A 56,119-nucleotide genomic window follows, 5' to 3' on the forward strand; every position below is an offset into this window, starting at 1 on the left:
AAGGCGATGTTCTGCTCGACGGTCATGTGCGGGAACAGCGCGTAGCTCTGGAACATCATGTTCACCGGCCGCTCGTAGGGCGGCACGTGCGTCATGTCGGTGCCGTCGATCAGCACGCGGCCTTTGTCCGGCACCTCGAAGCCGCCGAGGATTCGCAGCAGCGTCGACTTGCCGCAGCCCGAGCCGCCCAGCAGGGCGAAGAACTCGCCGCGGAAGATGTCGAGCGAGACATCGTCCACGGCATAGGTCTTGCCGAAGGTCTTGGTGACACCCTCGATGCGGAGGATCGGCTCCGCGTTCGGGTCCTGCCAGGGATCGACCTGGGCCTGCCGGCGCGCGGGCGTGCTCATGGGTTCAATTGCCGCTCTTGATGGTCGTCCAAGCGCGCTGCCGGGCGTCGTTCTCTTCGAGCGGCAGCTTGCGCGTGTCGACGAGCTTGCCGATCATGTCCTCCGGCGGGTACACGGCCGGATCATTGCGGAGGTCCTCGCTCACCAGCGCCTTGGCCGGTGCGTTCGCCGAGGCATAGCCGACGAACTCCGTGACCGGCGCGATGACGTCGGGCTTGAGCATGAAGTCGATGAACGCGTGCGCTTCGGCCTTGTTCGGCGCATCGGCCGGGATGGCCATCACGTCGAACCAGCGGATCGCGCCTTCCTTGGGGATCACGTAGGCGATCTCGACGCCGGTGCCGGCCTCCTCGGCGCGGGCGCGGGCCTGCAGCACGTCGCCGTTGTAGCCGAGGGCCACGCAGATCTCGCCGTCGGCGAGGTCGTTGATGTAGCGGCTGGAGTTGAAATAGCGGATGTTCTCGCGGATCGGTGCGAAGGTCTGCTGCACCAGCTCGACTTCGCCGTTGCCCATGCCGTTCGGGTCGCGGCCGTGGAAGAAGAGCGCGGCGGAGAAGGCTTCCTGCTGGTCGTCGAGGATGGCGATGCCGCAGCTCGCGAGCTTTCCACTGATGGCCGGATCGAAGATCGCCGACCAGCTGTCCAGCACGAAGTCCGGCCCCATGATTTCGGCGACCTTCTTGGTGTTGTAGCCGATCGCCGTGGTGCCCCACATGTACGGAACGATGTGCGTGCCGTCCGGGTCGGCGGCGGCCAAGCCGGCGGCCAGCGCCGGATCGACGTTGGCGAGGTTCGGCAGCGCGGCTTTGTCGAGCGCGGCGTAGAGGTTGTTGGCGATGTGCTGCTGGGCGAACGGCGCCGAGGGGAAGATCACGTCGTAGCCGCTCTGCCCGGCGACAAGCTTCGCGTCGAGCGTCTCGTTGTCGGCATAGACGTCGTAGACCACTTCGATGCCGGTCTCGCGGGTGAAGCGCTCCAACGTCTCCGGGGTGATGTAGTCCGACCAGTTGTAGACGTTCACTTGGCGCTTGCCGTTGCCGTCCGGCTTGGCCGCGTCGTCGGCGGGCGCGTCAGCTTGCCCCCCGCAGGCGGCGAGCAGCACGGCGGCGGCGAGGGCGGTCAGGGTCAGACGCATTTGGAACTCCTTGAAAAGCGAAGGCCGCATGGTCGATGCGGCCTGTAGAGGTGTCAACGCAGACGGGCGAGGCGGCTCGCGCCGCCTTCACCCATCGCGGGTTCAGAGCGCGTCCCAGCCCGGACGGGGCTTGAAGCGGTCGCCGTGCTTGGCGGCTAGGGCCTCCAGCGTGGCCTTCAGCTTGGTCGGGCCGGCGGCCCGGGCGTGGGCGATGGGGCCGCCCCGGAACGGTGCGAAGCCGGTGCCGAAGATGACGCCGGCATCCAGCAGGTCGGCGTCGGCCACCGTGCCGTCGGCGAGGCAACTCACGGCTTCGTTGACCAGCGGCAGGATCAGGCGGTCTTCGAGGTCTTCCGGTGCCTTGTAGTCGGCCGGCACGGCGGGCTTCACGGCCTTGCCGTTCTCCCACTTGTACAGGCCCTGGCCGTCCTTCTTGCCGCGCTTGCCGTCTTCGACCGTCAGGCCCTCGGGCAGCGGCTGGCCGTGGAAAGCGGCCATGATCTTGCCCACGCTTGCGGCCACGTCGAGGCCCACGGTGTCGACCAGTTCGATGGGGCCCATCGGCATGCCGAACTTCAGCGCGGCCTTGTCGATCACGGCACCCGGCACGCCTTCCTTGAACAGCAGGATGGCTTCCTGCATGTACGGGGCAAGGATGCGGTTGACGAGGAAGCCCGGCGTGCCCGCGACCGGCACCGGCAGCTTGTCGATGGCCTTGCAGAAGGCCGCCAAGCGACGGGTGGTCTCGGCATCGAGGCCGTCGTGCTGGACGATTTCCACCAGCGGCATCATCGCCACCGGGTTGAAGAAGTGCAGGCCGGCGAAGCGTGCGGCGTCGGTGCGGCCCTCGCGCAGGATTTCCAGCGCGATGGAGCTGGTATTGGTGGCGAGGATGGCGCCGGGCTTCAGGGTTTCCTCGGCCTTCTTGAACAGCGCGTGCTTGGCCTCGGCGTTCTCGAAGATGGCCTCGATCACGAGATCGGCCTTGGCCACGCCGGCGCCGTCGACATCCGCCTGCAAGCGAGCGCGGGTCTCGGCGCGCTTGGCCTCGTCCTTGATCTTCTTCGCGTAGAACTCGTCGGCGCGCTTCAGGGCCGGCTCGATGAACTTCATCTCGCGGTCCTGGAGCGTGACCGTGAAGCCCCGGAAGGCCGCCCAGGCCGCGATGTCGCTACCCATCACGCCTGCACCCACCACGTGCACGTGCTGGATGCCGTGGTCCTTGCCGCCGAGGCCCTTCAGGCGCTCCATCAGCAGGAAGACGCAGACGAGGTTCATCGCCGTCGGACCGGTGGCGAGCTTCGAGACGGCCTTGGCTTCGGCCATCAGCGCCTTGCCGACGTTCGCCACGCCGTTGCGGCGCCAGGCCTCGATCATCGCGAACGGGGCGGGGTAGTGCTCCTTGCGGGCCTTCCGCGCCACCTGCTTGACCATCATGTTGGCCAGCACCTGGCGCGCCGGCCAAGTGTTGGTGGCCCAGGCCGTGAAGCGCTGCTTGAACGGGCGCTGCGCGCCCTTCTTCGCCAGCTCGATGGCGGCGTCTTCCAGCAGCGGGCCTTCGACGACCTTGTCGACGAGGCCGATGGCGCGGGCCTGCGAGGCGCGCAGGCCGCGGCCGGTGAGCATCAGGTCCATGGCCGCTGGCGCACCAAGGAGCTTCGGAGCGCGCACGCTGCCGCCCCATCCCGGGTAGATGCCCAGCTTCACTTCCGGCAGGCCAATGCGGGTGTTGTCCGCGCTGCTGGCCACGCGGTAGCGGCAGGCCAGCGAGAGCTCGGTGCCGCCACCCATGCAGTGGCCGTGGATGGCCGCCACCGTGGGGAAGGGCAGCTTGCTGATGCGGTCGAAGAGCAGCTGGCCGGAGCGGATCCAGTCGAAGGTCTCGCCGCGGGCGTGGATCGCCTCGAAGCCCTTGATGTCGGCGCCGGGGATGAAGCCGGCCTTCTTGCCGGAGATGAACACCACGCCCTTCGGCTTTTCGATGGCAAGGCGCTCGACCAGTGCGGCGAGTTCATCGAGCACGCCGCGGGAGAGGGCGTTGACGTTCTGGTCGGCGCGGTCGAGGGTGAGCACGACGATGCCGTCCGCACGCACCTGGGTGCGCCAATGCTGCAGGCGAAGACCTTCGAACATGGGGAGTCCGTACGGAAGAGTAGGGTGATGGACCGGTATCATCCGGGCTGCACTTTCCCCCGGTCAAATCGGCCGGGAACTTTTCTTCGAAAGTCCGGTCTAGGTCCGCGTTCCATCCGCGGCCGATCCCGGCGCCAAGCAGCCAGGAGCGGGCCCGGGATGGGCGACGACCCCAACGACCTCCAACTCGTGCAACGTGTCCAAGCCGGTGACCGCTCTGCCTTCGACCTGCTCGTCCGCAAGTACCAGTACCGCATCGCGGCCCTGGTCCGGCGCTACATCCGCGACGAGGCCGAGGCCGAGGACGTGGTGCAGGAGGCGTTCATCCGCGCTTGGCGCGCCCTGCCGCAGTTCCGCGGCGAGGCCCAGTTCTACACCTGGCTCTACCGGATCGCCGTGAACACCGCCAAGAACCATCTCGTCAGCTTGGGCCGCCGCCCGGCCACCGATGACATCGACGATGAGGAGCTGACCGCCGTCCGCGAGGCCGAGCGTCTGCACGACGTCGCCACGCCCGAGCATGAGGCCCTTCGTAACGAGATGGAGGCCCTGGTGCTGGCGGCGGTGGACGGCCTTGCCCCTGAGTTGCGCGAGGCACTGACCCTGCGCGAGGTCGAGGGCCTGAGCTACGAGGAGATCGCCGAGCGGATGCAGTGCCCCATCGGAACGGTGCGTTCGCGCATCTTCCGCGCCCGCGATGCGATCGACGCCCGACTGAAGCCGCTGTTGAACCCATGAGTACGCCGATGTCCCCGAACGCCCCCGCTGGCCCCAATGACTTCCGCGAACAGTTGAGCGCCTGGCGCGACGGTGCGCTTCCGGAGGAAGCCTCGCGTTTCGTGCTGAAGCGCGTGCTCCGCGACGACGCGCTGCGTGCCGAAGTCGGCCGCTGGCAGGTGATCGGCGATGCGCTGCGACGCCAGCCTCACCAGCGTCCCTCGGGGGATCTGCCGGCTCGCGTGGCCGCGGCGATCGCGGCGGACGAGGCGCGAGGGGCTGCCCACGCGCCCGCGATCCCGGGCGTCGTCCCCGTGCGTTCGGGTTCGCTGCGCTGGCTGGCGACGGCCGCGGCGCTGGGCTTGGTGGCTGTCCTGATGTGGCCGTCCGATCCGGTACCGCTGGCGCGCGACGCCGAGCCCCTCATTGCAGAAGCGCCCGTTCCCTCGGTCGCGACCGTGCTTGCGGCACGGCCAAGCCCCCCGTTGCCCATGCCGCCGCGGCGCGCGGAAGCGAACCCCTCGGCCTCGCTCGTGGCCGCCGTTCCGCCGTTGGTGCGTGCACCGCAGCCCACACCCGAACAACTGGCGCCGCTGCCTGCCGTCGATGCGCCGAGCCGTCCCTGGCCGCGCAGCGCGTCGGAACAGGACGTCTACACCGTCGACTACGGCGTGCCGGCGGCTGCGCCGCCTCGGCAGTGACCCCAGCTTCCCCGAGCGCCGGGGAGTCGATCCGCCGTCGCGCCGTCGTCGTCTCTGCCGAGGACAGGCGGCTCGCGCTGCGCTGGACGGAATCCCAATGCCGCGGCTGCGTCGGTTGTGGCGGCCGTTGCGGCCTGTTCGCCGCTGACGATGCCGGCGTGGTCCGCCTCGAGCACGACGCCACGGCGCTGCAGCCGGGCGACGCCGTCGATGTGGAGGTTTCCGCGCCCCGACTTCGCCATGCCGCCATGCGGGCCTATGGCTTGGCGCTCGTCGCCCTGATCGCCGGTGCCGTCATCGGCCATGCCGTCGGTGCCCGGTGGGGCGCTGCGAATGCCGGCGCACTCGTCGGGCTGCTGCTGGGAACTTTCCTTGCGGGCGTGTTGACCAAGCGCCTCGATGCCTCGCCGCCGCTGCGTGTGCGGCCTTGCCCCGAATGCCCTTCCGAACTCGAGTCCGACCCCAAGGAGCTCCCACGATGATGACCCCGGTCCGTCTGCTTCCCCTCGTCCACGTGCTGGCCGCCGCGCTGCTGGCGCCGGCCGCCGTCGACGCGCAGACCGCCACGCCCGCGGCCCCGGCCGCGGCGTCCGCACCGCTCGTCCAGCTGCCCGACTTCACCCGCTTGGTCGAGCAGGTATCCCCGGCCGTGGTCAACATCGAAGCGACGAGCACGCCGGGCGCGGGTGCCAAGGCGCAGGGCATGCCCGAAGGCGAGGAGATCCCCGAGATCTTCCGCCGCTTCATTGGTCCCGGCATGCCCCAGCCACAGCCGCGCGGCGGCGTCTCGCAGGGCACCGGCTTCGTCACCAGCGCCGACGGCTACATCATCACCAACCACCACGTCATCGACGGCGCCGACAAGGTGATCGTGCGCTTCAACGATCGGCGCGAGCTCGAGGCGAAGATCGTCGGCTCCGACGCGCTGTCCGACATCGCCGTGCTGAAGGTCGAGGCCACTGGCCTGACGGCCGTGCGCATCGGCGACGCGCGCAGCCTCAAGCCGGGGCAATGGGTCGTGGCGATCGGCTCGCCCTTCGGCTTCGACTACTCGGTGACGGCCGGCATCGTCTCCGGCGTGAACCGCCGAAGCCTCGACCCGGGCCAGCAGTACGTGCCCTTCATCCAGACCGACGTCGCCATCAACCGCGGCAACTCCGGTGGCCCGCTGCTCAACGTGCGGGGCGAGGTGGTGGGCGTGAACTCGCAGATCTTCAGCAACACCGGCGGCTTCATCGGCGTGAGCTTCGCGATCCCGGTGGACGTAGCCATGAACACGGCGCGCCAGTTGCGCGAGAACGGCACCGTGCGCCGCGGCGTGCTCGGCGTGCAGATCGGCCAGCTCACCCGCGAGCGCGCGCAGGAGCTCGGCTTGCCGCGCCCGGTGGGGGCTTTCGTGAACAGCGTCAACACCGGCAGCGCGGCCGACAAGGCGGGCATCCGTCCGGGCGACGTCATCACCGCCTTCAACGGCCGCGAGATCCTCACCGCCTCCGACCTGCCGCCCCAGGTGGGCCTGCTGCCCCCCGGCAGCCGCGCCACGGTGACGGTGCTGCGGGATGGCGGTCGACGTGACCTGGTCGTGTCGCTCGACGCCCTCGATGGCGCCACCGCGGGCGCGCCGGCGGCCCCGGTCGCCCCGGCCGCCGCCCCGGCCAACGCGCTGGGCCTGGCGACGGAGGCGGTGGATGCCGCCACCCGCCAGCGTTTGGGCCTGCAGGCTGGCGAGGGCGTGCGGATCAGCCGCGTGGGGTCGGCCCTGGCCCGCCAGGCCGGCCTGAATCCCGGCGACGTGGTCCTGGCCGTCAACGGCCGCGATGTGGGCACGGCGGCGGCCTTCGAGGCCGAGCTGGGCAAGGTGAAGGCGGGCAGCACGCTGCGTCTGCTGGTGCGCAACGCCAGCAGCACCGGTTTCGTCGAGCTGCCCATGCCCTGAAGACCGCCCCGGGCAGGCCCGTGTGCGACAATCGCGGGCTTGCCCGAACGGGCACCGTCTTCCCGGCACCGACCCCATGCAGCACATCCGCAACTTCTCGATCATCGCCCACGTCGACCACGGCAAGTCGACGCTCGCCGACCGCATCATCCAGCTCTGCGGCGGCCTCGAGGATCGCGAGATGGAGGCGCAGGTGCTCGACTCGAACCCCATCGAGCGCGAGCGCGGCATCACCATCAAGGCCCAGTCCGTCTCGCTGCCCTACACGGCGAAGAACGGCCAGACTTACCAGCTGAACTTCATCGACACGCCCGGCCACGTCGATTTCAGCTACGAGGTCTCGCGTTCGCTGGCCGCCTGCGAGGGCGCGCTGCTCGTCGTCGACGCCGCGCAGGGCGTCGAGGCGCAGTCGGTGGCGAACTGCTACACCGCCGTCGAGCAGGGGCTCGAAGTGGTGCCGGTGCTCAACAAGATCGACCTGCCGACGGCCGACACCGAGCGCGCGAAGCGCGAGATCGAAGCGGTGATCGGCATCGACGCCGAGGACGCGGTGGCCATCTCGGCCAAGACCGGCCTCAACGTGCGCGACGTGCTGGAGGCCATCGTGGCCCGCATCCCGCCGCCGAAGGTCGGTGACACCGACAAGCTGCAAGCCCTGATCATCGACTCCTGGTTCGACAACTACCTCGGCGTGGTCTCGCTGGTGCGCGTCATGCAGGGCGAGATCCGCAAGGGCGACAAGATCCAGGTGATGTCGACGGGCCGCGTGCACGAGATCGACAGCGTCGGCGTGTTCACGCCGAAGCGGAAGATCAAGGACGCGCTGCTCCCGGGCGAGGTGGGCTTCCTCACCGCCTCGATCAAGGACGTGCACGGCGCGCCGGTCGGCGACACGCTCACCTCGGCGCGCGATCCGGCGACCTCGCCGCTGCCGGGCTTCCAGAAGATGCAGCCGCGCGTGTTCGCCGGCCTGTTCCCGACCGCTGCCGACGACTACCCGGCGCTGCGCGAGGCACTCGAGAAGCTGCGCCTCAACGATGCCGCCCTGCAGTTCGAGCCGGAAAGTTCGGAAGCCATGGGCTTCGGTTTCCGCTGCGGCTTCCTGGGCATGCTGCACATGGAGATCGTGCAGGAGCGCCTCGAGCGCGAGTACGACCTCGATCTCGTCACCACCGCTCCCACCGTCGTTTACGAACTGGTGCAGACGGACGGCGAGGTGATGAAGCTGGACAATCCGGCGCGCCTGCCGGCGGTGAACAAGATCCAGGAAATCCGCGAGCCGATCATTCGCGCCAACATCCTCACGCCCGAGGAATACATCGGCAACATCATCAAGCTCTGCGAGGAGAAGCGCGGCAGCCAGATCGGCATCACCTACCTCGGCAGCCAGGTGCAGATCGCCTACGAGCTTCCGATGGCCGAGGTGGTGCTCGACTTCTTCGACCGCCTGAAGTCGGTGTCGCGCGGCTATGCCTCGCTCGACTACCACTTTCTGCGCTTCGAGGCCGGCCCGTTCGTGCGCGTCGACGTTCTGATCAACGGCGACAAGGTTGATGCCATGTCGATGATCCTTCACCGGGCCCACGCCGATCGCCGCGGCCGCGACCTCTGCGAGCGCATGCGCGAGCTGATCCCGCGGCAGATGTTCGACGTCGCCATCCAGGCCGCCGTCGGTTCGCAGATCATCGCCCGCTCGACGGTCAAGGCGATGCGCAAGAACGTGCTGGCGAAGTGCTACGGCGGCGACGCCACGCGCAAGAAGAAGCTCCTCGAGAAGCAGAAAGAGGGCAAGAAGCGCATGAAGCAGTTCGGCAAGGTGGAAATCCCGCAGGAGGCCTTCCTCGCGGTGCTCTCGGTCGACAACAACTCCAAATAAGGACGCCGCGTGAAGCTCGATTTCGCCCTGATCCTCACCGCCCTGACGCTGCTCTGCGGTGCGTTCTGGCTGGTGGACAAGCTGGTGCTTGCCAAGCGCCGCGGTCCCGACGGCAAGCCGAACGAAACGGTCGATTTCTTCGCTTCGCTGTTTCCGGTGCTGGCGATCGTCCTCTGCCTGCGGAGCTTCGTGTACGAGCCCTTCCGCATCCCGTCCTCGTCGATGATGCCGACGCTGCTGATCGGCGACTTCATCCTCGTCAACAAGTTCGCCTACGGCGTGCGGCTGCCGGTGACCAACACCGTGCTGTTCGACACCGGTGCGCCCGAGCGCGGTGACGTGGTGGTGTTCCGCTACCCGGGCCGCAACCCGCCCGTGGCCAGCGACCCGCCGGTCGGTACCGACTACATCAAGCGCGTGATCGGCCTGCCCGGCGACGTCATCGGCGTGCGCCAGAACCGCCTGACGGTGAACGGCGCGCCGATCGCCTATGGCGAGGAAGCGATCTACGTGGGGAGCGGTGCCACCGCGGCTATCGAGATGACCGGCGCCACCCGCGTCAGCGAGGCCCTGGCCCCGGGCAAGGAGCACGCCATCCTCGACAAGTGGCCGCGCCAGATGGCCTTCGGTGACGGCGAGTACGTGGTGCCCGAAGGGCACTACTTCGTCCTCGGCGACAACCGCGTGGCCTCCGACGACGGCCGCTTCTGGGGCTTCGTTCCAGCGGCCAACCTGGCCGGCCGCGCCGACGTCATCTGGCTGAACTGCTCGAACTGGGCTTGCATGGACAGCTTCGATTGGCGTCGAATGGGCGAAGTCATCCGCTAAACCCCCGGGGTCGCCCATGCACCATCGTCAGCGCGGCATCAGCTTCATCGGCTTCATTCTCGTCCTCGCCGTGGTCGGGTTCTTCCTGTTCCTCGGCATGAAGATCGGCCCGACGTACATCGAGTACTACTCGATCCGCAACGCGGTCAATAAGGTTGCTGCCGAAGCGCAGGGTGCCGACATCAACACGATCAGCCGGTCCATGGACCGGCAGATGACCATCGATTACGCCGCCTCCTACAAGCCGGAATTCGTGCGCGTGGTCCGTGAGGGCGACCAGCTCAACCTCGTGCTGAACTACGAGATCCGCAAGCCGCTGATCTACAACATCGATTTCGTCGCCAAGTTCCAGCACTCGGCGCCGATCCGCCAGCCTTGACGGGCGCCGCGTGAAGGCCGGCTTCGGGCATCACTTCGCCGACCCCGGCCGGCTCGACACGGCGCTGCGCCACCGCAGCGCCGGGGCGCCGCATAACGAGCGGCTGGAATTCCTCGGCGACGCTGTATTGGCCCTGCTGATCGCGGAAGCCCTGCACGAGCGCTGGCCGCAGGCCGACGAAGGCGCCCTGACCCGGGCTCGTTCGGTCTTGGTGCGGGAATCCAACCTCGCCGGTATCGCGCGCGGCCTTGGGCTTGGCGACCGGCTGCAGCTCGGCCCCGGTGAGATGAAGTCCGGCGGCAAGCACCGCGATTCCATCCTCGCCGATGCCCTCGAGGCGGTGGTCGGGGCGATCTATCTCGATGGCGGGCTCGAGGCCTGCCGCGCCGTCGCGCTGCCCTGGTTCGAGGCGGGTCTCGCGGCCATGCCCACCGGCAAGGTCGACAAGGACCCGAAGACCCGTCTGCAGGAATGGCTTCAGGCGCGCCAGTGGGCGCGGCCGGAGTACGAACTCGTGGAGGCCCGCGGGCCCGACCATTCGCGGCATTTCCGCGTCCGTGCCCGGGCCGGCGAGCCCCTGCTCGAGGTGGACGGCGAGGGCACGTCGCTTCGCAATGCCGAACAGGCGTCCGCTGAAGCCCTGCTGGCCGCCCTGGAGCGCGATCATCCGAAGGGCCGCGGCGCCGCTACACTGCCGGCATGAGCGACACCCTTGATTCCGACACCCCGCACCGCGCCGGCACCATCGCCGTGCTCGGCCGCCCCAACGTGGGCAAGTCCACCCTCGTGAATGCCCTGGTCGGCGCCAAGGTGAGCATCGTCTCGCCGAAGCCGCAGACCACGCGCCATCGCCTGCTCGGCATCGCCACCTTCCAGGATGGCCAGATCGCGCTGGTGGACACGCCCGGCCTGCATCGCGACCAGAGCGGGCGCGCGATGAACCGCTACATGAACCGGGCCGCCCGCGGCGCCGTCGAGGATGTCGATGGCGCCGCCCTGGTCGTCGAGGCCGGGCGCTGGACCGACGAGGACACCCTGGCCTACAAGGTGCTGCGCGACGCCGGTGTGCCGGTGGTGCTGGTCATCAACAAGGTCGACAAGCTCGTCGAGAAGGGAGCGCTGCTGCCCTTCATCGCCGAAGTCACCAAGGACCGCGAGTTCGCCGCGGTGCACCCGATCGCCGCGCGCAAACAGGATGGCCTGCGCCCGCTGGTGAAGAGCCTGATCTCGGTGCTGCCGGAATCGCCGCCGCTGTTCGCCGAGGACGAGATCACCGACCGCAGCGAGCGCTTCCTCGCCGCCGAGCTGGTGCGCGAGCAGCTGATGCGCAAGCTCGGGCAGGAAGTGCCCTACTCGACGACGGTCGAGATCGAGAAGTTCGAGGAAGAGGGCGAGAAGCTCCGCATCGCCGCCATCATCTGGGTCGAGCGCGACGGCCAGAAGGCCATCGTGATCGGGCAGGGCGGCGAGATGCTGAAGACCATCGGCAGCGCCGCGCGCATCTCGATGGAGAAGCTCTTCGGCCGTCGCGTCTTCCTGCAGACCTGGGTGCGCGTGCGCGAGGGCTGGTCGGACGACGAATCCGCGCTGCGCCAGTTCGGCTACGGCGAGTAACGTCCCGCCGTGCGCGTCGGCGGTGAACGCGCCTTCGTGCTGCATGCGCGGCCTTGGCGCGAGACCAGCCTGCTGGTCGAACTGCTGAGCGAGCACCACGGCCGCATCGGCGTGGTCGCGCGCGGCGTGCAAGGGGCGAAGCAGCAGGCGCGTCGCGCCGCCTTGCAGCCGTGGCAATCCATCGAATTCGACGCCGCCCAACGCGGCGAGCTGTGGACCCTGGCGCGCTGGGAGGCCGTGGATGCCGCGCCGCGGCATGCCGGCGACGCGGCGCTGGCGGGCTTCTACGTGCACGAGCTCCTGCTGCGCTTGTTGCCGCGCCAGGACGCCGTTCCCGAGGTGTTCGTGCGCTACGCGGCCTTGCGCGGGGAACTGGCGCAGGTGACGCCGCCGACTGGCGCGCAGCCTCTGGCCTGGACCCTCCGCCGCTTCGAGCGCGACCTGCTGGACGCCCTCGGCCTCGGGCTGCCCTGGGGAGAGACCGCCGAAGGCGACGCGCTTGATCCGGCGGCGCGTTACCGCATCGATCCCGAGCATGGCGCCTGGCGGGATCGCAGCCATGCATCGGACAGCCTGCGCGGCAGCGCGCTTCTGGCGCTCGCGGAGGACCGCTGCCCACCGGCCGAAGAGCTGGGCGAGTTGCGTCGCGGGCTGCGCGCCATCCTGGCGCATCACCTCGGCGGCAAGCCGCTGAAGGCGTGGAGCCTGATGGCCGAGGTCGCGCGGGTGGGGCGCTCAGCCCCCGGGGCTGGCGAGCGCCTCGTCGATCCGTCGGAGTAGTCGCGTCGCGGCCTCGCCGTCGGCCGGTTCCGCATGGAGCGCTTCGACCGCGCCGGCGAGGGCGGTGGCGCCGACGAAGCCGCAGCCTGCGCGCATCTGATGCAGGACGGCGCGAAGCCCGGCGCTGTCGCCGTCGGCAAGCGCGGCAACCACCCGTTCGCGCTGGCGGGGCAATTCCTCGATGAACAGGGCGCGCATCCGTCGCAACGCGGCATCCGAGCCGCCCAGCGCCGAGAGCGCCTGCGCATCGTCCCAGGCCGGGGTGGACGCTCCGAGCCAGGGCGCCAGCGCCTGCCGCAACGCGGCCTCCGACAGCGGCTTGCCCAAGGCCTCGACGAACCCGCTGGCCATCAGGCGTCGACGTCGCTCGGCATCGAGTTCGGCAGTGAGTGCCACCGCCGGCGTGCGGTTGGCGAGGGCGCGCTGCCGGGCCAACCAGCCGTCGCCCTGGCCGTCCGGCAGCGAAACATCGAGCAGCAGGAGCGCATAGTCGTTGTCGGCGCAGAGCGCGCCGGCGTCCGCCAGGGTTCGGGCGGTGTCGACCATGCCGAACGGCGCCAGACTGCTGCGGGCGAATTCGCGACTGGCGGGGTCATCCTCGACCACCAGGAAGCGTAGGCTCACGGGTCCCTCCTCGATGCGTTCCTCAAGCAGGATGCCGGCCCTCGCGGCGACCCACTATAGGAAAGTTCTGACGCGGCTCGCCTCGGTGGCGGCGCTTGGGTCGGCGTTCATGCTCGCGGCGCCCGCGATTGGCGCCAGGGAGCTGCGCGTCGCCATCGAGCGCGTGGACGCCGGCGCGGCCCGCGCCGAGGCGGTGGCGATGAGGCTCCGCACGGGAGCCGCTGGCGCCGAGCCCGTCGGGCTGACGGTTGAAGCGGGCCTCGTGGCGCTCCCGGCCGTCGCCCTGAGCCTGGACCGCGTGGCGTGGACCTGCGAACGCGTGCTGACCTTGGAACCGCTGGCCTGCGAAGGGCCCCTGCAGGTCGGTGGCCGCGCGGCCGGACGGCTGGCCGTCGATCTTTCCGAGGCGCGCACCCAGGCGCATTGGTCGCAGGGGCGGCGGTCGATTCGCCTCGACAAGGATCTCGCCTCGCCATGGCGGGTGGCGGCCCAGCGCATCCCGTTGGCTTGGCTGGAGGATTTCGCGAAGCAGCTCTGGGCCGATGGCCGCCTCGGCGCGGGTACCGTGTCGGGCCGCTTGACGGTTCCTGCCGGGACGCCCGAGACTCGCGTCGATGCCGACCTGCGGCTTGAAGGCCTCGCGTTCGATACGCCGGACGGCCTGCTGGCGGGTGCTGGCCTGGCCGTCCCCCTGACACTGCGCTACGTGGCGACGCCCGCGTCGGCGTCCGGCCCGGAACGAACCCGCCTCACGCTGCGCGGGGCCTTGAAGGCCGGCGAGCTGCTGGTGAGCCCGATCTACCTCGCCGTTCCGGCTGCTGGAGTGGGCCTTGAGCTGGATGCCGAGTCCGCGGCGGACGGCGGCTGGCGGCTCTCGCATTGGCAATGGGAGGACGCCGCCGCGCTGAAGGCGATGGGCGATGCGTCGTTGGATGCCGACGGCAACGTGACGGCGCTCGCGGCGCGCTGGCGATCGCCGGACTTGGCCGCGCTGCGCAGCGGCTACCTCGACGGCGTGCTGGCGCCGGCCGGTTTCGGCGAACTCCAGCTGGCCGGGCAGGGGAGCGGCGCGTTCGGTTTCGATGCCGAAGGGCTCTCGGCCCTTGATGTCGATCTCCGCGAAGCGATCGCGATCGATCCGAAGGGCCGCTTCTCGCTCGCCGGCCTCGATGGCGGCGTTCGCTGGTCGCGCGATGCTGCGGTGGCGAACAGCCGCTTCGCGTGGCGCGCGGCCGCGCTGTACGGCATCGGTATCGAGGCGGGCCAGCTCGACTTCCGCAGCAGCGAAGGCCAGCTCGCGCTCGCGGCGCCGCTGCGCACTGGGATGCTCGGCGGGCACCTGCGGCTCGACCGGCTGGTGTGGCGGCCGGCGCGCGGCGAGGCACCGCTGCGGATCGAGATGGGCTTGGCGCTCGAAGCGCTCGACCTGGGCAGCCTGTCGCAGCGCCTCGGCTGGCCGGATTTCGAAGGCACCATCGGCGGCACGCTGCCGAATGCGCTCTACGAGCGGAACCGCGTGAGTTTCGAAGGCGGGCTGGCGATGCAGCTGTTCGGTGGCGAAGTGCGCATCGACGATCTCGCGCTGGAACGACCGTTCGGCGTGGCGCCCTCGCTGGCGGCCAACGTCCGCTTGCAGGACATCGATCTCGCACCCCTGACCGGCGCCTTCGGTTTCGGCGAGATCACCGGTCGCCTCGATGGGCGCATCCGCGATTTGCGCCTCGTCGACTGGACGCCCGTGGCCTTCGACGCGCGGCTGCTCACCGACCGGAACTGGGACGGCTCGCGTCGCATCAGCCAGCGCGCCGTGCAGGACATCTCCGACCTCGGCGGTTCCGGGCTGGTCGCCGGGCTGCAGGCCCGGTTGCTGCGGACCTTCGATGACTTCGGATACGACCGCATCGGCATCGGCTGCGTGCTGAAGGACAACCGCTGCGCCATGACCGGCCTCAAGAAGCGCGGCGACGGCTACGTGATCATCGACGGGCGCGGCCTGCCGCGGATCGAGGTGGTCGGCTTCCGGCGTAGCGTCGATTGGCCGACGCTGGTCTCGCGGCTGAAGGACGCCACCGAAGGCGACACGTTGCGCATCGAGTAACCGCAGGGGCGATGGCACCGTGATCGTCCCTGCCTGAACGCCGGGCCACGGTGGCGGTGTGTCCGCTTGCGCGCGGCGCGTACGGCGGCGTTAGCATCGAAGTCACTCCGCCATCGAGGTGATCGCCATGCGCCAGCCCCTGCTGAAGCTCTCCGCCCTGCTGCTGCCCGTCGTGCTGCTGGCGTCCTGCGTGACGATCAACGTGTACTTCCCGGCTGCCGAGGCCCAGAAGGCCGCGGAGGAATTCGTCGAAGACGTGATCGGCGATGCGCCCGCGGACAGCGGCGGTTCGGCCCGCGTCGACCAGGGCGAGGCGGGACGGTTCATCGCCGCCACCTTGCGAGGCCGCGAGGCTTTGCCGGGCCGCGTTTTCTCGCACACCGAAACGCGCTTCGACCCGGTCGGTTTCTTCATTGGCAGCGCGATGGCGCAGGAGAACGTCGACATCCGCATCCGCACGCCGGCCATCCAGGCCATCCAGACGCGGATGGCCGAGCGCTTCCAGGGCACGCTGGCGCCGCTGTTCGACGCCGGGGCGATGGGCTTCGGCAACGACGGCCTCGTGGTGCTGCGTGACCCGGCCAAGGTGCCGCTGGCGCAGCGCACGGCCGCGAACCAGGCCGTCGCCGAGGAGAACCGCGACCGCAACGCCGTCTATCGCGAGATCGCCGTGGCCAACGGGCATCCGGAGTGGGAGACGCAGATCCGCCAGACCTTCGCCAAGGAGTGGGTGGCGCAGGCCCGTGCCGGCTGGTGGTACCAGGACAGCGCCGGGGCCTGGAAGCAGAAGTAAGCCCGGGCGTGCGAAAATCGCGCCCCGTTCTTCCCGAGCTTTCCCGTGGCGCGACAGCGGCAACGACTGGACCCTGATTTCGAGATCGCCATCGACGGCCTGACCCATGACGGTCGGGGCGTCGGCCGCCGCGATGGCAAGGCGGTGTTCGTGGCTGGCGCGCTTCCCGGTGAGCGCGTGCGGGCGAAGCAGACGGCGAAGAACCGCCATTTCGACGAGGCAGCGGCGTTCGAGGTGCTCGAGGCCTCGGCCGATCGCGTGGCGCCGCGCTGCGCCCATTTCGGCACCTGCGGCGGCTGCGCGCTGCAGCACCTCGACGAGGCACGGCAGATCGAGGCCAAGAACCGCGTGCTCACCGAGAACATGGCGCGCATCGGCCACGTCGAGCCGCGCGAGTGGTTCACGCCGATCCGCGATGCCCAATGGGGCTACCGCCGCAAAGGGCGCTTCTCGGTGCGCTGGGTCGAGAAGAAGGCCAAGGCGCTGGTGGGCTTCCGCGAGCAGGACCCGCGCTTCGTCGCCGACCTGACCGAATGCCACACGGTGATCCCGGCCGTTGGCCAGCGCATCCCGGCGCTGTCGGCGCTGGTCGAGTCGCTTGAGGGTCGTCGCACGATCCCGCAGATCGAGTTCATCGCCGGAGACGGCGCGCTGGACGGCGGTGCGCCGCGCGAGAGCGGCGTGCTGGCGCTGGTGTTCCGCCATCTGGAGCCGCTGTCGGCAGGCGACCTGGAAAAACTGACGGACTTCGCCAAGCGCGAGGCGGTCGCGGTGTTCCTGCAGCCGGGCGGCATCGATACGGTCGCGCCGCTGTGGCCCGAGCACCTCGACCTGCACTTCGACCTCAGCGCCGACGACGTGGGCGCCGACGAGGGAGTGCGCCTGCAGTTCCGGCCGCTCGACTTCATCCAGGTCAATGCCGGCTTGAACCGGAAGATGATCGCGCGGGCCATCGACCTGCTGCAGCTCAAGCCCGGCGAGCGCGTGCTCGACCTGTTCTGCGGCCTGGGCAATTTCACGCTGCCGATCGCGCGGCGCGGCTTCGACGTCGTCGGCGTCGAGGGCGATGCCGGGCTGGTGGCGCGGGCGCGGCAGAACGCCGAGGCGAATGGCCTACCGAACGCGCGCTTCTTCGCCGCCGACCTCGCCAAGGACCTCTCGGGCGAGCCGTGGATGCGCGATGGCTTCGACAAGCTGCTGATCGACCCGCCGCGTGCCGGTGCTGCCGAAGTGCTGGCGCAGCTGCCGCTGAAGAACATTCCGCGCATCGTCTACGTGAGCTGCCATCCGGGCTCGCTGGCGCGCGATGCCGGCTTCCTCGTCAACGAGCGCGGTTACACCCTCCTCGGCGCCGGCGTGATGGACATGTTCCCGCACACCGCGCACGTCGAGTCGATCGCCGTGTTCGAGCGCCGCTGATGGGCATCGAGATCGAACGCAAGTTCCTCGTGGTGGGCGACGCGTGGCGTTCGCAAGCCTCGCGCCGCCAGCGCATGGCCCAGGGCTACCTCAACGACGCGGCATCGCTGCAGGCCGGTGCGCAGAAGGCGTCGGTGCGCGTGCGCATCGCCGGCGAGCAGGCTGCGCTGAACCTGAAGTCGCGTGAGCTCGGGGCCTCGCGGCAGGAGTTCGAGTACGCCATCCCGCTGGCCGATGCTGAAGCCTTGCTGGCGCTCTGCGTCGGCGGCGCCATCGACAAGACGCGGCACTACGTCACCGTCGGCGCCCATTTGTGGGAAGTCGACGAGTTCCACGGCGACAACGCCGGGCTCGTCGTGGCCGAGATCGAACTGGGCGAGGTCGACGAGGCGTTCGAGAAACCGTCATGGGCGGGTGCGGAAGTCACCGAGCACGCCCGCTACTACAACCTCGCGCTGTCGGCCCGGCCGTTTGCTGCGTGGACCGACGAGGAGAAACACGCGTGCTGATCTTCGGCATCGCCGGTACGGAACTCACCGCGCAGGAACGCGACTGGCTGCAGCATCCGCAAGCGGCCGGCGTGATCCTGTTCAAGCGCAACTTCGCCTCGCGCCAGCAGGTGACCGAACTCGCCGCCGCCATCCGCGAAGCGGCACCGCGTCCGCAGCTGCTCTGCGTCGACCAGGAAGGCGGCCGCGTGCAGCGCTTCATCGAGGGCTTCACCAAGCTGCCGGCGCTGGCGCCGTTCGGCCCGCTGCATGATCGCGACCCCGGCGCCGCCCTGCGCCTCGCGCACGAACACGCCTGGCTCATGGCGAGCGAGATCCGCGCCATCGGCCTCGACCTCAGCTTCGCGCCGGTGGTGGACCTCGGCCGCGGCAACCTCGCCATCGGCGACCGCGCCTTCCACGCCGATCCGCAGGTGGTCGCCGCGTTCACCCGCGCCTATGTGCAGGGCATGCACGCCGCCGGCATGGCCGCGACGCTGAAGCACTTCCCGGGGCATGGCTCGGTGCTGGAAGACACGCATTTCGATGAAGCCATCGACCCGCGTCCGCTCGACGTGCTGGAACGCGAGGACCTGGTGCCCTTCGCGGCCGGCATCGACGCCGGCGCCGAAGCGGTGATGCTCGCCCACGTCACGTATCCGGCCATCGCGCCGGAACCCGCCGGCTACTCGCCGTTCTGGTTGAAGGACGTGCTGCGCGATCGCATGGGCTTCCGCGGCGTCGCATTCTCCGACGACATCGGCATGGCCGCGGCGGAGTCCGCTGGCGGCATCAAGGCGCGCATCGACGCGCACCTCGATGCCGGTTGCGACGTGGTACTGGTCTGCGCCCCGGCGCTGGTCGAGGACAGCCTGAAGGCCTGCGATGGCCGAGGCCCGGCCAACACGGCCGCGCTCACCGGCCTGATGGGCCGTGGCGCGCTCGGCTGGCAGGGGCTGCTCGCCGATGCCCGCCGCCCCGCCATCCAGTCCGCGCTTGGCGCGTCCCCGTTCATCGCCTGAGACCTCCGAATGACCCGCCCCCTGCTGGCCGACGCCCTGCGCGATTCGCGCGTGATCCACGACCGCGCGGCCATCGACGCCGCCATCGCCCGCGTCGCCGCCGAGCTCCGCACGGTGTACGCCGATGTCGCCGAGCCGCCGCTGTTCCTGACCGTGATGAACGGCGGGATGCTGTTCGCCACCGGCCTCGCGCTGGAGGCCGGCCTCGATTTCGAGTTCGACTACCTGCACGCCACGCGCTACCGCGGCAAGACCACCGGCGAAACGCTGGTGTGGCTACACCGCCCGCAGACGCCGCTCAAGGGGCGCCGTGTGCTGGTCGTCGACGACATCCTCGACGAGGGCAACACGCTGGTCGGCATCACCCAGTGGTGCCGCGACCAGGGCGCCGCCGAGGTGCGCGTGGCTGTGCTTTGCCGCAAGGTCCACGACCGCTGCGCGCCGGATGCGAAGGCCGAGCACATCGGCCTCGAGGTGCCGGATTTCTACGTCTACGGCTACGGCATGGACTTCTACGAACAGGGGCGCAACCTGCCCGCCATCTACGCGTGGGAGCCGAAGGCATGAGCCGTGCGATCGACTTCGCCGTGATCGGCGGCACGGGCCTGTACAAGCTGGCGGAACTCGAAGGCGTCGAGACGCACACCGTCGACACGCCCTACGGCACGCCGTCAGCGCCGGTGCGCGTGGGTGGCTTCGGCCCGCACCGCATCGCCTTCATGGCCCGCCACGGCGAAGGCCATGCGATGCCGCCGCACCGCATCAACTACCGCGCCAACCTGTGGGCATTGAAATCCATCGGTGCGACCCGCGTCGTTGCCGTGAACTCGGTCGGCGGCATCACCGAAGCATGGGGCCCGCGCGTCATCGGCGTGCCCGACCAGATCATCGACTACACGCACGGCCGCACGGTGAGCCTGTGGGACGGCGAGGGCGAGGCCCTGCACGTCGACTTCGGCGACCCGTACACGCCGGCGCTGCGCCGGGCTCTCGTAGAGGCCGCAAAGGCCGCCGGTGTGCCGGTGGTCGATGGCGGTTGCTACGGCGCCACGCAGGGCCCGCGCCTCGAAACCAAGGCGGAGATCGAACGCCTGCGCCGCGACGGCTGCGACCTCGTCGGGATGACGGGCATGCCGGAAGCCGCGCTCGCGCGCGAACTCGGGCTCGACTACGCCTGCCTCGCCATCGTCGCGAACTGGGCCGCGGGTCGTGCGCCGACCGACGAGGTAATCACCCTCGAGGACGTGTTGGCGAACATGGCCGCGGCCACGGAGCCGCTGCCCGGATTGCTGCGGGCCTTGAAGGCCTGAGCCTCGATCGCGGCCCTCGACGCGCATGAGGCCTCTCGACATCGCCATCGTCGGCTACGGCACCGCCGGCCAGGCGCTGGCGGTGCTGCTCGCGCGCGACGGTCATCGCTTGCAGGTGTTCGAACAGGCCGAGGCCCCGCGACCGGTCGGCGCGGGCTTCCTGCTGCAACCCACCGGGCTGGGTGCGCTCTGGCAAATGGGTTTGCTCGAGGCGGTGATGGCGCATGGCCGGCGCATCGATCGGCTGTTCGGCGACACGCCGCATGGCGGCGGCCATCGCGCCGTGATGGACATGCGTTACGCCGGGCTCGACGCCCGACTGTTCGGCTGGGGTCTGCAGCGCGGCGCGCTGTTCGAAGCCCTGCGTGCCGCGTGGCCGGACCACGACCGCATCACCACCGGGACGCGGATCGAGCGCGCCGAGGACGACGGTACGCTGGTCGATGCCCGTGGCCAGCGCCACGGCCCCTTCGATTTAGTCATCGCTGCGGACGGTGCGCATTCCGCACTGCGGCAGGCGACGGCGGGCGTGGCTTCGATGGACGCCGTGTACCCGTGGGGCGCGCTGTGGTGCCTGTGCGAGGACCTCGGCTGGGCGCACCCGAACGAATTGCGACAGCGCTACCGACAGGCGCGCAAGATGGTTGGCGTGCTGCCGGTGGGCACGCGGCCCGGCGACACGCAGCCGATGTTGAGCTTCTTCTGGAGCCTGCCCCGCGATGCGTTCGAGGCCTGGGAGCGCGCGGGCTTGGATGCGTGGAAGGCGGAGCTCGCTGCGCTTTGGCCGGAGGCCGCTGATCTGGTGGCCGGCATCACCGAGGCCGGGGCACTGGCCCGTGCCACGTATCGCGACGTGGTGATGCGCGGCCCGTGGCACCAAGGCCGCCTCGTGTTCTGTGGCGATTCGGCCCACGCGATGAGCCCGCAGTTGGGGCAGGGCGTGAACATGGCCCTGCTCGACGCCCTCGCGCTGCGCGATGCGTTGCGGACGATGCCCGATGGCGCTGCCCTTGACGCGAGGACGCTCGACTCGGTGCTCCGCGACTTCGCGCAGGAGCGCCGCCGGCATGTCGCGATCTACCAGTTCTGGAGCCGCTGGCTGACGCCGGTCTTCCAAGGTGAGCAGGACACGATCGCCGCGCTTCGTGACGCGCTCTTCGTCCCGATGGGACGCCTGCCCGGTGGACGCGGCCAGATGCTGCGCGTGCTCACCGGCACGCAGCACGGTTGGCTGGGTCGATACGCGCTGCCCGCGGGTCTGCTCGAGGCACTGGCCCTTGCCGGTGGGTGCGGTCCCGAGAACCCGCCCTGACCGTGGGGCAGCCGCGCTCAGCGGCGATCGGTTTTTTCGGCATGCAGCGCGTGCTCGGCGTCGCGCATCACGCGATCGGCATTCAAGCCGGCGCGGTCGATGAGCGCCGCGCCGATGCACAACTCGATTCGCGGCATCGTTTCGTTGGTGAGGTTGTCGGCCAGCACGGCATCGATGATGCGCTCGGCAGCAACCGCCGCCTGCAGCTCGGGACTGGATAGGCGGTTGAGCAGGACCGCGAAGTCGTCATCGCCGAGGCGCGCCACGATGTCGTGGCCGCGGGTGCAGCGTCGAAGCACGTCGGCCACGCGCTGCAGCACGGTGTCGCCCACCGCGTGGCCATGCGCCTCGTTGATGCGGTGGAAGCGGTCGAGGTCGATGAACAGCACGGCGCTGTTCTGGCTGGGCGACCAGTGCGCGGCGCTGGTGCTCAGCGCCGTCTGGAAGGGTTCCAGCTTGAGCAGGCCGGTGAGCACGTCGAGGTCGCCATGGCGACGCTCGCCGGCTTCGCGGTGGCTGGTCTGCGAGAACGCGCCGGCGAGCAGGCGCTCCGGGTCTTCGGGGCGATCGGCGAGCAGCGTGCGCGCGACACTCGCGGCGATGATGCCCGCGCCGATCCGCAGCAGGTTCACTGCGGCGTCCGAGTAGCCGTGCGCGGTGCGCCAGCCGGCCATCAGCACGCCGGCCGGGGTGCCGGAGACATCGACGGGAACGGCGACGAGCGCCGCCGATTCGGTGCGCAGGCACAGGCTGCGATCGACGCGCGGGTCGGTCATCGTGTCCGGGGCCAGGGCCACGTTGCGGCTGAGCAGGGCCGAGCCGCCCAAGCTGCCGGTCACGCTACCGCGTGAACCGACGAGGGTGGCGAAACTGCCGACGGTGGCGGCATGCACGAGTTCGTCGCCCTCGCGCCGCTCGAAGGCCAGGCCGTCGGCGCCGCAGGCGTCCTTCAGTTCGGCCAGCAGGCGCGGCAGTACGTCGGCGGGGCGGCCGCGGAGTTCGGCGAGGGCGGCCATCGCGCCGAGGGCGCGGGCCAGTCGATCAGCGTCGGACAGGGAGGCGTCGAACATCGGGGCCACCGTCAAGGAAGTGGGCCAAGCGTAGTCGAAGCCGGGGCAGCGGGCGACGGCCCATGCCCGAACTGGAGCCGCGCCAGTTCGGCGTACAGCCCCCCCTTGGCTTGGAGCTCGGCGTGCGTGCCGATGTCGACGATGCGGCCGCCGTCCATCACCACGATGCGATCCGCCTTCAGCACGGTGGCCAGGCGATGGGCGATGACGAGGGTCGTGCGCCCGGCCATGAGGCGCTCCAGCGCCTGCTGGATCATGTGCTCGCTCTGCGCGTCGAGTGCGGAGGTGGCCTCGTCGAGCAGCAGCACCGGCGCGTCCTTCAGCAGGGCGCGGGCGATGGCGACGCGCTGCTGCTGGCCGCCCGAAATGCGTGCGCCGCGCTCTCCCAGTTCACTCTCGTAGCCCTGTGGCAGCGCACGGATGAAGTCGTCGGCCTCGGCAAGGCGCGCGGCGTGCGCGATGTCCTCGTCGGTGGCGTCGAGACGGCCGTAACGGATGTTCTCGGCCGCACTCGCGGCGAAGATCATCGGGTCCTGCGGTACCAGGGCGATGCTGCCGCGCAGCGCCTGCGGGTCGAGGGCGCGCAGGTCGATGCCGTCCAGCGTGATGCGTCCCTGCTGCGGGTCGTGGAAACGCAGCAGCAGCTGCAGCACGGTGCTCTTGCCGGCGCCCGAGGGGCCGACGAGGGCGACGGTTTCGCCGGGGCGCACTTCGAGGTCGAGACCGTCGAGCGCGGCGTCGTCGGGACGCGTGGGGTAGTGGAAACGCACGCCCTCGAAACGGATCGCGCCGCGCACGGGCACCGGCAAGGAAGCCGGGACGGCCGGCGCGGTGATCTTCGACTCCTCGGCGAGCAGGTCGGCGATGCGCTGCATGCCGCCGCCCGCGCGCTGCACTTCGGCCCAGACCTCGGTGAGGGCACCGACCGAGCCGGCGCCGATCAGCGCGTAGAGCATGAACTGGCCGAGCGTGCCGGCGCTCATGCTGCCAGCGATGACGGCCTGCGCACCGCTCCACAGCACCAGCACGATGGCGCCGAAGAACAGCACGATCGCCGTGGCGGTCAGCAGGGCCTGCAGGCGCACGCGCTTCGCCGCCGCGTCGAGCGTCGCGTGCAGCGCATCGCCGAAGCGCTGTCGCTCGTAGGCTTCGCGGGCGTAGCTCTGCACCGTATGCATCGCGCCGAGGGTCTCGCCGGCGCGGGTATTGGCTTCGGCCACGCGGTTCTGCGAGGTTTCGCTGGCCTTGCGCACGCGCCGGCCGCCCAGAGCGATCGGCAGCACCGCCAGTGGGATGCCGACCACCGCGAGTCCCGCCAGTTTCGGGCTGGTGACGACCAGCATCGCCAAGCTGCCCAGCACGGTGACGACGCTGCGCAGCGCGACCGACATGCTCGAGCCGACGACGCTGCGCAGCAGCTCGGTGTCGGCGGAGAGGCGCGACACCAGTTCGGCCGAACGCGAGCGGTCGTAGAACGCCTGGTCGAGCGAGAGGAAGTGCCCGTAAAGCTTGGCGCGCAGGTCGACCACGACGCGCTCGCCGAGGATCGACACGAAGTAGAAGCGCAACGCCGTCGCGAGAGCGAGCAGCACCGCCACGCCGAACATCAGCAGGAACCAGCGGTCAATGTCGCCGCCTGCGCTGAAGCCCTGGTCGATCATGTGCTTCACGGCGACGGGCAGCGACAGCGTGGCCGCCGACGACAGGGCAAGCGCACCGAGCCACGCCGCGAGCAGGCGCTTGTGCGGCGACAGGAAGGGCAGCAGGCCGCGCAGCGAATTGACGCTCTGGCGCGGGCTGGGCTTGGGCGTGGGGGACGGTGCGGGATCGCTCATGCCGCCATTGTCGCATTGCCCCGGGTGGGGGCTCAGCGTTCGCGGAAGATCCGCGACAGCCCGCGGGTGGCGTCGCGCAGGCGCTCCTCGAAGGCCTCGACGGCATCGGCGGGCAGATCGCACGCGACCCGCAGGCCCTCGGCGTCGAAGCGCTCCTCGCCCTTCACGGCGCCGAAGGCCGCCAGCGCGGCATGCAGGGCCTGCACGTGGCCGAATCCGACCTGCACGACGAGCGGTTCCCAGTGGACGATCGGCCGCCGGGCAGCGGTGCGAAGGGCCTCGGCCGCCGCGCCGCCGTAGGCGCGAACGAGCCCGCCGGCCCCGAGCTTGATGCCGCCGAACCAGCGCGTCACGACGACCGCGACGCCATCGAGCCCTTGCCCGTCGATGGCGGCGAGGATGGGCTTCCCCGCGGTTCCGGAGGGCTCGCCGTCATCGCTGAAGCGGTAGGCGGCGCCGATGCGGTAGGCCCAGCAGTTGTGCGTGGCGTCAGGGACGGAAACGCGTTCGATGAATGCGAGGGCGGCCTGCGGGGAATCGACGGGCTCGGCGCGGGCGAGGTGCCGGCTCTTCTTCACCTCGAGCATCGCCTCGGCCGGAGCGGCCAGCGTTTCGCGGGGCGCGCTCACCCGTCGTCGCGGGAAAGGCCGTCCACGCCTGCGGTCTTCCCGAAATCGATCAGGTCCTGCGGCAGCGGTTTGCGCGGATAGCGTTCCATGAAGCCTTCGAGGCTCTGTCGCGCGCCTAAGGTGTCGCCGCGATCGATGCGCTCGCGGATGCGCTGGATCCACGTCTGCGGACCCGCACTGCTGTCTTCCGTCACCACGGTGGCGGCCTGCACATCACGCACGCGCGAGCCGAACACGCTGATGCTCTCGAGGGCGGCGGGTTCGGGCGCCATGCGCATCGTCGCCTGCTCGCGGGCACGCTCGGCTTCGGCCCGGGGTTCGGCGACGGCTTCCGGTGCGGCGGCGGCCGGTGCCGCTGGCGCGGGTGGCGCCGGAGGTGCAGCAGGTGCCGGTGGCGGCGCGGCGGGCGCGCTGGCCACAGCCGCTTGCGGGGTGGGCGCTTCCATCGGTGGAGGAGGCGGTGGCGGCGGCGGGGGGGCGAGCGCACGCGCTGGCGTCGCCGGCACGCCGATCTCGACGCTGATGTGCTCTTCCGGTGCGGGCGGCAGCGGCGCGGCGGGCTGCACGTCGGCCTCGGCATTCGCCGCGCTCGGCGCCACGTCCTCGCGCAGTTCGGTGCCGACGAGGTCGAAGGATTCGGTGCCGAAACCGCCCATGCGCCACACGAGGCCGGCGGCGAACACGCAGCTCGCGGCCACGCCGAAGCCCCAGGCGATGCGCGGTGCGCGACGCGCGCGCGGCTGCGCCTCGTCCTTCTGCAAGGGCGTGGTGACCACGGCATCGCGGGCCATCGCGAGGATCCGCGCATCGAGGGCCGACGGCGGTTCGCCGGCCGGCAGGGCGCGCAGCACGCGCGCGAGCTCGCGCTCGTCGGCGTCCAGCGGGTCGTGGCGGTCGGTGCTCATCGGTTCGATCCTGTCGCGGCTTGCGCTTCGGGGCCATCACGCTGGCCGCCAAGGCGGGCTCTCAGTTTGTCCATCGCATAGCGCAGCCGCGACTTCACGGTCTCGCGGCCGGCGCCGGTGATCTCGCCGATCGCCTCCAGCGAGAGCTCCTGCTCCAGCCGCAGCACCACGACTTCGCGCTGGTCGGGCGGCAGCGATTCGAGCGCGCGCTGCAGGCGGCGGCGCTCCTCGAAGACGGAGAGCGTGTGCTCGGGCGTTTCCGGATCGGCCTCGCGCTCCAGCCGCGCCATGTCGTCCTCGCTGGCCATTGCGCGGTGCGTCGCCGCGCGCCAATGGTCCGTCAGCCGGTTCGTCGCGATCTGGTAGAGCCAGGTGCTGAACTGCGCCTCCGGCCGGTAGCGGTCGCGCGCGGTGACCACCTTCTGCCAAACGTCCTGGAAGAGCTCCTCCGCCGCGGCCTGCACGCGCACCTGGCGGAGGATGAATCGGAACAGCGGGCCGCGGTGGCGCGCGTACAGCGGCTCGAAGGCCTCGGCCTCGCCGGCCGCATAGGCCAGCATCAAGGCTTCGTCGCTGCGCTCGGCATCCATGCGCGGGAGCGTAGGCGAATTCGCGTCATTCGGACACCGCCAGAGCGGGCGGTTCGCCCTCGGGCAGCGTCTCGCCATCGAGAGCCGCGGCCTGACGCACCATCCGACGCAGTTCGTCGCGGCTGGCGGCATCGCGCGCTTCGGGCGCGGCAGCGAAGGCGGCATCGACCCAGCGAGCCACCTCCGTCCAACCCGCACCGCCCAGTGCTTCACCACCGCGCAGGCGCTCGCCGTAGGCCGTCACCGCGGCGGCCCACTGCAGAGCGGGCGATGCAATGGTGGCGATGTCGGCGCGGCGGACCGGCCGCTCCATCAGTCGGCTCGCGCCGCCTTCCGGCGCCTTGTAGCGCAGGCGCACGGTGGCCAGCTCGCCCGCGGTACCGGTGGCAGGCGTGCGTGCTCCGGCCGCGTACTTCAGCGGCGCGTTCCATTCGCCGCCACTGCCCACCAGCGCGATCTCGTACAGGGCGGTCACGTCGTGGCCTGCGCCGATTTCGCCGGCATCGACGGCGTCGTTGGCGAAGTCCTCGCGCTTCAGTTGGCGGTTCTCGTAGCCGACGAGGCGGTTCTCGGCGACCTGCGCCGGATTGAACTCGACCTGGATCTTCACGTCCTTCGCCACGGTGAGCAGCGTGCCGGCCATCTCGTCGCGCAGCACCTTGCGCGCCTCGCGTGGGCTGTCGATGTAGGCGTGGTTGCCATCGCCGATGTTCGCGAGCTGTTCGGCCATCGCGTCGTTGTAGTTGCCTTGGCCGAAGCCGAGCGTCGAGAGGGCGATGCCGTGCTTGCGCTGCTCGGCGACGAAGGCCTCGAGCGTCGACTGGTCGGTGGTGCCGACATTGAAGTCGCCGTCGGTGGCCAGGACGATGCGGTTCACGCCGCCGTCGATCTTCGCCTCCCGGGCGATGCGGTAGGCGAGTTCGATGCCGGCGCCGCCGTTGGTGGAACCGCCGGCTTCGAGGCGATCCAAGGCTTCAAGGATGGTGCCGCGTTCGGCACCCGAGGTCGGCGGCAGAACGAGCCCGGCGCTGCCGGCGTAGACCACGAGAGCGATGCGGTCCTGCGGGCGCATCTGCAGCACCAGTTCGCGCAGGGCCTGCTTCACCAGCGGCAGCTTGTCCGCCTCCTGCATCGAGCCGCTGGTGTCGACGAGGAAGACGAGATTGCTCGGCGGCAGCTGGGAGGCGGGAACCTCGTAGGCCTTCAATGCGACACGCAACAGCAGGCGACGGGCATTCCACGGCGCGGGGGCGAGTTCGGTGCGCACGGCGAAGGGTTGCGCGCGCGAGGCGGGTGCTTCGTCGGCGTAGTCGAAATAGTTGAGCAGTTCCTCGACGCGCACTGCGTCGGCGGGCGGACGCTGGCCCCAGCCGATCATCCGCCGCAGGTTGCTGTAGCTTCCGGTATCGACGTCGATGCTGAAGGTGGACACCGGCTGCTCGGCAACGCGCTGCACCGGGTTCGGCGGCACATCGGCACAACGCTCGGCGTTGGGCTCGGGAAGCGCGGCGAAACCCGCGGGCGGTGCGGCCACGGACGGCGCGGCGAAGGCCAGCGGGGCCGAAGGCGCAGGCGGTGCGGGGGGCGGGGCGGGCGCGTAGGCGATGTCGGCAACGGCGCCCGCCTCGGCGCTGCGTACTCGGGTGCCGGTGACGACCACCGATTCGAGCCGGCGGGACTCCTGTTCGCGGCTGCGCTCTTGCGGGACGGCCGGTTCCTCGGGCGGCGGAGGTGCGCTGCCGGCGACGTCGCTCGAGGATTGGCAGCCTGCCAAGGCCAGCAGCACGGCGGTGGCGAGCAGGGTGGGGACGAGACGGGCGGGACGGGTCGACATGGCGGGGCTCCGGGGTGGGTGAAGGCTTCAACGCCCCAGCTGGCGAAATGGGGTTGAAGCCACCCACGCTCCGGCGCAGGCTCGCCGCATGCGCTTCCGTCTCGCCCTACTGCCGCTCTGTTTCGTCCTCATCGCCGCGTCCGGGCTCGACGCCCGGTCGTCGGAATGCGGCTTCATCAAGGACCCGGATCGCCGCGCGGCCTGCCGTGCCGAGGCGGGCGGCGAGGGCAGCGAGTGCGGCTTCATCCGCGATGCCGACCAGCGGGCCTACTGCCGAGCCAAGCAGGAAGGCAGCGAATCCCAGTGCGGCTTCATCGGCGATGCCGATCTCCGTGCCCGGTGCCGCGCGGAGACCGGCGGCGGCCAGAGCCAGTGCGGCTTCATCCGCGATGCCGACCAGCGCGCGTTCTGCCGCGCCACCACGGATGGTGAATCGAGCCAGTGCGGCTTCATCCGCGACGATGACCTGCGTGCCCACTGCCGCGCGCGCACCGGCGGCGGGGAATCGCAGTGCGGGTTCATCCGTGATCCGGACCGCCGGGCGGCGTGCCGGGCTGGCGGCTGAGCGCCTCAGCCGCGGGCGTTCAGCGCGCCGGGTCGCCCGTCCACACCATCAGGCGCAGCTCGCTGAAGTCATCGATGGCCCATGCCGGCCCTTCGCGGCCCAGGCCGCTGTCCTTGACCCCGCCGTAGGGCATGCGGTCGACGCGCACGGTGGGCACGTCGCCGATCACCACGCCGCCGACGTCGAGCGCGTCCCACGCGCGCATCGCGTGGTCCATGCGCGCGGTGAACACGCCGCACTGCAGGCCGAAGCGGCTGTCGTTGGCGCGTTCGATGGCCTGCGCGAAGTCCTTCGCGGCCTCCACCATCAGCACCGGTCCGAAGGCTTCGTCGCGATAGAGCGGATGGTCGCGGGGAACGTTTTCCAGCAGCGTCGGGCCGAGGAAGGCGGGGTGTGCCTCGTCGCGCGTGCCGCGCACGAGGGCTGTCGCTCCCAAGGCCATGGCGCTGGTGATGGATGAGTCGAGACGATGCGCGGCAGCGGCGCTGATCATCGGGCCGACGATGGTACGCGGATCGCGGGGATCGCCTTGGGGTAGGGCGCGCAAGGCGTCGACGAGCTTGTCGCGCAAGGCGGGCCACACCTCGCGGTGCACGATCAGGCGCTGCACGCTGATGCAGCTCTGCCCGGCCTGCCCGCAGGCCCCGGCGACGATGCGCGCCGCCACGTGGTCGAGGGGGGCGCCGGGGTCGGCATCGACGATGCAGGCCGCGTTGCCACCGAGCTCCAGCACCACGCGCTTCTTGCCGGCGCGGGCCTTCAGCTCCCAGCCGATCAGTCCCCCGGTGAAGCTGAGCACGGCGATGCGTTCGTCCTCGACGAGCGGCGCGGCGTGTGCGTTGGTGCAGGGCAGGATCGAGAACGCGCCTTCGGGCAAATCGCATTCCGCCAGCCACTCGCCGAGCGCGAGCGCCGACAGCGGTGTGGCCGGTGCGGGCTTGAGAAGCACAGGACAGCCGGCGGCGAGGGCCGGGGCCAGCTTTTGCACCACGAGATTGAGCGGGAAGTTGAAGGGCGTGACGAGGCTGGCCACGCCGGCCGGCACGCGCCGCGTGAGGCCGCGCCAGCCGCGGGTGGCGGCATCGCGGTCGAGATCGAGGGTCTGGCCATCGAGCCGGCCTGCCTCCGCGGCGGCCTCGCGAAGCGTCGCCTGCGCCCGCGCCACTTCAGCGCGCGCGGCGGTGATCGGCTTGCCGCCCTCAGCGCGGATCGTCTGGGCCAAGGCCTCGGCGTTCTCCGCGATGCGCTGACGCAGGTGGTCCAAGGCGTCGCGTCGGCGCCAGCCGGGCAGGGCGGCCATCGCCGGCCGTGCGGCGTGGGCTGCAGTGATCGCCCGTTCGATCTCGTCGGGGCCGGCCTGCGCGACCTCGACGATCGTCTCGCCGGTCCAGACATCGCGCAGCGCCAGTGGCGTACCCGCGTGCACTGCCCGGTTCGCCAGCCACAAGGGAATGGCCGTCATGCGCGCGCTCCGTGGGTGCAGCGAGCGTCGTTCACGGCGCGTCCCCGTCGTTCGATTCGACGCGCAGGCGCAATCCGCCCTCGGCGAGCCGTGCATGCAACGTGTCGCCTGCAGTCACCTCACCGGCGCGGCGCACGGCATGGCCGTCCTCGCGCTGCAGGATGGCGTAGCCGCGGCCCAGCGTGCCGAGCGGGCTGACGGCGTGCAGCCCGCGGCCCAGTTCGCGAAGCAGGCCCAGCCGCGCCTGCAGTCCGCGCCGCAGCGCGGTGTCCTGCCGCGCGCCGAGCAGGGCGAGGCGCTGGCGGAATCTCTGCAGTCGAAGCGCAGGGGCCTGCTGCTCGAGCCGCTTCGAGATCGTCGCCAGCCCGCTGCGCTCCCGCGCCAGCCGTCCGGCAAGGGCCGCCGCGAGGCGCACGCGCAGCGATTCCGCGCGATCCCGACCGCGATCGAGCCGGCGCTGCGGGCGCTCGGCTTGCAGGCGCAGTCCGGCGTGGTCAGCGCGCTGGCGGGCGCGATCCAAGGCCTGCGACATCCGGCGCTGCAGCCGCGACTGCAGATGCTCGACGCGGGCCAGCATCTCGCCACGGTCCGGCACCAGCAGTTCGGCCGCCGCGGAGGGCGTGGGGGCGCGCAGGTCGGCGACGAAGTCCGCCAGCGTGAAATCGACCTCGTGGCCCACGGCCGACACCACTGGCACCGGCGATTCGGCGATGGCACGTACCAGCGCTTCGTCGTTGAAGCACCACAGGTCCTCGAGGGAGCCGCCGCCGCGTGCCAACAGCAGCACGTCGTGGCGCCTCGCGGCAAAGGCAGCGCGCAGGGTCTGGATGATCGCCGGCGCGGCGGTGGCGCCCTGCACGGGCACCGGCAGCAGTTCGACCTCGAGCGTCGGCCAGCGCCGCGACAGCACGCTCTGGATGTCGCGGATCACCGCGCCACTGGGCGACGTGAGGATGCCCAGCCGGCGCACGAAGCGCGGCAGCGGGCGCTTGCGGCCCACCGCGAACAGGCCTTCGGCCTCCAGCTTCGCCTTCAGGGCCTCGAACGCCCGACGCAGCGCGCCTTCGCCGGCCTCTTCCATGTGCTCCAGCACCAGCTGGTAGTCGCCACGGGGCTCGTAGAGCGTGAGCTTGGCGCGGACCAGCACCTGCATGCCGTCGCGCGGCTGGAAGCGCAGGTACTGCGCCTTCATCTTGAACATCGCGCAGCGCACCTGCGCACGCTCGTCCTTCAGCGTGAAGTACAGGTGTCCGGAGGCCGGCCGCGCGACGCCGGAGAGCTCGCCCTCCACCCAGATGGACGGGAAGCTGCCTTCCAGCAGGTCGCGAGCGAGGGTGTTGAGCTGGTGCGGACGCAGCGTGGGGCGGCCTGCCGGGCCGATGGCGCTCACGATGCAGCCCTGCCGGCCTTGCGCCGTGCCATGCGGCGGCCGCGGGCGCGACGGTACACTGGGGGCCTTGGACGGAGGCGATGGCGCATGGGCGAAGTGTATCGACGTTTGGGTGAAACCCTGCCGCCGGGCCTGCGCGCGGAGCTGCCGTTCGGCCCCGACGCGAAGCGCGCCGCCGGCTGGATCGAGACCCTGCCGCGCGCCGACGTGGCCGCCACGCGCCGCGCCCTGCTCCGTGCGTTGGAAGCCTTGTCGTCGACGCACGCGCTGAAGGGCGCCACGCGCCGCGAGATCGCCGAAGTGCTTCGTCCGGCGATCATCGACAACGCGCTCTCCACGCAGCGCCTGTTTGCTGGAAAGCCGCTGCCGCTGGCTGGCGACCTCGCAGGCCTTCCCGGCGAGCTCGAGCAACTGCACCTTCGCCTTGCCCATGCCTACCGGATGGCCGCCGCCGACCAGTGCGCGCCGTCCGGCAGCTTGCCGTGGCTGCGCGGCGGTCAGGTCGCCGAGGCCGCGCAGCGGGCCACCTACCACTACGGCGAGGCCCTGCTGGTGGCCTGGCGCGTCTATGCCGATCTGCCCGTCGACGCTTGGCGCGGCCTTCACCGCACGTACCGGTTTGCGGTCGAGCGCGAGCTCGAACGCCGCCCGTCCTCCGATCCGCTGGTTTCCGGGCTGCCGACCATCCATCAGCGCTATGTCGAGCTGCTGCTGATGCATGTGGTGAATCCGCGGGCCTTCTCGCAGCCCGAGCAGGAGCGCGTGTGGGCGATGTGCGAAGCCTTCGCCGCCCGCACCCCGTTGCGCGACACCCCGTCGGCCACCGCGGTGGGCGTGGCCGACGATGCCGACGAGGGCCCCGGCGGCAAGGCGCCGCCGCGCCAGCACCTCGACCTCGTGGGGTTCGCGGCGGCCGTCGAAGCCGCCCTTGCGGCCAGCGATGGCGAGAGCGCGACCGTGATGCCCGAGCACGGCGTGCCGGTGAAGATGAGCGCTGATGGCCTGCGCAAGCTGCGCCGCGCGTTCTCGCACGCGGCGGCGCGGCAGTTCACCCGGCTCGACGCCGGCCACACCGTGGAGACGGTGTTCGGCCTGTCGGGCCTGCACTACCAGGCTAGCGGCGAGCGTGATTTCGACGCGTTCGCGAGGCAGGTGCTCGGCGACGCGTTGACGGAGACCGCGCGGGCCTCGTGGTCGGCGGGCGGCGCGGAGGTCTCCGCGCGTTCGGCGCGTATTCCTGCCCTGGTCGTCGACCAGAGCCTCGGCGGCTACCGCATGCGTTGGGCCCAGGACAACCATCTACGCCTGCGCGTCGGCGAGGTCGTGGGCATCCATGTCGGCGACCAGGAAGACCCGTCCGACTGGATGCTCGGCATCCTTCGCTGGCTGCGCTACGAGGCCGATGGGCAAGTGATGGCTGGCGTCGAGCTGCTCTCGCGCGCCGCCGGGGCCGTCGCGTTGATGGGCACCGGTGCCGCGAACCGCGCGCCGCTCCGTGCGCTGGAATTGCGTCCTCCCTACGGTGGCGGCGATTGGCTGTACCTCGCCGCCCAGCGCCTGCCGCAGGGCGAGGCCCTGCGCATCGGTCGCGAACAGGAGCCGGTGGACCAACTGCTCGACCGCCGCCCCGAAGACCGCCTGAGCGACCCTCGTCTCGTCCAGATCCTGGGCGACTATTTCCTCTACCGCTACGCCCCGGCAAACGCGGCGCATTCCTGAGTGATCCGATGAGTTCTGCCGTTCCTTCGCCGCGTCGCCGTTCCATTCCCGTCCGTGTCGGCAAGGTGGTCGTGGGTGGCGACGCCCCGGTCGTCGTGCAGTCGATGACCAACACCGACACCGCCGACATCAAGGGCACCACCCAGCAGATCGCCGAGCTCTGGCGGGCGGGCTCCGAGAAGGTGCGCATCACCGTCAACAACGAGGAATCGGCCGCCGCCGTGCCGCATATCCGCGACCGGCTGGCGATGATGGGCATCGACGTGCCGATCATCGGTGACTTCCACTACAACGGGCACACCCTGCTCGAAGCGCATCCCGCCTGCGCCGAGGCGCTGGCGAAGTACCGCATCAACCCGGGCAACGTCGGCTTCGGCAAGAAGAAGGACACGCAGTTCGCGTCGATCATCGAAAAGGCGCTGCAGTACGACAAACCCGTGCGTATCGGCGCCAATTGGGGCTCGCTCGACCAGAACCTCGCCGCCGTGTTGATGGACGAGAACGCCAAGCGCGCCGAGCCTTGGGACGCCGCCCGCGTGCTGCGCGAGGCGCTGGTGCGTTCGGCGCTGGATTCCGCCGAGCGCGCCGTCGAACTCGGCCTGCCGAAGGACCGCATCATCCTCTCGGCCAAGGTCAGCGGTGTGCAGGAACTGATCGCCGTCTACCGCGACCTCGCGGCGCGCTGCGAGTACCCGCTGCATCTGGGCCTGACGGAAGCGGGTATGGGCAGCAAGGGCATCGTCGCCAGTACGGCGGCCTTGGCCGTGCTGTTGCAGGAAGGCATTGGCGACACCATCCGCATCTCGCTCACGCCCGAGCCGGGTCAGTCGCGCACCAACGAGGTCATCGTCGCGCAGCAGCTGCTGCAGACCATGGGCCTGCGCGCGTTCACGCCGATGGTCACTGCTTGCCCGGGCTGCGGCCGCACCACCAGCACCTTCTTCCAGGAGTTGGCGAAGACGGTCGAAGAGCACGTGCGCGAGAACATGCCGGTGTGGAAGCTGAAGCACCCCGGCGTCGAGAACCTCACGCTCGCGGTGATGGGCTGCGTGGTGAACGGCCCCGGCGAATCGCGCCACGCCAACATCGGCATCTCGCTGCCCGGCACCGGCGAGGCGCCGAGCGCCCCGGTGTTCATCGATGGCGAGAAGGCGATGACGCTGAAGGGCGAGAACATCGCCCGCGAGTTCGTCGGGATCATCGACGACTACGTGGCGAAGAACTACGGGTAAAGAAAAACGGCCACCTTGCGGCGGCCGTTCTCGTTCACGCGCGGCGGCGGATCACCAGATCCGCACGCGCTCTTCGGGCTTCACGTAAAGCGCGTCGTCCGGCTGCACGTTGAAGGCCTTGTACCACTCGTCGAGGTTCCGCAGCGGCCCGTTGATGCGGTACTGCGGCGGCGAGTGCGGTCCGACGCGGACCTGGTTGATCATCGCCTCGTCGCGGTGCTTCGACTTCCAGATCTGCGCCCAGGCGAGGAAGAAGCGCTGGTCGCCGGTCAGGCCGTCGAGCACCGGGGCCGGCTGGCCGTTCAGGCTCATCTGGTAGGCCGTATAGGCCATCGACAGGCCACCGAGGTCGCCGATGTTCTCGCCCAGCGCCAGCTGGCCGTTCACGCAGTGGCCTTCCAGCGGGCAGAACTGGTTGTACTGCGCCACCAGCGCCTGGGTGCGGGCCTCGAAGCGCGCGCGGTCCTCGTCCGTCCACCAGTTGCGCTGGATGCCCTGCCAGTCCGACTTCGAGCCCTGGTCGTCGAAGCCGTGGCCCATCTCGTGGCCGATCACGCCGCCGATGGCGCCGTAGTTCACCGCCGGGTCGGCGTTCACGTCGAAGAAGGGCGGCTGCAGGATGGCCGCCGGGAACACGATCTCGTTGAAGGTCGCGTTGTAGTAGGCGTTGACCGTGTGCGGGGTCATGAACCACTCGTCGCGGTCCGGCACGGTGCCGAGGCGGCGGTTCTGGTCGTTGGTGTAGTACTGGCGGAGGGCCAGCACGTTCGCCATGAAGTCGTCCGGCACGATGGTGACGGCCGAGTAGTCACGCCACTTCGTCGGGTAGCCGATCTTCGGTCGGAAGCTCTCGAGCTTCTTGTAGGCCTCTTCCTTCGTGGCGGCGCCCATCCAGTCGAGGTTGTCGATGTTCTGGCGAAGCGCCTTGCGCAGGTTCTCCACCAGCTCGTCCATCGCCGCCTTGGCTTCCGGCTTGAAGTGGCGGGCGACGTACACCTTGCCCACCGCGTCGCCGAGGCCCTGGCCGCCACCCACGAGCGCGACGCCGCGCTTCCAGGGCTCGCGCTGGGTCTTCTGGCCCGAAAGCATGGTGCCGTTGAACGCGAACGCGGCCTCGTCGATTTCGGTCGAGAGCAGCGGCGCGTGGTTGTCGACGGTGTGGAACGTGAGGTAATCGCGCCAGACGTTGATCGGCGTCTTGCCGACGATCTCGAGGATCGGGCCGACGGCGCTCGGAGTGGTGACGTTCACCTCGGCCGGGATCGCGATGCCCTGCGACGTGAAGTGCGCCGTCCAGTCGTAGGACGGGAACTGCGCCTTCAGGTCCTCGAACGAGGTGAGGTTGTAGGTCTTGTCGCGGTCACGCAGCTGGGCACGGTCCCAGTGGTTCTTCGCGATCTCGGTTTCGAGCGCGAGGATGGCCTCCGCGCGCGGCTTCGCGTCGGTGATGCCGGCGAAGCCGAGCATCTTCTCGATGTGGGCGAGGTAGGCCGTGCGGATCTGCACGAAGCGCGGGTCGGGGTTCAGGTAGAAGTCCTTGTCCGGCAGGCCGAGCCCACCGACGCCGACGCCGACGAGGTAGCGGTTCGGGTCCTTGCGGTCGAGGCCGACGCCGCCGCCCACCGGGGCGTTGCTGCCGTCCATGCCGGCGCGGCCGAAGGCGGCCGTCAGCGCGGCGACCGAATCGATCTTGGCGATGCCGTCGAGGATCGGCTGGATGGGCGTGATGCCGGCGGCTTCGCGCGCGGCGGTGTTCATGTAGCTGGCGTAGAGGTCGCGGACCTTCTGCTCGTCGCTGCCCGGGGCGAGGTCGGTGCGGGCCTGAAGTTCCTCGATGATCGCCTTGACCTGCAGTTCGGCCTGGTCGCTCAGGGTGTTGAACGAGCCGTAGCGGGTCTCGTAGTCCTTGAGCTGGTAGTTGTCGAACCAGGTGCCGTTGGCGTGGCGGTTGAAGTCGTCGCCCGGCTGCACGGTGTTGTCGCGGTTCGACAGGTCGATGCCGAAGCTGCCGAGCTTGGGCGCCTCGGCGGCGAAGGCCGACGGCGCGGCGAAGGCGAGCGCGAGGCTCAGCGAGAGAAGTGTCTTCTTCATGGGTTCCCCGGGTCTGTTGCTGGATAACACGGCGTGTCGGCGCCAGCGCGGCGGCCAGCTTTCGAGCGTAACCGGGCGGGCGGCACCGGCATGTGCCGAAGGTCGGGGGCGACGCGGCGAAGATCACGCGGCAACGACGGTCCGTAGCGGCAGCGCGCCCGGTCCGGAAGCCGCGCTCAGCGCTTCTGCGTCTCGGGGCTGATCTCGGCGTCGGTCACGGCCCGCGAAGCCACCTGCGCCTCGCGGTGGGCGATGTAGGCGTTCGCCACGAAGATGATGGCCGCGCCCACCGCCGTCCAGGCCGTCACGGTCTCGTCGAACAGCCACCACGCGAGCACCGCGACGATCGGCACCTGCATGAAGCTGATCGGCGTCAGCATCGAGGCGTCGCCGCGCTTCAACGCGCGGGTCCAGAACATGTGGCCCGCGGTGCCGAAGAACCCGGCGGCCACGATCCACGCCCAGGTCCAGCCGGTCGGCCACGTCCAGACGAACAGGGCCGGCACCAGCGACAGCGGCACCCACAGCATCGTCGTCCACAGCACGATGGCGTCGGGCTTCTCGGTGCGCGACAGCACCTTGATGCTGATCGCGACGATGGCGCTGAGCACCGCCGCCGTCAGCGCGACGAGGGTGTTGCCGTCGAAGGTGTCCGCGCCGGGTCGCATGATCACCAGCACGCCGATGAAACCGAGGCCCACGGCCGTCCAGCGGCGCAGCCGCACCATCTCGCCGAGGAACAGCACCGCGAGGATGGTGACGAACAGCGGCGTCGAGTAGCTGATGGTCACCGCCTTGGCCAAGGGCAGGTGCACGATGGCGTAGAAGCCGCACAGCATCGAGACGATGCCGATGAGGCAGCGGCCGACGTACAGGCTGAGCTTGTCGGTCTTCAGGATGCCCATGCCGTGGTGCATCAGCAGGGGCAGGGCGAAGACGAAGCCGAAGAAGTTGCGGAAGAACGCGATCTCGAACGCGTGCAGCTGCGAAGAGGCCAGTCGGATCATCACCGCCATGCAGGCGAACATGGCCGCGCTGCACACCATGTACCCCACCGCCTTCAGCAGTTCGCTGCGCGCGCGCTGGCCGGACGACGTGATCGTGTCCGGCAGGCCGCTCATGCGAGGGCCTGGTCCGGAGCGATGGGCTGGAAGCGCCCGCCGAGGATCCGGGGCTCGGGCTCAAGGGCCACGCCGAAGCGCGCCTGCACCGAGCCGGCGATGCGGCCCGCAAGCCTCAAGAGATCCGCGCCGGTCGCGTGGCCGTGGTTCACCAGCACGAGGGCGTGCTGCGGCGCCACGCCGGCATCGCCGTCGCGGAAACCCTTCCATCCGGCGGCGTCGATCAACCAGCCCGCGGAGAGCTTGCGCGTCGCCGGCGAATCGCCGGGGAACACGGGCAGCGCGGAATGCTTCGCCTTCAGCGCGTCCGCAACGGCCGCATCGACGATCGGGTTCTTGAAGAACGAGCCCGCGTTGCCCAGCACCGCAGGGTTGGGCAGCTTGCGAGAACGGAGGCGGCTGATGGCCTCGGCCAGTTGCCGATGCGTGGGCGCGCCATCGATGCCCATGGCCGCGAGTTCCTCGGCCACGCCGGCATAGCCGGTCTGGACGGCGCGCGCCTTCGGCAACCGGAAGCGCACCTCGGTGATCACGTTCTGTTCCGGCGCGCGCTTGAACACGCTGTCGCGGTAGGCGAAGCGGCAGTCCTCGCGCTCGAACTCGCGCAGGCGCAGCGTCTCGCGATCGAAGGCCTGCACCGAATCGATGAACTCGCCCACCTCGGTGCCGTAGGCGCCGATGTTCTGGATCGGGGAGGCGCCGACGGTGCCGGGGATCAGCGCGAGGTTCTCGAGGCCGCAGAGGCCGTGGCCCAGCGTCCAGTGCACGAAATCGTTCCAGTTCACACCGGCATCGGCGGCCACCAGCGCCGAGTCCGCGGCGTCCTCGATGATGGCGATCCGCGCGCGCGTCAGCGAGAGCGTCAGGCCCGGCACGTCACCGGCCAGCAGCACGTTGCTGCCTTCGCCCAGCACCAGCAGCGGCGCGAACTGCAGCCAAGGCTCCGACATCAGGGCTGGCAGGGCGAACGGGTCGTGGACATCGGCCAGCATCTCGGCCTTGGCGTCCACGCGGAAGGTGTTGCGGCCGGCCAGCGAGACGTTCTCGCTGATCCGGTATCCAGCCTCGCTCATCCGCGCACGCCGTCGCGGCGATGCCGCAGCGCCTGCACGCACTCGCCGATGAGGGCCGGGCCGCGATAGATCAGGCCGGTGTAGAACTGCACGAGTTGCGCGCCGGCAGTCATCTTTCCCGCCGCGTCGGCGCCGGAGAGGATGCCGCCCACGCCCACCAGCGGAATGTGCGCGGGAAGGCGCGAGCGCATGCGGCGGAGCACGGCGGTCGACTTGCCATAAAGCGGCTTTCCGGAGAGCCCGCCCTGTTCCTTCGCCAGCGGGTGGCCGTCGATGGCAAGGCGGTCGACCGTGGTGTTGCTGACGATCACGCCGTCGACGTTCAGTTCGCCAAGCACGCGCGCGGAGGCGTCGATGTCGTCCTCGGTGAGGTCGGGCGCGATCTTGACGAGGATCGGCACGCGTCGGCCGTGGCGCGTGGCCAGCCGTTCGCGGGCGTCGAAGATCTCGCTCACCAGCGCGCGCAGCGCTTTCTCTTCCTGCAACTCGCGCAAGCCCGCGGTGTTGGGCGAGGAGATGTTCACCGTCACGTAGTCGGCCAGCGCGTAGACGCGGCCGAGGCAGTGCAGGTAATCAGCCGCCGCCTGCTCGTTGGGCGTGTCCTTGTTCTTGCCGATGTTGATGCCGAGGATGGTGTCGCCGCCCACGCGCCGGAGCTTCGACGCCTCGACATTGCGAACGAGCGCATCGACGCCTTCGTTGTTGAAGCCCAGCCGGTTGATGACGGCTTCGTGCTCCGGCAAGCGGAACATGCGCGGCTTCGGATTGCCGGCCTGCGGCCGCGGCGTGGTCGTGCCGATCTCGACGAAGCCGAAACCGAGGGCGGCCAGCGCGTCGATGCAGGCGCCGTTCTTGTCGAGGCCCGCGGCCAGGCCCACCGGGTTGGGGAAGGCCAGCCCCATCACGCTCGTCGGCAAGGGCTTCGGGCGCGAGGCCAGCAGCGGGTTCAGGCCGGCGCGCCAGGCGGTGTCGAGCGCCTTCAGCGCCAGTTCGTGGGCGTGTTCGGCATCAAGGCGGAACAGCAGCGGACGGGCCAATCCATACATCGTCGGAGCGTTTTCCTTGCGGCGCGGTCAGGCCGATATGCCGGCGGCGAGAGCGGCCAGGGCCGCCAGACCGCCGAAGAACAGCACGATGGCGAGGACGGTGAACACGCTGAGGAGGATCATCGCCCAGCCCAGCACGAGGCCGGCGACGGCGAGGCCATCGCCTTCGAGGCCGGCCGGATCGCGGCGGATCTCGGCGCGGGCCATATGACCGGTGATGATCGCGATGATCGAGCCGAGCCAGGGGGCAAAGGTCCACCCGAGGAGTCCGGCGACGAGGCTGACGATCGCCATCGACGACGTGCGGCGAACAGGTTGGGTCATGGCTGGCTTACTGTCGCGTCAGGAATGCGGTCGCCGAGACGGGCGATGAACGCACCCATCTGGTAGGGCTCGGCCTGCAGCAGCACCACTGGGCCGGCGCCGTTGTAGGTGAGCGTGACGCGGTACAGGCGGAATTCCTGCGGGCCGAACATCCAGGCGCTGCAGGGCTCGCCGCGGGCGATCGGGCAGGTCGGAGCCTGCAGCTCGAAGCGCGAGCGGCGGAAGCCGGCCCCGGGCAGGCTTTCCGGAACCGGTGCCTCGACGATCACCACGGGCGTGGCGAGCGTGATGTCCTCGACGCGCACGCGCACCGGCTGTTCGCCGCCCTTGAACAGGAACGTGAAGCGGTCGGTGAGCGAAGGCGCGCCGCTGGTGTCGATATCGAAACCAGCCGCCTCGAAGGTGGCTTCATCCGTGGTGGCACGGGCGGGCACGCCGCCCTCCATGGGCAGGCTGAAACGCGTGCCGTCGCCGGCCACGAACTCCTGTTCCTGAGCCATCGTCCCTGAAGCCCACAAGGCGGCCCAAACGGCCACCGCCCCCATCACCCTGCGCATCGACACATCCCTCTTGGCCCCGGAAAGCCCAGTGTAGGGGCAAAAAACTAGAGTTCGAACTTGATGCCCTGGGCCAGCGGCAGCGAATCCGAGTAGTTGATCGTGTTGGTCTGACGACGCATGTAGGCACGCCAGGAGTCCGAACCCGACTCGCGGCCGCCGCCGGTTTCCTTCTCACCGCCGAACGCGCCGCCGATCTCGGCGCCCGAGGTACCGATGTTCACGTTGGCGATGCCGCAGTCCGAACCGGCCGCCGACAGGAAGGCTTCGGCCGCCTTCAGGTTCTGCGTGAAGATCGCCGACGACAGGCCCTGCGGCACGGCGTTCTGCATGGCGATGGCCTCGTCCAGCGTCTTGAACGGCATGGCGTAGAGGATCGGGGCGAAGGTTTCGGTCTGCACGGCTTCGGCCGAATTGGCCACGCCGGTGATCAGGGTCGGCAGCACGTAGTTGCCCGGGCGATCGAGCGCCGCGCCGCCGCTGCGGACCACGCCGCCGGCGGCCTTGGCCTTCTCGATGGCCGACAGGAAGGCCGCGACGGCACCCTTGTCGTTCAGCGGGCCCATCAGCGTGCCTTCGGCGTTCGGGTCGCCGATCTTGCCTTCGACCTGCTTGTAGGCGGTCGCGACCTTGGCGATCACGTCGTCGAAGATCGACTCGTGGATGAACAGGCGGCGCGTGGTGGTGCAGCGCTGGCCGGCGGTGCCGACGGCGCCGAAGACGATGGCCGGGATGGCCAGCTTCATGTCGGCCGTGGCGTCGACGATGATCGCGTTGTTGCCGCCCAGCTCCAGCAGCGACTTGCCCATGCGGCGGGCGACGCGCTCGCCGACCTGACGGCCGATCTTGGTGCTGCCGGTGAAGCTGATCAGCGCCACGTCGTGGTCATCGACGAAGTTGCTCGCCAGCTCGGTGCCAGCGTCGTTGAACAGGAAGAACAGGTCCGGGAAGCCGCCGGCGCGCAGGGCGTCGTTGCAGATCTTCATCGAGGCCACGGCGCAGAACGGGGTCTTCGGCGAGGGCTTCCAGATCGTGATGTTGCCGCAGATGGCGGCGATGAAGCTGTTCCAGGCCCACACGGCCACCGGGAAGTTGAAGGCGCTGATCACGCCCACGATGCCGAGCGGATGCCACTGCTCGTACATGCGGTGGCCCGGGCGCTCGGAATGCATCGTCAGGCCGTAAAGCTGGCGGGCGAGACCGACGGCGAAGTCGCCAATGTCGATCATCTCCTGCACTTCGCCGTCGCCTTCGGCCTTGATCTTGCCCATCTCGAGCGAGACCAGCGCGCCGAGCGCCGACTTGTGCTGGCGCAGCGCCTCGGCGCAAAGGCGGATGGCTTCGCCGCGCTTCGGCGCCGGCGTGGTGCGCCAGATCGCGGCGGCGGCCTTGGCGCGCGCCTTGATCGTGGCGTAGTCGGCTTCGGACGACGCGTAGACCTTGCCCAGCACCTCGCCGGTGGCCGGGTTCACCGGCTCGAGCACGCCGGCATCGCGCGTGGCGGACCACTCGCCGTGGCCGAGGTAGGTGCCGGATTCGTGGTCGGTGAGGCCGAGGGCGGCGAGGACGGGGTGCGTCATGGGGATTCCTTGGATGGCGATGGCGTCCCCGACACGATTCGAACGTGCGACCTCGCCCTTAGGAGGGGCGCGCTCTATCCAGCTGAGCTACGGGGACGGGTAGGGATGGAGTCGGAGGGCCGGCACAGCGCCGTTCCGGGGGGCGAAGTCTACCAAGCGGCGGCCGCGGCACCGGAGGGCGGAAACGAAAAAGCCGGGCAATGCCCGGCCTTTTCGATGCGTTGGTGGAGAGGATGGGGATCGAACCCACGACCTCGTCGATGCGAACGACGCGCTCTCCCAGCTGAGCTACCCCCCCGCGCAGGGGCCGAAGTATAGGCCGGCGCGGGTCGGCTTGCCAAGCCGAAACCGTGCCCCGGCTTGCGGAATGCGCAGGGTGGCCTCAGCCCATGCGGGCCAGCGCCTCGCGCATCGGCGCTTCGAGGACCTCGCGGCGCCAGCCGTGCAGGGCGGCGGGCCATTGCCCATCGACCAGAAAGCTCTCAAGGTGCCGCCGTGCGCAGACGAGCCCCTCGGGCAGGTCGAGCGCGGCCGCCCTTTCGGCCACCACGGCTTGGAGGGCCTTCAGGCGGGCGCGGTCCGCGCGCTCGTTGTCCGTCGCCAGCGGCATGGCCGCTTCGTCATCGTCCATCGGTGCCGCGAGCAGTTCGGCGATCTGGTCCTGCAGCCGCTTGGCCGAACGTGCGCTCTCGAGCACCGCGGCCAGCGCCTGGGGCGTGGACGGCGGACGTCGGGCGAGGGTCAGGGCGACCTCGTTGTCGAGCAGCCAGCGCTTCGGCAAGTCCTTCTCCCGGGCCATGCGGTCGCGCCAGCGAAGCAGGCGCCTCAGGCGGGCCTGCGACAGCCGGTCGAACTGCGCGGCCGGGCGCATGGCCAGGTGGGGCTGCGGGTCGTCGCGGTCCTCGCGGGCGTTCTCCAGCATGCGCGCCATGTCGGCCAGCGCGCGCTCCCGATGGCCGCGATGGTCCAGCTTCTCGTCCAGCGCCGCGATCGCCGAATGCAGGTGCCGGACGTCGTCGGCGGCGTACTCGAGCTGCTGCGCGCTCAAGGGTCGGCGCAGCCAGTCGGAACGGGTTTCGGCTTTCGGCAGCTCGACGCCGAGCAGGGTCTTCACCAGTGCCTGGTATCCGACGCCCGGCCCGAGGCCGGCGAAGGCCGCCGCGATCTGGGTGTCGTAGAGCGTCTTCGGCAGCACGCCGAGCGCATGGCGGAAGGCGACCAGGTCCTCGCTGGCGCTGTGCATCAGCGCGTCGGTGGCACCCACGAAGGCCGCCAGCGGGGCGCGCATGCCCGGGTCCAGCGGATCGACCAGGGCGACGCGTCCCTCGGCATCGGCCGCCTGCACCAGCGCGAGCTGGGGGAAGTAGGTGCGCTCCCGCATAAACTCGGTATCGAGAGCGAGCGGTGCGCCTGCCGAGAGGGATGCCAAGGCCGCGGCGGCGGCATCGGGGCGGTCGACCACGTTGACACTCATGCCTGTCCTTGCAGGGGAGGGGACCATAGCCTAACGTCTCCGCCGCGCGCGCCGCGCTGTCCACGACGTTGTTTACCGCGTGCCTCTCCGATCGTTCGCGCCTGCCATCGCTTCCGCCCTGGCCCTGCTGCTCTGCGCCTGTGGCCGGAACGACGCCGAATCCCCCGCGCCGGCAGCAGACGTCGCGCCGGACACGGTGGCCGCTGCGCCGGCCGAGACCGACACCGTCGAACGCCAGCCGCTGAAGGCGCGTGCAGCGTGGAAGCCCACGCCGCTGCTGGTGCCCGCCGAGGCGCGCGACGCGCTGCTGATGGAGGCCACCGAAGCTGAGCGCCAGGGTCGGTGGTACGGCACCGAACCCCTGGGCGCGCTCGATCTGTACGCCGCCCTCGCCGATGCCGACCCGCCGATGCCGGAGGCGCGGATCGGCCGCGACCGCATCATCGTGCTGCTGCAGGAGCGCTTCGAGGCCGAACGTCTTGCGGGGAATCTCGAGACGGCCGAAGAGATCGACGCCGTGCTCGCGGTCGTGTCGCCCGCCGAAGCCGCTGGACGTAACGAGGCTTTGGCGGCGGCCCGGGTGGCCGCGACGGCCACCGCTTCGGGCGATGCCCGCCGCGAGGCCGGACAATGGCTGGCCCCGCGCGGCGGCAGTGCGGTCGCGGCCTATCGCGAAGCGCTGGCGGCGGTGCCGGGCTTCGCCCCGGCGTTCGCCGGCCTCGAAGGCATCGAGAAGGCCCTGCTCGACCGGGCCACGGCGTCGGCCGCGAAGGGCGAGTTCGATGCGGCGGAGGCCGACCTCCGGCGCGCCGCGCGCGTGGGGCTGGACCCGGACGCCGTGCAGGACGGCCGCGCCGCCTTGGCCCAGTCGCGTTCGGCCGCCGCCGCCGTTGCGGTGGGGGAGGCCAACGAGGCCATCGATCGCCTCGACCTTTCGCGCGCGGCGACGCGCCTCGCGGATGCGCAACAGATCGATCCCCAGGCGCCTGGCCTCGATGAGCTTTCCAGTCGCCTCACCCTGGCCCGTCGCTACGGCCACTTCCGCCCTGGCCAAGGCTTCGCCGACGCCTTGGGCGGCGGCATCGACGGCCCGCTGATGGTGGTGGCGCCGCACGGCGAATTCACGATGGGCGCGGGCGACGATGAAGCGGGCGCGCGCGACAACGAGCGCCCGGCGCACGGCGTGCGTTTCGAGCGTGGCTTCGCGCTGGCGGTGCGCGAAACCAGCGTGGCGGAGTTCGCGCGCTTCGTCGCGGCCACGGGCTACCGCACCGTGGCCGAGCGACGCGGTCGCTCGACGGTGTACGAGGAGCGCGGCGGCGCGATGGTGGAACTGCGGGGCGCGCACTGGCGCCGTGGCTACCAGGGCCGCACGCCGGCCGCGCCCGACGATCCGGTTATCCACATCGCCTTCGATGACGCCGTGGCCTATGCCGAATGGCTGTCGGTGCGCACCGGCCTGCGCTACCGGCTGCCGTCCGAGGCCGAGTTCGAATATGCGTTGCGGGGCGGCCGTGCCACGCCCTGGCCCTGGGGGGATCGCCCCCCGGCGCGCGCCGTCGCCAATCTCACGGGTGAGGGCGACCAGTCACCGCAGGGCCGGCGTTGGGGCCGCGCGATCCGCGGGTGGTCCGATGGCCACTGGGGCCCGGCCCCCGTGGGAACATATGCCCCCGAAGGCCTCGGCACGCACGACCTGATGGGCAATGTCTCGGAATGGGTCGAGGACTGCTGGCACGACAGCTACCGCCGCGCACCGGGCGACGGCCGTGCCTGGGTGAATCCGGGCTGCGAGGAGCGCGTGGTGCGCGGAGGCAGTTGGGCCAGCACGCTCGAGCAGAGTCGTTCGGCCTTCCGCCTGCAGGTGCCCGCCGCGCTCACGTCGGCGCGTATCGGTTTCCGCGTCGCCCGCGATCTGTAAGGCCCGGCGCGGCCGGGCCCGGCCTCAGCTGCGGGCTTTCTTCGCCGGTGCCTTGGCAGCCGGCTTGGCGCGCGGCGCCTTCTTCTTCGCCGGTGCGCTGCCCAGCGTGCCGCCCTTCAGCACGCCCTGCTGGAAGTTCTTCCAGAGCTCGAGGTTGCGCTCGGCGATCTGATTGAGCATGGCGAACGGCGAGTTGCTGATGAGGCCACCGAGCTGCTTGCGCAGCGTGTGCTGCTGCTCGAGGAAGAGCTGGAGGCTGCGCTCGATGTAGCGGCTCATGAAGCCGTGCAGCGGGTCGCCGTAGAAGCGGATCATCAGCTGCAGCGAGGCGGTCGACAGCATCGGCTGCCCCTCTTCCTCGCGCTCCGCGATGATCTGCAGCAGCACCAGCCGGGTGATGTCCTGGTCGCTGCGGGCGTCGCGGACCTCGAACTCCTCGCCATCGAGCACGAGCTGGCGCACATCCTCCAAGGTCACGTAGCTGGAGATGCGCGTGTCGTAGAGGCGGCGGTTCGGGTACTTCTTCAGCAGGCGCGGCGAGTCCATGGGCTTCGATGGCGGTGTCCGAGGTGTGCAGAGTCAATGCCGCGCCGCACAACGGCAAGTGAAGACTTGTCAAGCCCCGCCCCCGGGGGTGGATCTGTGCGCGGTTTCTCGGCGGCTCCCGGGGGCGACGGGCCGGTTTCAGGCCGCCGGGGGGCGTTCCCGCGGGATGCCGGCGGGGTCGAATGCGGCGGCGGCCGCGGCGATGGTGGCTTCCGCACCCTGCCATTCCGGCCAGGCCTCGAGGGCTTGGCCCAGGGACAGCCAGCACCGACGAAGCACCGATTCCGGGGGCTGCTCATCGATGGCTTGCGCGCCCTCGGATTTCGAGAGCTTTCGGCCCTCCGAGTCGCGCCACAGCGGCAAGTGCAGGTAGGACGGCGTGGGCAGGCCGAGTGCTTGCTGCAGTGCGATCTGCCGCGGCGTCGAGTCGAGCAGGTCGGCACCCCGCACCACGTGGGTGATGCCCTGCGCGGCATCGTCGACGACCACGGCGAGCTGGTAGGCCCACAGGCCGTCGGCGCGGCGCAGCACCACGTCGCCCACGTCGCGGCGCAGGTCCTGTTCGAAGCGGCCGTGGACCGGATCGTCGAAGCCCACGACCGCATCGGGCACGCGCAACCGGAAGCTGCGGGTCCGCAGCGCGTCATCCGGGACCACGACGCAAGCGCGGTGGATGCCGTCGCTGGCAGCGAGGTCGGTGCGGCTGCAGCGGCAGGGGAAGGCGAGGCCGGCGTCGAGCAGCGCGTCGAGTGCGCGCCGGTAGAGCGCGTGGCGACGGCTCTGGAAGACGATCTCGCCGTCGGCGTGGAGGCCGAGGCGAGCCAGCGTGGCGAGCTGGGCGGCGGCGGCCCCCGGCCGCTCGCGCGGCGGGTCGAGGTCCTCGATGCGCACCAGCCAGCGTCCACCGTGGTGCCGCGCATGCAGCCAGCTGCCGAAGGCCGCGAGGACGGAGCCCCAGTGCAGCGGGCCGGTCGGCGACGGCGCGAAGCGCCCGATGTAGGGCGCCGGTGGCGATGGTGGTGAAGGTGGCGTCACGACGAGGGCGGAAATCGTCCGGGAAAGCGCGGTGTTTCGCTTGAACTTTACCTTTCCACGCCACACTAAGCGCTCGAGCCAAACCGTTCCGGTGTCCCTGCCATGAAGCGTATCGCCCTGTTCCTCGCCACCAACCTCGCCGTGCTGCTGGTGTTCTCCGTGGTCTGGATGATCCTGAGCACCTTCTTCGGGCTGTCGACGTTCGCTGCGAACAACAACGTCAACTACACCGGCATGCTGGTGTTCTGCGCCATCTTCGGTTTCGGCGGCGCGTTCGTCTCGCTGCTGATGTCGAAGTGGATGGCCAAGCGCTCCACCGGCATGCGTGTCATCGACCAGCCGCGCAACGAGATCGAGCAGTGGCTGTATGCCACCGTGAAGCGCCAGGCCGAGAAGGCCGGCATCGGCATGCCGGAAGTCGGCATCTACGACGCCCCCGAGATCAACGCCTTCGCCACCGGTGCCTCGCGCAACAACAGCCTGGTGGCGGTGTCGACCGGCCTGCTGCGCGCCATGAGCCGCGACGAGGCGGAAGCCGTGCTCGCCCATGAGGTCAGCCACGTCGCGAATGGCGACATGGTGACGCTCACCCTGATCCAGGGCGTGGTGAACACCTTCGTGATGTTCCTCGCCCGCATCATCGGCAACATCATCGACCGCGTCGTGTTCAAGAACGAGGACGGGCCGGGCATCGGCTACTTCGTCACCGTGATGGTGCTCGAGATCGCCTTCGGCATCCTCGCTTCGACCATCGTCATGGCCTTCTCGCGCTGGCGTGAGTTCCGCGCCGACGCCGGCGGTGCCGACCTGGCCGGCCGCGAGAAGATGATCGCCGCGCTCGAGCGCCTCGCCCACAGCTACGGCCAGAGCACGTTGCCCTCGGAAGTCCGCGCGTTCGGGATTTCGGGCGGCGTGGCCGGTGGCTTCAAGAAGCTGTTCATGAGCCACCCGCCGCTGGCCGAGCGCATCCAGGCGCTGCGCGAATACACCCCGCGTCGCCTGCCGACGGTGGCCTGATCAGGTCACCACGAGGCGGCCGCGACCGTCGCGTTTCGCCTTCATCAGCGCGTCGTCGGCGCGCTGCAGCAGGCTGGCGTAGGTGTCGCCGTCCACCAGGGTGGCGAGCCCGATGCTCGCGGCCAGCGGCAAGGTCGGGGTGCTGGCCAAGCCGAGCGTGGTGAGCAGCATGCGGGCGCGGGCCTCGGCGACTTCCCGCGTCGCGCCGGGCAGGCAGGCGGCGAATTCGTCGCCGCCCAGCCGTCCCAGCAGGTCCTCCGCCCGCAGTTGCTCGCGGCACAGCGCCGCGAAGCGGCGGAGGGCTTCGTCGCCGGCACCGTGGCCATGACCATCGTTGATGCGCTTCAAGTGGTCGAGGTCGAGCATGAGCACGCTCAAGGGCTGGCCGAGGCGCTGCGCCTCGGTGATGGCCCGCGTTGCGACGGCGGCGAAGTGCGCGCGGCTCGCGGCGGCCGTCAGCGGGTCGGTGCTGAGCAGCGCCTTCAGGCGCTGGTTGTCGTCGCGGAGTCCGAGGAAGGACAGCGCCGAATAGGCGGTGAGCGACAGGGCGATCAGTGCGAACTGCAGCTTCAACGCGTGTTGGCCGAGTCCGAGAGTGGCCACGAGCACGGCGATCGCGACGGCCGCGCAGGCCAGCGCGCCCAAGGCCTGCCGTGGCGTCTGCGTATGGCTGATCCATTGCTGCACCACGAGCGCGAAGAACACCGTGAACACGATCGCGTCGTCGTCCGGCCAAACGGCTGCGGCGCCGAGGGTGCCGGCGATCAGGCCGATCAGGATCGTCAGCTTGGGCCACAGCGGGGGCGGTTCCTGGGTCGCAGCCTCCGGTGCGACGCGATGCCGCACGACTTCGACCAGCAGCGGGCCAAGGGCCAGCAGCCCGGTGTAGTCGCCAATCAGCCAGGGCACCACCGACCAGCGCAGGTCGATGCTTTCCGCCATCCCAGCGCCCACCAGTGCTGCACTCCCGCCCAGCGCCGACGCCGCACAGGCGGCCACGCCGCCGCCCAGCAGGACGAACAGCGTGGTCGGCCCGAAACGCCCCAGCGGGTCGCGTCTCGCGACGCGCTGCAGGGCGACGGCCAGCAGGGCCATCGGCACGGTGTGGGCGAGGGCGAAACCGAATCCCCCCACCAGGACGCTGGTGGTCGTCCAGTCGAGGCCGAGCCGCTCCAAGGTGTAGGCGTGGCCGAGAAGGGCGGCGATGAACACCGGCGGGATGCCGCGGATGCCGAACAGCACCAGCGCGGCGAAGGTCACCGCCGTCGGCGGAAACCAGAGGCTGGCGAACGGCGCGTACTCAAGAAGGCGGGCCGCCGCGAAGGCCGCCAGCCACAGCGGAACGGTCGCCCACAGCCATGCCCGCCGCCCGTGGCGGATCGGAAAAGGGCGGGGCAGGACGGCATCCAAAGGGCGATCGCCTGGTCGGAGGAAGACAAAAGTCTAGGGGTGCCGCGCCCCGTGATTCGTGCGTTGCGGCGCAGGTGCGCCCGCCCATTCGTAAACTGATGAAAACTTTGGAGTCGTGATGCGCATCGAAGCCGCCCGAATGGTGAGCGAGCTGCCCGGCGAGGCCGAACCGCGCCCCGGGACCCGCGACGTGCGCGGCATGGCCTGGTCGGCGACGGTGCCCACGCCCGTCGCGGCCCCCCGACTGCTCGCGTTCCCGCTGGCGATGGCCGACGAGCTCGGGCTCGACGCGGCGACGCTGGGCTCGCCGTCATTCCTCGACCTGATGGCCGGCAACGCCGTTCCGCCGGGGGCGACAACGGTCGCCACCAACTACGGCGGACACCAGTTCGGGCATTGGGCTGGCCAGCTCGGCGATGGCCGCGCCTTGCTGCTCGGCGAGGCGGCGGGGCGCGATGGGCGGCGTTGGGAAATCCAGCTGAAAGGCGCGGGGCCCACGCCGTACTCGCGCCGTGCCGACGGACGCGCGGTGTTGCGTTCCAGCCTGCGCGAATACGTCGCTTCCGAGGCGATGCACGCACTCGGCGTGCCGACCACGCGCGTGCTCAGCCTGGTGGCGACCGGCGACGCCGTGGTACGCGACATCCTCTACGCCGGTGATCCGAAACCCGAGCCCGGTGCCATCGTCTGCCGCGTGGCCCCGAGCTTCCTGCGCTTCGGGCACTACGAATTGCCGGCCTCGCGCGGCGAGCGCGATCTGCTCGAGCGCCTCGTCGACCACACCCTCCGCACCCACTTCCCAGCGATGGTCGGGCCGAACGCGCGCGCCGACTGGTTCGCCGAGGTGGCGCGGCGCACCGGCGTGTTGATGGCCCACTGGATGCGCGTGGGGTTCGTGCACGGCGTGATGAACACCGACAACCTGAGCGTGCTCGGCCTCACCATCGACTACGGGCCCTTCGGTTTCCTCGACGACGCCGACCCGCACTGGACGCCCAACACCACCGACCTGCCGGGTCGCCGCTACCGCTATGCCGCGCAGCCGCAGGTCGCGCACTGGAACCTCTCCGCCCTGGCGTCGGCGCTGGCGCCGCTGTTCCCCGATGCCGCGCCGCTGACCGCGGGCATGAATGCCTACGTCGAGGCCTTCCAATCGGCGCAGGCGCGGATGTGGGCCGACAAGCTGGGCTTGGCCGAGTGGCGCGAGGACGACGCGGCGCTGGTCTCCGGACTGTTCGGCGCGCTGCAGGCCGCCGAGGTCGACTTCACGCTGTTCTTCCGCACCCTCGGCGGGTTGGTGGCGGGACCGGTTGTGGCGGGCGGCGACGGCGTCACACCGGGCATCGCGGCGGCGCTCGCCGATCCCGTGGCGGCCCTCGCGCCTGCGCTCTACGACCGGGCGAAGGCCGAACGCGAGGCGGCGACGCTCATCGACTGGCTGGCCCGCTATGCCGCGCGGCTCGCTTCCGATCCGCAACCCGCTGATGTGCGGCGTGCCCGGATGGACGCCACCAATCCCTGGATCGTGCCGCGCAACTGGCTGTTGCAGCAGGCCATCGATGCCGCGGAGCAGGGCGACACCGCCGAGTTGCAGGCCCTGCTCGACGTGCTGCAGCGGCCCTACGAGGCGCAGCCCGGTGCCGGTCGCTTCGCGGCGCGCCGCCCGGAATGGGCCAGGGACCGCCCCGGCTGCTCCGCGCTGAGCTGCAGTTCCTGAACTCCCTCCGCGAGGGCACCGCGCTCACGCCGGTTCATTCCTCCCGGCCTAAACTGCACACGTGTCCCCCAACCCGTCGCCCATGCGCTTCGCCCCGATCACTTGGCTTCGCACCGCCGCCGCTGGCGTTCTGGTCGCGATCAACACCGTCTTCCATGCCACGCCGATCCTCGCCTTGGCCGTCGCCAAGGGCCTGCTGCCGTTCAAGCGCGCGCGGGCCACGGTATCGCGCTGGATGCCGGCCTTCGGCGAGAGTTGGATCGCCGTGAACGGCTGGGCCATCGCCACCTTCACGCCGACGCGCTGGGTGATCACCGGCGACGCCGCCTTCAGCCGCGCGCGCCGCTACCTCGTGCTCAGCAACCACCAGAGCTGGGTCGACATCCCGGTGCTGCAGAAAGTGTTGAACCGCCGCATCCCGTTCCAGCGCTTCTTCCTGAAGGACTCGCTGAAATGGGTGCCGGTGCTCGGCCTCGCCTGGTGGGCGCTGGATTTCCCCTTCATGAAGCGCGCGAGCAAGTCGCAGATCCAGAAGAACCCCGATCTCGCGCGGCGCGATCTCGAGACCGCGCGCGCGGCCTGCGCGAAGTTCCGCGAGATCCCTGTTTCGGTGATGAACTTCGTCGAGGGCACCCGCGCCAACGCGAAGAAGCTGGCGCAGAGCTCCTACCGCCACCTGCTGAAACCGAAATCCGGCGGCGTGGCGCAGGTGCTGAACTCGATGGGCGAGCTGCTCGACGGCATCGTCGACGTCACCATCGTCTATCCGCAGGGGCGGCCCAGCATCGTCGATCTCTTCGCCGGGAAAGTGCGCGAGATCCGCGTCGACCTGCGCCTGCGCCCGGTGCCGGCGGACCTCGTCGGCGGCGACTACGAGAACGATCGCGACTACCGCGTCCGCTTCCAGCAGTGGCTCAACGGCCTGTGGGAAGAGAAGGACGCGCGCATCGACGCGCTGCTCGCCCAGCCCGCCTGAGGCCGGGGCACCCGCGTTCCGGTAGGCTCGGGCGTCCCCGAGCCTGCCCTGGAGTGCCGATGTCCTCGAGCCGTTTTCCTTCCTTGTCGTCGCTGGCCGCTGCCCTATCGGCGGCGGTCGTTCTCGCGGCCTGCGCGCCGAATGACGAGGGCGCGGCGCCTGCCGGCGCCGACACGCTGGCGGCGGCCTCGGCACCGGCCATCCGCGCCCATGTCGAGTTCCTCGCTGACGACTTGCTGGAAGGGCGGCTCTCCGGCACGCGCGGTTACGACATCGCCGCGGGCTACGTGGCCAGCGAATTCGCACAGATCGGCCTGCGCCCCGGTGTCGCTGAAGACGCCTGGCTCCAGCCCGTCGCGCTGGTCGAATCGCTGTCGCTGCTGCCGCCGTCGCGGCTGGTCCTCCGCCCTTCGTCGGGTCCCGCCGTCACCATGGCGCCGGGCAAGGACTTCCTGCCGGTTGCCAGCCTCGACCAGGCGAAGGTGCTCGCCGAAGCCCCGGTGGTCTTTGCCGGCTTCGGCGTGTCGGCCCCGGACCACGGCCACGACGACCTCGCCGGCATCGACGTGAAGGGCAAGGTGGTCCTCGTTTTCGGCGGCGCGCCCTCGACGTTCCCGCCAGAAGTGCGCGCCCATTATTCGGCCGGGCTCACGAAGACGCAGACCCTGGTCGACCGTGGCGCGGTCGGCATCCTGCAGATCCAGACCCGCGACGACCAGCAGCGCACGCCATGGGAGCGCCTCGTACAGCAGAGCTGGCGCTCGCGCATGGCCTGGGCCGACGAGCAGGGCGTGCCGAACGGCGCGTGGCCGCAGCTCGCCATTCGTGCCTCGATCAGCCCGCAGGCCGCTGCCGCGCTTTTCGCCGGTGCGCCCAAGACCCTCGACGAGGCCTACGCGGCGGCCGAAGCCGGCACGCCGCAGGCTTTCGAGCTGCCGCTCACCGTCGAGCAGGAACGCCACTCGATGATCCGCCAGCGCCAGAGCGCGAACGTGGTGGGCGTGCTTGAGGGCACCGATCCGGCGTTGAAGAACGAATACGTCGTGATCTCGGCGCACCTCGACCACGTGGGCAAGGGCGCGCCAATTGGTGGTGATGCCATCTACAACGGCGCCTTCGACAACGCGTCGGGCATCGCCGTGATGCTCGAGGCCGCGCGATTGCTGGCGTCGTCGCCGGTGAAGCCGCGCCGCAGCGTGATCTTCCTCGCCGTCACGGCCGAGGAATCGGGCCTGCAGGGCGCCGACTATTTCGTGCAGCACCCGACCGTGCCGCGCGAGGCCATCGTCGCCAACATCAACATCGACATGCCGGTGGCGCAGGCGCCGCTGGCGGACGTCACGGCCTTCGGCGCAGAGAACTCGACCTTGGGCGCGGTGGTGGAGCGCGCCGCGGCAGCCGAGGGCGTGGCGGTCACGCCCGACTCGAAGCCGGAGGAAGTGATCTTCGTCCGCAGCGACCAGTACGCCTTCGTGCGCGCGGGGATCCCGGCGCTGTACATCGACGAGGGCATGCGCTCGACCGACCCGACGCAGGACCAGGCGGCGCGCGTCGAGGCCTTCCGCAAGGAGCGCTACCACCAGCCCGGCGACGACCTCTCGCAGGCCATCGATTGGCCGTCGCTGGCCATGCTGGCGCGGCTCAACGCACGGGTGATCACCGACGTCGCCAATGACGACGCGCGGCCGTCGTGGCATCCGGGCAACTTCTTCGGCGAGACCTTCGCAAAGCCGGCGGCGTCACCGCCGTCACCCACGCCCTGACGAGGCGGAAAGCGGAAAGCGAAAGGCCCGGCATCGCCGGGCCTTTCTCGTCTTGCGTGAGCCGGTGGGCTTAGTTCGCCGGGGCGGACTCCCAGCGGTCCAGCCACTGGTCCAACTCGCGGTAGAAGGTGCGGCTGTTCTCGCCCTTCAGGATCCAGTGGTTCTCGTCCGGGAACACCAGCAGGCGGCTCTCGATGCCGCGGCGCTGCAGCAGCGACCAGTACTCCAGCGTGTTGTTGAGCGGCACGCGGAAGTCCTGTTCGCCGATCGTCACCAGCACCGGCGTCTGGAAGCTGGCGGCCTTCAGCATCGGGTTCTGCGACACCCACACGCCGCCGCGCTCCCACACCGGGCCACCGGCGTTCTGTTCGCGGCCGAAGATCACGTCGGAGGTGCCCCACTGGGCCTCCGAGTTCACGAGGCCGGCGTGGCTCACGAGGCAGCGATAGTGCGTGGTCGTGCCCTGCAGCCAGTTGGCGAGGTGGCCGCCGTAGCTGGCACCGCCCGCGCACTGGCGCTGGCCATCGATGAAGCCGAAGCGTTCGATGGCGACGTCGGCGGCCTGGTTGATCTCGTTGGCCGGGCCTTCGAACGGGTCGCCCTGGATGCCCTGCGCGAAGGCCGTGCCGAAGCCGGTCGAGCCGGTGTAGTTCGTCAGCAGCACCACGCGCTCGGTGCCGGCGATCAGGTGGTAGTTCCAGCGGGTGAAGAAGCTGTCGCGCCACATGATGTGCGGGCCGCCGTGGATCAGCACGAACAGCGGGTACTTCTTCGCGGGGTCGAAGCCGGCCGGCTTCACCAGCTGGTTGTGGATGCGTGCGCCGCGCTCGCTGTCGAACCAGAAGGTCTCGGCGGGCGCGAGGTCGAGCGTGGCGGCCTGCGCGCTGTTGAAGGCCGACAGGGCGCGATGGCCGCCGCGCGGGTTGATCCGCACCACCTCAGGCGGGTTCACTGCGCTGTCGAAGTTGGCGACGAGCACGCCGCGGGCGGCATCGGCCACCTGCAGGCCGGTGTACACACCGCGGTCCATCTCGAACGCACGGCGGGCTTCGGTGTCGCCGATGCGCGCGCTGAAGAGCTTCTCGTGGCCCGCTTCCTCGGCCGTCATCCACAGGGTGCGGCTGTCGGCGTCGATGCCGAAGCTCGACACCGCGAGGTCGCCGGGCACGGTGATGGTCGGGCCCGCCTTGGCTGCCGGCCACGAGAACGTGGCGAGGTGCGTGGGCTGGTAGACCTTCTCGCCGCGCGGCGTGAATTGCGCCACGAGGTGGCGGCCGTCGGCGCTGAACTGCGGGCGGCCGAAGCTGTCCTGCGCCCCGATCGCGCCGCTGCCCGTGAGCCGTTCCGGGTCGCCGCCGGTGGCCGGCACGCGGTAGAGGTCGGTGTGGGTGTTGGCGAAGGCGGCGCGGTGGCGGTTCACCGTGGCCGCGAACACCACGGCCTGGCCGTCCGGCGTCCAGGTGGCGTCGATCTCCTCACCGGTCTCGGTGAAACGGCCGCCGAAGCCGGGCTGCTTCACCAACGCGGAGGCGGCGAGCAGGTCCTTGGCCTCGCCGCCAGCGGCGGGTACGACGAACAGGCGCTGCTGGCGGTCGTCCAGCCAGCGGTCCCAGTTGCGGATCGGGAAGCCGGTGTACACGCGCACGTTGTCCTTGCGCGCCTTGCGCTCGGCGGCGATGCGCACGTTGTCGGCGTCGTTCATCGTGCCAGGGAACACCGTGC

50 protein-coding genes and 2 tRNA genes (2 of these 52 only partly in view) are annotated in these 56,119 nt (G+C 70.3%); 26 read left to right on the top strand and 26 right to left on the bottom strand.

The features are described 5' to 3' along the window. The 3 genes from potA to O9280_RS10585 form a co-directional block, all read right to left on the bottom strand. Nucleotides 1-350, bottom strand: the start of a protein-coding gene (gene potA / locus O9280_RS10575; protein ID WP_298342135.1) for a polyamine ABC transporter ATP-binding protein. The gene continues 793 nt to the left of window position 1, outside the view; only the first 350 of its 1,143 coding nucleotides appear in the window; the start codon lies at nt 348-350; the stop codon falls past the left edge of the window. A gap of 4 nt (nt 351-354) precedes the next feature. Next, nucleotides 355-1,485 carry an extracellular solute-binding protein gene (locus O9280_RS10580; RefSeq protein ID WP_298342139.1) on the bottom strand — a complete coding sequence of 377 codons (1,131 nt, stop codon included), beginning with the start codon at nt 1,483-1,485 and terminating at the stop codon, nt 355-357. 102 nt (nt 1,486-1,587) lie between these two features. Then, the gene (locus O9280_RS10585) at nt 1,588-3,618 is read right to left on the bottom strand and encodes a 3-hydroxyacyl-CoA dehydrogenase NAD-binding domain-containing protein (RefSeq protein ID WP_298342143.1); all 2,031 of its coding nucleotides are present in this window, start codon (nt 3,616-3,618) and stop codon (nt 1,588-1,590) included. 159 nt (nt 3,619-3,777) lie between these two features. Between O9280_RS10585 and rpoE the strand changes: the two genes are divergently transcribed. The 10 genes from rpoE (at nt 3,778) to recO (ending at nt 12,449) form a co-directional block, all read left to right on the top strand. Then, nucleotides 3,778-4,356: an RNA polymerase sigma factor RpoE gene (gene rpoE, locus O9280_RS10590; RefSeq protein WP_298342146.1), complete on the top strand. Its 579-nt coding sequence runs from the start codon at nt 3,778-3,780 to the stop codon at nt 4,354-4,356. An 8-nt stretch (nt 4,357-4,364) separates the two neighbouring features. Beyond that, nucleotides 4,365-5,036, top strand: a complete 672-nt coding sequence (locus O9280_RS10595) for a sigma-E factor negative regulatory protein (protein WP_298342149.1) — start codon at nt 4,365-4,367, stop codon at nt 5,034-5,036. Next, nucleotides 5,033-5,518: a SoxR reducing system RseC family protein gene (locus O9280_RS10600; protein WP_298342151.1), complete on the top strand. Its 486-nt coding sequence runs from the start codon at nt 5,033-5,035 to the stop codon at nt 5,516-5,518. Before O9280_RS10595 ends, O9280_RS10600 begins: the two co-directional genes overlap by 4 nt. Then, nucleotides 5,515-6,972, top strand: coding sequence for a Do family serine endopeptidase (locus O9280_RS10605; RefSeq protein WP_298342155.1), 1,458 nt, complete (start codon nt 5,515-5,517; stop codon nt 6,970-6,972). The genes O9280_RS10600 and O9280_RS10605 overlap by 4 nt, the downstream gene beginning before the upstream one ends. 76 nt (nt 6,973-7,048) lie before the next feature. After that, the gene (gene lepA / locus O9280_RS10610; RefSeq protein WP_298342158.1) at nt 7,049-8,848 is read left to right on the top strand and encodes a translation elongation factor 4; all 1,800 of its coding nucleotides are present in this window, start codon (nt 7,049-7,051) and stop codon (nt 8,846-8,848) included. Between the two features lie 9 nt (nt 8,849-8,857). Next, entirely contained in the window at nt 8,858-9,676 is an 819-nt protein-coding gene (lepB, locus tag O9280_RS10615; protein ID WP_298342161.1) for a signal peptidase I, read from the top strand. Nucleotides 9,677-9,692: 16 nt separating this feature from the next. Beyond that, nucleotides 9,693-10,055 carry a DUF4845 domain-containing protein gene (locus tag O9280_RS10620; protein WP_298342164.1) on the top strand — a complete coding sequence of 121 codons (363 nt, stop codon included), beginning with the start codon at nt 9,693-9,695 and terminating at the stop codon, nt 10,053-10,055. A gap of 10 nt (nt 10,056-10,065) precedes the next feature. After that, nucleotides 10,066-10,758, top strand: coding sequence for a ribonuclease III (rnc, locus tag O9280_RS10625; protein WP_298342167.1), 693 nt, complete (start codon nt 10,066-10,068; stop codon nt 10,756-10,758). Next, nucleotides 10,755-11,669, top strand: coding sequence for a GTPase Era (gene era / locus O9280_RS10630; protein ID WP_298342169.1), 915 nt, complete (start codon nt 10,755-10,757; stop codon nt 11,667-11,669). The genes rnc and era overlap by 4 nt, the downstream gene beginning before the upstream one ends. 9 nt (nt 11,670-11,678) lie before the next feature. Beyond that, complete coding sequence (gene recO, locus O9280_RS10635; protein ID WP_298342172.1) at nt 11,679-12,449, top strand: DNA repair protein RecO; 771 nt, start codon at nt 11,679-11,681, stop codon at nt 12,447-12,449. Here recO and O9280_RS10640 read toward each other — a convergent pair. Then, nucleotides 12,405-13,073, bottom strand: coding sequence for a response regulator (locus O9280_RS10640; protein WP_298342174.1), 669 nt, complete (start codon nt 13,071-13,073; stop codon nt 12,405-12,407). The genes recO and O9280_RS10640 overlap by 45 nt on opposite strands. Nucleotides 13,074-13,182: 109 nt before the next feature. On the opposite strand from O9280_RS10640, the gene O9280_RS10645 reads away from it, so the two are divergent. The 8 genes from O9280_RS10645 (at nt 13,183) to O9280_RS10680 (ending at nt 21,515) form a co-directional block, all read left to right on the top strand. Next, nucleotides 13,183-15,171: a hypothetical protein gene (locus O9280_RS10645; protein WP_298342177.1), complete on the top strand. Its 1,989-nt coding sequence runs from the start codon at nt 13,183-13,185 to the stop codon at nt 15,169-15,171. 127 nt (nt 15,172-15,298) lie between these two features. Beyond that, the gene (locus tag O9280_RS10650) at nt 15,299-15,964 is read left to right on the top strand and encodes a YdbL family protein (protein WP_298342180.1); all 666 of its coding nucleotides are present in this window, start codon (nt 15,299-15,301) and stop codon (nt 15,962-15,964) included. 45 nt (nt 15,965-16,009) lie between these two features. Next, nucleotides 16,010-17,383, top strand: a complete 1,374-nt coding sequence (gene rlmD, locus O9280_RS10655; protein ID WP_298342182.1) for a 23S rRNA (uracil(1939)-C(5))-methyltransferase RlmD — start codon at nt 16,010-16,012, stop codon at nt 17,381-17,383. Next, nucleotides 17,383-17,892, top strand: a complete 510-nt coding sequence (locus O9280_RS10660) for a CYTH domain-containing protein (RefSeq protein ID WP_298342184.1) — start codon at nt 17,383-17,385, stop codon at nt 17,890-17,892. The genes rlmD and O9280_RS10660 overlap by 1 nt, the downstream gene beginning before the upstream one ends. Then, complete coding sequence (gene nagZ, locus O9280_RS10665) at nt 17,886-18,893, top strand: beta-N-acetylhexosaminidase (protein WP_298342186.1); 1,008 nt, start codon at nt 17,886-17,888, stop codon at nt 18,891-18,893. Before O9280_RS10660 ends, nagZ begins: the two co-directional genes overlap by 7 nt. 9 nt (nt 18,894-18,902) lie before the next feature. Beyond that, nucleotides 18,903-19,460 carry a hypoxanthine-guanine phosphoribosyltransferase gene (locus tag O9280_RS10670; protein WP_298342188.1) on the top strand — a complete coding sequence of 186 codons (558 nt, stop codon included), beginning with the start codon at nt 18,903-18,905 and terminating at the stop codon, nt 19,458-19,460. Continuing rightward, nucleotides 19,457-20,203: an S-methyl-5'-thioinosine phosphorylase gene (locus tag O9280_RS10675; RefSeq protein WP_298342190.1), complete on the top strand. Its 747-nt coding sequence runs from the start codon at nt 19,457-19,459 to the stop codon at nt 20,201-20,203. Before O9280_RS10670 ends, O9280_RS10675 begins: the two co-directional genes overlap by 4 nt. 25 nt (nt 20,204-20,228) lie before the next feature. Continuing rightward, entirely contained in the window at nt 20,229-21,515 is a 1,287-nt protein-coding gene (locus tag O9280_RS10680) for an NAD(P)/FAD-dependent oxidoreductase (protein WP_298342192.1), read from the top strand. A 17-nt stretch (nt 21,516-21,532) separates the two neighbouring features. On the opposite strand, the gene O9280_RS10685 is transcribed toward O9280_RS10680, so the two are convergent. Genes O9280_RS10685 through O9280_RS10710 form a run of 6 tightly spaced genes read right to left on the bottom strand, consistent with a single transcriptional unit; the run spans nt 21,533 to nt 28,378 of the window. Beyond that, the gene (locus O9280_RS10685) at nt 21,533-22,585 is read right to left on the bottom strand and encodes a sensor domain-containing diguanylate cyclase (RefSeq protein WP_298342195.1); all 1,053 of its coding nucleotides are present in this window, start codon (nt 22,583-22,585) and stop codon (nt 21,533-21,535) included. Nucleotides 22,586-22,596: 11 nt separating this feature from the next. Continuing rightward, nucleotides 22,597-24,420: an ABC transporter transmembrane domain-containing protein gene (locus O9280_RS10690; RefSeq protein ID WP_298342198.1), complete on the bottom strand. Its 1,824-nt coding sequence runs from the start codon at nt 24,418-24,420 to the stop codon at nt 22,597-22,599. Nucleotides 24,421-24,452: 32 nt separating this feature from the next. Further along, nucleotides 24,453-25,007: a YigZ family protein gene (locus O9280_RS10695; protein WP_298342494.1), complete on the bottom strand. Its 555-nt coding sequence runs from the start codon at nt 25,005-25,007 to the stop codon at nt 24,453-24,455. Nucleotides 25,008-25,045: 38 nt separating this feature from the next. Further along, nucleotides 25,046-25,954 carry a hypothetical protein gene (locus tag O9280_RS10700; protein ID WP_298342201.1) on the bottom strand — a complete coding sequence of 303 codons (909 nt, stop codon included), beginning with the start codon at nt 25,952-25,954 and terminating at the stop codon, nt 25,046-25,048. Then, entirely contained in the window at nt 25,951-26,544 is a 594-nt protein-coding gene (locus O9280_RS10705; RefSeq protein ID WP_298342204.1) for an RNA polymerase sigma factor, read from the bottom strand. The genes O9280_RS10700 and O9280_RS10705 overlap by 4 nt, the downstream gene beginning before the upstream one ends. A gap of 25 nt (nt 26,545-26,569) precedes the next feature. Beyond that, nucleotides 26,570-28,378 (bottom strand): VWA domain-containing protein, encoded by a 1,809-nt coding sequence (locus tag O9280_RS10710; RefSeq protein WP_298342206.1) that lies wholly within the window; start codon nt 28,376-28,378, stop codon nt 26,570-26,572. Nucleotides 28,379-28,466: 88 nt separating this feature from the next. On the opposite strand from O9280_RS10710, the gene O9280_RS10715 reads away from it, so the two are divergent. Further along, a complete protein-coding gene (locus O9280_RS10715; protein ID WP_298342208.1) occupies nt 28,467-28,943 on the top strand; it encodes a hypothetical protein in 477 nt (158 codons plus the stop codon). Nucleotides 28,944-28,962: 19 nt separating this feature from the next. Here O9280_RS10715 and O9280_RS10720 read toward each other — a convergent pair whose 3' ends face one another. Together O9280_RS10720 and xseA are read right to left on the bottom strand one after the other, a co-directional pair. After that, entirely contained in the window at nt 28,963-30,405 is a 1,443-nt protein-coding gene (locus O9280_RS10720) for an aldehyde dehydrogenase family protein (protein WP_298342211.1), read from the bottom strand. A gap of 31 nt (nt 30,406-30,436) precedes the next feature. Then, nucleotides 30,437-31,795, bottom strand: a complete 1,359-nt coding sequence (gene xseA, locus O9280_RS10725; protein ID WP_298342214.1) for an exodeoxyribonuclease VII large subunit — start codon at nt 31,793-31,795, stop codon at nt 30,437-30,439. A gap of 87 nt (nt 31,796-31,882) precedes the next feature. Between xseA and O9280_RS10730 the strand changes: the two genes are divergently transcribed. Both O9280_RS10730 and ispG read left to right on the top strand, forming a co-directional pair. Beyond that, nucleotides 31,883-33,514, top strand: a complete 1,632-nt coding sequence (locus tag O9280_RS10730; RefSeq protein ID WP_298342217.1) for a hypothetical protein — start codon at nt 31,883-31,885, stop codon at nt 33,512-33,514. An 8-nt stretch (nt 33,515-33,522) separates the two neighbouring features. Then, entirely contained in the window at nt 33,523-34,746 is a 1,224-nt protein-coding gene (gene ispG, locus O9280_RS10735) for a flavodoxin-dependent (E)-4-hydroxy-3-methylbut-2-enyl-diphosphate synthase (RefSeq protein ID WP_298342221.1), read from the top strand. Between the two features lie 51 nt (nt 34,747-34,797). Here ispG and O9280_RS10740 read toward each other — a convergent pair whose 3' ends face one another. The 10 genes from O9280_RS10740 to O9280_RS10785 form a co-directional block, all read right to left on the bottom strand. Further along, on the bottom strand, nt 34,798-36,837 hold the full coding sequence (locus tag O9280_RS10740; protein WP_298342224.1) for a M13 family metallopeptidase: 2,040 nt from the start codon (nt 36,835-36,837) through the stop codon (nt 34,798-34,800). 176 nt (nt 36,838-37,013) lie between these two features. After that, nucleotides 37,014-37,958, bottom strand: a complete 945-nt coding sequence (locus O9280_RS10745) for a DMT family transporter (RefSeq protein ID WP_298342227.1) — start codon at nt 37,956-37,958, stop codon at nt 37,014-37,016. Continuing rightward, complete coding sequence (gene murB / locus O9280_RS10750) at nt 37,955-39,031, bottom strand: UDP-N-acetylmuramate dehydrogenase (protein ID WP_298342231.1); 1,077 nt, start codon at nt 39,029-39,031, stop codon at nt 37,955-37,957. Before murB ends, O9280_RS10745 begins: the two co-directional genes overlap by 4 nt. Next, entirely contained in the window at nt 39,028-40,077 is a 1,050-nt protein-coding gene (locus O9280_RS10755; RefSeq protein ID WP_298342233.1) for a quinone-dependent dihydroorotate dehydrogenase, read from the bottom strand. Before O9280_RS10755 ends, murB begins: the two co-directional genes overlap by 4 nt. Nucleotides 40,078-40,104: 27 nt before the next feature. Next, on the bottom strand, nt 40,105-40,401 hold the full coding sequence (locus tag O9280_RS10760) for a DUF4190 domain-containing protein (protein ID WP_298342236.1): 297 nt from the start codon (nt 40,399-40,401) through the stop codon (nt 40,105-40,107). Continuing rightward, on the bottom strand, nt 40,398-40,901 hold the full coding sequence (locus O9280_RS10765) for a hypothetical protein (RefSeq protein WP_298342239.1): 504 nt from the start codon (nt 40,899-40,901) through the stop codon (nt 40,398-40,400). The genes O9280_RS10760 and O9280_RS10765 overlap by 4 nt, the downstream gene beginning before the upstream one ends. A gap of 104 nt (nt 40,902-41,005) precedes the next feature. Then, nucleotides 41,006-42,538: an aldehyde dehydrogenase family protein gene (locus tag O9280_RS10770; protein WP_298342243.1), complete on the bottom strand. Its 1,533-nt coding sequence runs from the start codon at nt 42,536-42,538 to the stop codon at nt 41,006-41,008. A gap of 20 nt (nt 42,539-42,558) precedes the next feature. Beyond that, nucleotides 42,559-42,635: transfer RNA gene (locus O9280_RS10775), tRNA-Arg, on the bottom strand. A 125-nt stretch (nt 42,636-42,760) separates the two neighbouring features. Continuing rightward, nucleotides 42,761-42,836, bottom strand: a tRNA-Ala gene (locus O9280_RS10780). A gap of 84 nt (nt 42,837-42,920) precedes the next feature. Then, on the bottom strand, nt 42,921-44,012 hold the full coding sequence (locus tag O9280_RS10785) for an HRDC domain-containing protein (RefSeq protein WP_298342246.1): 1,092 nt from the start codon (nt 44,010-44,012) through the stop codon (nt 42,921-42,923). A 79-nt stretch (nt 44,013-44,091) separates the two neighbouring features. Between O9280_RS10785 and O9280_RS10790 the strand changes: the two genes are divergently transcribed. Then, entirely contained in the window at nt 44,092-45,933 is a 1,842-nt protein-coding gene (locus O9280_RS10790) for a formylglycine-generating enzyme family protein (RefSeq protein ID WP_298342248.1), read from the top strand. Between the two features lie 24 nt (nt 45,934-45,957). Here the strand turns inward: O9280_RS10790 and phaR are convergent, their stop codons facing one another. Both phaR and gluQRS read right to left on the bottom strand, forming a co-directional pair. Continuing rightward, entirely contained in the window at nt 45,958-46,479 is a 522-nt protein-coding gene (phaR, locus tag O9280_RS10795) for a polyhydroxyalkanoate synthesis repressor PhaR (RefSeq protein ID WP_297876329.1), read from the bottom strand. Nucleotides 46,480-46,617: 138 nt separating this feature from the next. Next, nucleotides 46,618-47,514, bottom strand: coding sequence for a tRNA glutamyl-Q(34) synthetase GluQRS (gene gluQRS / locus O9280_RS10800; RefSeq protein ID WP_298342252.1), 897 nt, complete (start codon nt 47,512-47,514; stop codon nt 46,618-46,620). 102 nt (nt 47,515-47,616) lie between these two features. Between gluQRS and htpX the strand changes: the two genes are divergently transcribed. After that, the gene (gene htpX / locus O9280_RS10805) at nt 47,617-48,531 is read left to right on the top strand and encodes a protease HtpX (RefSeq protein WP_298342255.1); all 915 of its coding nucleotides are present in this window, start codon (nt 47,617-47,619) and stop codon (nt 48,529-48,531) included. Here htpX and O9280_RS10810 read toward each other — a convergent pair whose 3' ends face one another. Further along, nucleotides 48,532-49,941, bottom strand: coding sequence for a diguanylate cyclase (locus O9280_RS10810; RefSeq protein ID WP_298342258.1), 1,410 nt, complete (start codon nt 49,939-49,941; stop codon nt 48,532-48,534). A 139-nt stretch (nt 49,942-50,080) separates the two neighbouring features. On the opposite strand from O9280_RS10810, the gene O9280_RS10815 reads away from it, so the two are divergent. The 3 genes from O9280_RS10815 (at nt 50,081) to O9280_RS10825 (ending at nt 54,397) form a co-directional block, all read left to right on the top strand. Beyond that, on the top strand, nt 50,081-51,658 hold the full coding sequence (locus tag O9280_RS10815) for a YdiU family protein (RefSeq protein ID WP_298342497.1): 1,578 nt from the start codon (nt 50,081-50,083) through the stop codon (nt 51,656-51,658). An 82-nt stretch (nt 51,659-51,740) separates the two neighbouring features. Continuing rightward, a complete protein-coding gene (locus O9280_RS10820; RefSeq protein WP_298342261.1) occupies nt 51,741-52,634 on the top strand; it encodes an acyltransferase in 894 nt (297 codons plus the stop codon). Nucleotides 52,635-52,693: 59 nt separating this feature from the next. Then, nucleotides 52,694-54,397, top strand: a complete 1,704-nt coding sequence (locus O9280_RS10825; RefSeq protein WP_298342264.1) for a M28 family metallopeptidase — start codon at nt 52,694-52,696, stop codon at nt 54,395-54,397. Between the two features lie 70 nt (nt 54,398-54,467). Here O9280_RS10825 and O9280_RS10830 read toward each other — a convergent pair whose 3' ends face one another. Further along, nucleotides 54,468-56,119 carry the 3' portion of a S9 family peptidase gene (locus O9280_RS10830; RefSeq protein ID WP_298342268.1) on the bottom strand. It continues 487 nt past the right edge of the window, so the window shows 1,652 of its 2,139 coding nt (coding positions 488-2,139); its start codon lies off the right edge, out of view; its stop codon occupies nt 54,468-54,470.

Source organism: Silanimonas sp., assembly GCF_027531545.1.
Taxonomy (GTDB): Bacteria; Pseudomonadota; Gammaproteobacteria; order Xanthomonadales; family Xanthomonadaceae; genus Silanimonas.

What these genes read in the sequence shown, in the direction of transcription:
- O9280_RS10605 (WP_298342155.1), top strand. Translation starts at nt 5,515, where the DNA reads ATGATGACCCCGGTCCGTCTGCTTCCCCTCGTCCACGTGCTGGCCGCC.
- O9280_RS10660 (WP_298342184.1), top strand. Translation starts at nt 17,383, where the DNA reads ATGGGCATCGAGATCGAACGCAAGTTCCTCGTGGTGGGCGACGCGTGG.
- O9280_RS10680 (WP_298342192.1), top strand. Translation starts at nt 20,229, where the DNA reads ATGAGGCCTCTCGACATCGCCATCGTCGGCTACGGCACCGCCGGCCAG.
- O9280_RS10595 (WP_298342149.1), top strand. Translation starts at nt 4,365, where the DNA reads ATGTCCCCGAACGCCCCCGCTGGCCCCAATGACTTCCGCGAACAGTTG.
- lepA (WP_298342158.1), top strand. Translation starts at nt 7,049, where the DNA reads ATGCAGCACATCCGCAACTTCTCGATCATCGCCCACGTCGACCACGGC.
- rpoE (WP_298342146.1), top strand. Translation starts at nt 3,778, where the DNA reads ATGGGCGACGACCCCAACGACCTCCAACTCGTGCAACGTGTCCAAGCC.
- O9280_RS10700 (WP_298342201.1), bottom strand. Translation starts at nt 25,954, where the DNA reads ATGAGCACCGACCGCCACGACCCGCTGGACGCCGACGAGCGCGAGCTC.
- O9280_RS10705 (WP_298342204.1), bottom strand. Translation starts at nt 26,544, where the DNA reads ATGGATGCCGAGCGCAGCGACGAAGCCTTGATGCTGGCCTATGCGGCC.
- O9280_RS10740 (WP_298342224.1), bottom strand. Translation starts at nt 36,837, where the DNA reads ATGAAGAAGACACTTCTCTCGCTGAGCCTCGCGCTCGCCTTCGCCGCG.
- O9280_RS10785 (WP_298342246.1), bottom strand. Translation starts at nt 44,012, where the DNA reads ATGAGTGTCAACGTGGTCGACCGCCCCGATGCCGCCGCCGCGGCCTTG.
- O9280_RS10650 (WP_298342180.1), top strand. Translation starts at nt 15,299, where the DNA reads ATGCGCCAGCCCCTGCTGAAGCTCTCCGCCCTGCTGCTGCCCGTCGTG.
- O9280_RS10645 (WP_298342177.1), top strand. Translation starts at nt 13,183, where the DNA reads ATGCTCGCGGCGCCCGCGATTGGCGCCAGGGAGCTGCGCGTCGCCATC.
- O9280_RS10765 (WP_298342239.1), bottom strand. Translation starts at nt 40,901, where the DNA reads ATGGCTCAGGAACAGGAGTTCGTGGCCGGCGACGGCACGCGTTTCAGC.
- O9280_RS10710 (WP_298342206.1), bottom strand. Translation starts at nt 28,378, where the DNA reads ATGTCGACCCGTCCCGCCCGTCTCGTCCCCACCCTGCTCGCCACCGCC.
- O9280_RS10690 (WP_298342198.1), bottom strand. Translation starts at nt 24,420, where the DNA reads ATGAGCGATCCCGCACCGTCCCCCACGCCCAAGCCCAGCCCGCGCCAG.
- murB (WP_298342231.1), bottom strand. Translation starts at nt 39,031, where the DNA reads ATGAGCGAGGCTGGATACCGGATCAGCGAGAACGTCTCGCTGGCCGGC.
- O9280_RS10745 (WP_298342227.1), bottom strand. Translation starts at nt 37,958, where the DNA reads ATGAGCGGCCTGCCGGACACGATCACGTCGTCCGGCCAGCGCGCGCGC.
- O9280_RS10675 (WP_298342190.1), top strand. Translation starts at nt 19,457, where the DNA reads ATGAGCCGTGCGATCGACTTCGCCGTGATCGGCGGCACGGGCCTGTAC.
- O9280_RS10730 (WP_298342217.1), top strand. Translation starts at nt 31,883, where the DNA reads ATGGGCGAAGTGTATCGACGTTTGGGTGAAACCCTGCCGCCGGGCCTG.
- ispG (WP_298342221.1), top strand. Translation starts at nt 33,523, where the DNA reads ATGAGTTCTGCCGTTCCTTCGCCGCGTCGCCGTTCCATTCCCGTCCGT.
- O9280_RS10585 (WP_298342143.1), bottom strand. Translation starts at nt 3,618, where the DNA reads ATGTTCGAAGGTCTTCGCCTGCAGCATTGGCGCACCCAGGTGCGTGCG.
- O9280_RS10620 (WP_298342164.1), top strand. Translation starts at nt 9,693, where the DNA reads ATGCACCATCGTCAGCGCGGCATCAGCTTCATCGGCTTCATTCTCGTC.
- O9280_RS10825 (WP_298342264.1), top strand. Translation starts at nt 52,694, where the DNA reads ATGTCCTCGAGCCGTTTTCCTTCCTTGTCGTCGCTGGCCGCTGCCCTA.
- era (WP_298342169.1), top strand. Translation starts at nt 10,755, where the DNA reads ATGAGCGACACCCTTGATTCCGACACCCCGCACCGCGCCGGCACCATC.
- O9280_RS10755 (WP_298342233.1), bottom strand. Translation starts at nt 40,077, where the DNA reads ATGTATGGATTGGCCCGTCCGCTGCTGTTCCGCCTTGATGCCGAACAC.
- htpX (WP_298342255.1), top strand. Translation starts at nt 47,617, where the DNA reads ATGAAGCGTATCGCCCTGTTCCTCGCCACCAACCTCGCCGTGCTGCTG.
- O9280_RS10770 (WP_298342243.1), bottom strand. Translation starts at nt 42,538, where the DNA reads ATGACGCACCCCGTCCTCGCCGCCCTCGGCCTCACCGACCACGAATCC.
- O9280_RS10715 (WP_298342208.1), top strand. Translation starts at nt 28,467, where the DNA reads ATGCGCTTCCGTCTCGCCCTACTGCCGCTCTGTTTCGTCCTCATCGCC.
- O9280_RS10820 (WP_298342261.1), top strand. Translation starts at nt 51,741, where the DNA reads ATGCGCTTCGCCCCGATCACTTGGCTTCGCACCGCCGCCGCTGGCGTT.
- O9280_RS10580 (WP_298342139.1), bottom strand. Translation starts at nt 1,485, where the DNA reads ATGCGTCTGACCCTGACCGCCCTCGCCGCCGCCGTGCTGCTCGCCGCC.
- O9280_RS10815 (WP_298342497.1), top strand. Translation starts at nt 50,081, where the DNA reads ATGGTGAGCGAGCTGCCCGGCGAGGCCGAACCGCGCCCCGGGACCCGC.
- phaR (WP_297876329.1), bottom strand. Translation starts at nt 46,479, where the DNA reads ATGGACTCGCCGCGCCTGCTGAAGAAGTACCCGAACCGCCGCCTCTAC.
- O9280_RS10720 (WP_298342211.1), bottom strand. Translation starts at nt 30,405, where the DNA reads ATGACGGCCATTCCCTTGTGGCTGGCGAACCGGGCAGTGCACGCGGGT.
- O9280_RS10670 (WP_298342188.1), top strand. Translation starts at nt 18,903, where the DNA reads ATGACCCGCCCCCTGCTGGCCGACGCCCTGCGCGATTCGCGCGTGATC.
- O9280_RS10695 (WP_298342494.1), bottom strand. Translation starts at nt 25,007, where the DNA reads ATGCTCGAGGTGAAGAAGAGCCGGCACCTCGCCCGCGCCGAGCCCGTC.
- O9280_RS10760 (WP_298342236.1), bottom strand. Translation starts at nt 40,401, where the DNA reads ATGACCCAACCTGTTCGCCGCACGTCGTCGATGGCGATCGTCAGCCTC.
- O9280_RS10685 (WP_298342195.1), bottom strand. Translation starts at nt 22,585, where the DNA reads ATGTTCGACGCCTCCCTGTCCGACGCTGATCGACTGGCCCGCGCCCTC.